At 28.5% G+C, this 56,490-nt stretch carries 44 protein-coding genes, 1 tRNA gene, 1 other RNA gene, 1 riboswitch and 1 other annotated feature; of the genes, 37 read left to right on the top strand and 9 right to left on the bottom strand.

Translation table 11 applies throughout. The annotated features are described in order from the left end of the window. The first annotated feature begins 133 nt into the window (after positions 1 to 133). Positions 134 to 208, top strand: a tRNA-Thr gene (locus tag KGF38_RS16405). A 153-nt stretch (positions 209 to 361) separates the two neighbouring features. On the opposite strand, the gene srtB is transcribed toward KGF38_RS16405, so the two are convergent. Then, positions 362 to 1,045 (bottom strand): class B sortase, encoded by a 684-nt coding sequence (gene srtB, locus KGF38_RS16400; protein WP_054271282.1) that lies wholly within the window; start codon positions 1,043 to 1,045, stop codon positions 362 to 364. Between the two features lie 130 nt (positions 1,046 to 1,175). On the opposite strand from srtB, the gene rnpB reads away from it, so the two are divergent. From rnpB to KGF38_RS16360, 8 genes are all read left to right on the top strand, one after another. Continuing rightward, positions 1,176 to 1,512, top strand: an RNA gene (rnpB, locus tag KGF38_RS16395) — RNase P RNA component class A. 276 nt (positions 1,513 to 1,788) lie between these two features. After that, entirely contained in the window at positions 1,789 to 4,341 is a 2,553-nt protein-coding gene (locus KGF38_RS16390; protein ID WP_074178546.1) for an SPOR domain-containing protein, read from the top strand. A 123-nt stretch (positions 4,342 to 4,464) separates the two neighbouring features. Beyond that, on the top strand, positions 4,465 to 6,456 hold the full coding sequence (locus KGF38_RS16385) for a hypothetical protein (protein ID WP_074178545.1): 1,992 nt from the start codon (positions 4,465 to 4,467) through the stop codon (positions 6,454 to 6,456). Next, complete coding sequence (locus tag KGF38_RS16380; RefSeq protein WP_054271279.1) at positions 6,446 to 6,766, top strand: hypothetical protein; 321 nt, start codon at positions 6,446 to 6,448, stop codon at positions 6,764 to 6,766. The genes KGF38_RS16385 and KGF38_RS16380 overlap by 11 nt, the downstream gene beginning before the upstream one ends. Before the next feature lie 192 nt (positions 6,767 to 6,958). Further along, a complete protein-coding gene (gene galU / locus KGF38_RS16375) occupies positions 6,959 to 7,834 on the top strand; it encodes a UTP--glucose-1-phosphate uridylyltransferase GalU (RefSeq protein WP_054271278.1) in 876 nt (291 codons plus the stop codon). Positions 7,835 to 7,857: 23 nt separating this feature from the next. Beyond that, entirely contained in the window at positions 7,858 to 8,871 is a 1,014-nt protein-coding gene (gene galE / locus KGF38_RS16370) for a UDP-glucose 4-epimerase GalE (RefSeq protein WP_054271277.1), read from the top strand. 109 nt (positions 8,872 to 8,980) lie between these two features. Further along, positions 8,981 to 10,915 carry a cell wall-binding repeat-containing protein gene (locus tag KGF38_RS16365; RefSeq protein ID WP_074178544.1) on the top strand — a complete coding sequence of 645 codons (1,935 nt, stop codon included), beginning with the start codon at positions 8,981 to 8,983 and terminating at the stop codon, positions 10,913 to 10,915. A gap of 210 nt (positions 10,916 to 11,125) precedes the next feature. Next, the gene (locus KGF38_RS16360) at positions 11,126 to 11,935 is read left to right on the top strand and encodes a DUF3800 domain-containing protein (RefSeq protein ID WP_255646260.1); all 810 of its coding nucleotides are present in this window, start codon (positions 11,126 to 11,128) and stop codon (positions 11,933 to 11,935) included. Between the two features lie 208 nt (positions 11,936 to 12,143). Here KGF38_RS16360 and KGF38_RS16355 read toward each other — a convergent pair whose 3' ends face one another. Continuing rightward, a complete protein-coding gene (locus KGF38_RS16355) occupies positions 12,144 to 13,025 on the bottom strand; it encodes a LysR family transcriptional regulator (RefSeq protein ID WP_021385590.1) in 882 nt (293 codons plus the stop codon). Positions 13,026 to 13,437: 412 nt separating this feature from the next. Here KGF38_RS16355 and KGF38_RS16350 point away from each other — a divergent pair, with 412 nt between their 5' ends. From KGF38_RS16350 to KGF38_RS16320, 7 genes are all read left to right on the top strand, one after another. Then, complete coding sequence (locus tag KGF38_RS16350; protein WP_074178542.1) at positions 13,438 to 14,286, top strand: sugar phosphate isomerase/epimerase family protein; 849 nt, start codon at positions 13,438 to 13,440, stop codon at positions 14,284 to 14,286. A gap of 76 nt (positions 14,287 to 14,362) precedes the next feature. Beyond that, positions 14,363 to 16,285 carry an FAD-dependent oxidoreductase gene (locus KGF38_RS16345; protein WP_074178541.1) on the top strand — a complete coding sequence of 641 codons (1,923 nt, stop codon included), beginning with the start codon at positions 14,363 to 14,365 and terminating at the stop codon, positions 16,283 to 16,285. Between the two features lie 81 nt (positions 16,286 to 16,366). Further along, a complete protein-coding gene (aroE, locus tag KGF38_RS16340; RefSeq protein ID WP_074178540.1) occupies positions 16,367 to 17,230 on the top strand; it encodes a shikimate dehydrogenase in 864 nt (287 codons plus the stop codon). 139 nt (positions 17,231 to 17,369) lie between these two features. Then, a complete protein-coding gene (locus KGF38_RS16335; protein WP_074178539.1) occupies positions 17,370 to 18,587 on the top strand; it encodes an MFS transporter in 1,218 nt (405 codons plus the stop codon). Between the two features lie 63 nt (positions 18,588 to 18,650). Beyond that, positions 18,651 to 19,433 (top strand): shikimate kinase, encoded by a 783-nt coding sequence (locus KGF38_RS16330; protein WP_054277315.1) that lies wholly within the window; start codon positions 18,651 to 18,653, stop codon positions 19,431 to 19,433. A 214-nt stretch (positions 19,434 to 19,647) separates the two neighbouring features. Further along, on the top strand, positions 19,648 to 21,513 hold the full coding sequence (locus tag KGF38_RS16325; RefSeq protein WP_074178538.1) for an HIRAN domain-containing protein: 1,866 nt from the start codon (positions 19,648 to 19,650) through the stop codon (positions 21,511 to 21,513). A 236-nt stretch (positions 21,514 to 21,749) separates the two neighbouring features. Further along, the gene (locus KGF38_RS16320) at positions 21,750 to 25,094 is read left to right on the top strand and encodes a diguanylate cyclase domain-containing protein (protein ID WP_074178537.1); all 3,345 of its coding nucleotides are present in this window, start codon (positions 21,750 to 21,752) and stop codon (positions 25,092 to 25,094) included. 139 nt (positions 25,095 to 25,233) lie between these two features. Here the strand turns inward: KGF38_RS16320 and KGF38_RS16315 are convergent, their stop codons facing one another. Together KGF38_RS16315 and KGF38_RS16310 are read right to left on the bottom strand one after the other, a co-directional pair. Further along, a complete protein-coding gene (locus tag KGF38_RS16315; protein ID WP_054271268.1) occupies positions 25,234 to 26,598 on the bottom strand; it encodes an amidohydrolase in 1,365 nt (454 codons plus the stop codon). 156 nt (positions 26,599 to 26,754) lie between these two features. Further along, positions 26,755 to 28,098, bottom strand: a complete 1,344-nt coding sequence (locus KGF38_RS16310) for an NCS2 family permease (protein WP_054277311.1) — start codon at positions 28,096 to 28,098, stop codon at positions 26,755 to 26,757. A 72-nt stretch (positions 28,099 to 28,170) separates the two neighbouring features. Beyond that, positions 28,171 to 28,272, bottom strand: a riboswitch (purine riboswitch). A 328-nt stretch (positions 28,273 to 28,600) separates the two neighbouring features. On the opposite strand from KGF38_RS16310, the gene KGF38_RS16305 reads away from it, so the two are divergent. The 3 genes from KGF38_RS16305 to KGF38_RS16295 all read left to right on the top strand — a co-directional run bounded on the left by KGF38_RS16305 (position 28,601) and on the right by KGF38_RS16295 (position 32,056). After that, positions 28,601 to 29,254: a pentapeptide repeat-containing protein gene (locus KGF38_RS16305; RefSeq protein WP_054271266.1), complete on the top strand. Its 654-nt coding sequence runs from the start codon at positions 28,601 to 28,603 to the stop codon at positions 29,252 to 29,254. A gap of 140 nt (positions 29,255 to 29,394) precedes the next feature. Then, entirely contained in the window at positions 29,395 to 30,666 is a 1,272-nt protein-coding gene (gene brnQ, locus KGF38_RS16300; RefSeq protein WP_054271293.1) for a branched-chain amino acid transport system II carrier protein, read from the top strand. Between the two features lie 202 nt (positions 30,667 to 30,868). Then, a complete protein-coding gene (locus tag KGF38_RS16295) occupies positions 30,869 to 32,056 on the top strand; it encodes a DUF3798 domain-containing protein (RefSeq protein WP_074178535.1) in 1,188 nt (395 codons plus the stop codon). A gap of 151 nt (positions 32,057 to 32,207) precedes the next feature. Here KGF38_RS16295 and KGF38_RS16290 read toward each other — a convergent pair whose 3' ends face one another. Continuing rightward, positions 32,208 to 34,232: a sigma-54 interaction domain-containing protein gene (locus KGF38_RS16290; RefSeq protein ID WP_074178534.1), complete on the bottom strand. Its 2,025-nt coding sequence runs from the start codon at positions 34,230 to 34,232 to the stop codon at positions 32,208 to 32,210. Positions 34,233 to 34,615: 383 nt separating this feature from the next. Between KGF38_RS16290 and KGF38_RS16285 the strand changes: the two genes are divergently transcribed. From KGF38_RS16285 to KGF38_RS16255, 7 genes are all read left to right on the top strand, one after another. Next, positions 34,616 to 35,284: a nucleoside recognition domain-containing protein gene (locus KGF38_RS16285; protein WP_054271263.1), complete on the top strand. Its 669-nt coding sequence runs from the start codon at positions 34,616 to 34,618 to the stop codon at positions 35,282 to 35,284. Between the two features lies 1 nt (position 35,285). Beyond that, positions 35,286 to 35,771 (top strand): YjiG family protein, encoded by a 486-nt coding sequence (locus KGF38_RS16280; RefSeq protein WP_054271262.1) that lies wholly within the window; start codon positions 35,286 to 35,288, stop codon positions 35,769 to 35,771. 60 nt (positions 35,772 to 35,831) lie between these two features. Next, a complete protein-coding gene (locus tag KGF38_RS16275; protein WP_227832537.1) occupies positions 35,832 to 36,959 on the top strand; it encodes a M20 peptidase aminoacylase family protein in 1,128 nt (375 codons plus the stop codon). A gap of 269 nt (positions 36,960 to 37,228) precedes the next feature. Continuing rightward, complete coding sequence (locus KGF38_RS16270; protein WP_227832536.1) at positions 37,229 to 38,419, top strand: MalY/PatB family protein; 1,191 nt, start codon at positions 37,229 to 37,231, stop codon at positions 38,417 to 38,419. A gap of 131 nt (positions 38,420 to 38,550) precedes the next feature. Beyond that, positions 38,551 to 38,806, top strand: a binding site (T-box leader). Between the two features lie 58 nt (positions 38,807 to 38,864). Next, positions 38,865 to 39,866 carry an aspartate--ammonia ligase gene (gene asnA, locus KGF38_RS16265; RefSeq protein ID WP_227832535.1) on the top strand — a complete coding sequence of 334 codons (1,002 nt, stop codon included), beginning with the start codon at positions 38,865 to 38,867 and terminating at the stop codon, positions 39,864 to 39,866. Positions 39,867 to 39,969: 103 nt separating this feature from the next. Continuing rightward, positions 39,970 to 40,359, top strand: coding sequence for a DUF1232 domain-containing protein (locus KGF38_RS16260; protein ID WP_227832534.1), 390 nt, complete (start codon positions 39,970 to 39,972; stop codon positions 40,357 to 40,359). Between the two features lie 160 nt (positions 40,360 to 40,519). Next, positions 40,520 to 41,728: a dicarboxylate/amino acid:cation symporter gene (locus tag KGF38_RS16255; RefSeq protein WP_074178530.1), complete on the top strand. Its 1,209-nt coding sequence runs from the start codon at positions 40,520 to 40,522 to the stop codon at positions 41,726 to 41,728. 84 nt (positions 41,729 to 41,812) lie between these two features. Here KGF38_RS16255 and KGF38_RS16250 read toward each other — a convergent pair whose 3' ends face one another. Further along, positions 41,813 to 42,889 (bottom strand): pyridoxal phosphate-dependent aminotransferase, encoded by a 1,077-nt coding sequence (locus tag KGF38_RS16250; protein ID WP_074178529.1) that lies wholly within the window; start codon positions 42,887 to 42,889, stop codon positions 41,813 to 41,815. 228 nt (positions 42,890 to 43,117) lie between these two features. Here KGF38_RS16250 and hpt point away from each other — a divergent pair, with 228 nt between their 5' ends. The 5 genes from hpt to KGF38_RS16225 all read left to right on the top strand — a co-directional run bounded on the left by hpt (position 43,118) and on the right by KGF38_RS16225 (position 46,618). Next, positions 43,118 to 43,645 carry a hypoxanthine phosphoribosyltransferase gene (gene hpt, locus KGF38_RS16245; protein WP_044213776.1) on the top strand — a complete coding sequence of 176 codons (528 nt, stop codon included), beginning with the start codon at positions 43,118 to 43,120 and terminating at the stop codon, positions 43,643 to 43,645. Positions 43,646 to 43,734: 89 nt separating this feature from the next. After that, positions 43,735 to 44,667: a phosphatase PAP2 family protein gene (locus KGF38_RS16240; protein WP_054271255.1), complete on the top strand. Its 933-nt coding sequence runs from the start codon at positions 43,735 to 43,737 to the stop codon at positions 44,665 to 44,667. Between the two features lie 59 nt (positions 44,668 to 44,726). Further along, positions 44,727 to 45,953 carry an NAD(P)/FAD-dependent oxidoreductase gene (locus KGF38_RS16235; protein WP_074178528.1) on the top strand — a complete coding sequence of 409 codons (1,227 nt, stop codon included), beginning with the start codon at positions 44,727 to 44,729 and terminating at the stop codon, positions 45,951 to 45,953. Between the two features lie 83 nt (positions 45,954 to 46,036). Next, a complete protein-coding gene (locus KGF38_RS16230) occupies positions 46,037 to 46,258 on the top strand; it encodes an alpha/beta-type small acid-soluble spore protein (protein ID WP_003416009.1) in 222 nt (73 codons plus the stop codon). A 189-nt stretch (positions 46,259 to 46,447) separates the two neighbouring features. Further along, positions 46,448 to 46,618, top strand: coding sequence for a hypothetical protein (locus tag KGF38_RS16225; protein ID WP_003416012.1), 171 nt, complete (start codon positions 46,448 to 46,450; stop codon positions 46,616 to 46,618). Between the two features lie 92 nt (positions 46,619 to 46,710). Here KGF38_RS16225 and KGF38_RS16220 read toward each other — a convergent pair whose 3' ends face one another. After that, complete coding sequence (locus KGF38_RS16220; protein WP_054271253.1) at positions 46,711 to 47,172, bottom strand: hypothetical protein; 462 nt, start codon at positions 47,170 to 47,172, stop codon at positions 46,711 to 46,713. A 191-nt stretch (positions 47,173 to 47,363) separates the two neighbouring features. Between KGF38_RS16220 and KGF38_RS16215 the strand changes: the two genes are divergently transcribed. From KGF38_RS16215 to nifJ, 5 genes are all read left to right on the top strand, one after another. Further along, positions 47,364 to 47,825 carry a hypothetical protein gene (locus KGF38_RS16215; RefSeq protein ID WP_054271252.1) on the top strand — a complete coding sequence of 154 codons (462 nt, stop codon included), beginning with the start codon at positions 47,364 to 47,366 and terminating at the stop codon, positions 47,823 to 47,825. A gap of 42 nt (positions 47,826 to 47,867) precedes the next feature. Further along, positions 47,868 to 49,631 (top strand): GAF domain-containing SpoIIE family protein phosphatase, encoded by a 1,764-nt coding sequence (locus KGF38_RS16210; RefSeq protein WP_054271251.1) that lies wholly within the window; start codon positions 47,868 to 47,870, stop codon positions 49,629 to 49,631. 7 nt (positions 49,632 to 49,638) lie between these two features. Continuing rightward, a complete protein-coding gene (locus tag KGF38_RS16205; RefSeq protein ID WP_176702460.1) occupies positions 49,639 to 50,247 on the top strand; it encodes a flavodoxin family protein in 609 nt (202 codons plus the stop codon). Between the two features lie 72 nt (positions 50,248 to 50,319). Continuing rightward, positions 50,320 to 50,889: a phosphate propanoyltransferase gene (gene pduL, locus KGF38_RS16200; RefSeq protein ID WP_021385571.1), complete on the top strand. Its 570-nt coding sequence runs from the start codon at positions 50,320 to 50,322 to the stop codon at positions 50,887 to 50,889. Between the two features lie 517 nt (positions 50,890 to 51,406). Next, a complete protein-coding gene (gene nifJ / locus KGF38_RS16195; RefSeq protein ID WP_074178524.1) occupies positions 51,407 to 54,946 on the top strand; it encodes a pyruvate:ferredoxin (flavodoxin) oxidoreductase in 3,540 nt (1,179 codons plus the stop codon). 177 nt (positions 54,947 to 55,123) lie between these two features. Here nifJ and KGF38_RS16190 read toward each other — a convergent pair whose 3' ends face one another. Further along, positions 55,124 to 55,399 carry a methyltransferase family protein gene (locus KGF38_RS16190; RefSeq protein WP_074178523.1) on the bottom strand — a complete coding sequence of 92 codons (276 nt, stop codon included), beginning with the start codon at positions 55,397 to 55,399 and terminating at the stop codon, positions 55,124 to 55,126. 144 nt (positions 55,400 to 55,543) lie between these two features. On the opposite strand from KGF38_RS16190, the gene KGF38_RS20620 reads away from it, so the two are divergent. Further along, positions 55,544 to 55,642 carry a hypothetical protein gene (locus tag KGF38_RS20620; protein WP_407811968.1) on the top strand — a complete coding sequence of 33 codons (99 nt, stop codon included), beginning with the start codon at positions 55,544 to 55,546 and terminating at the stop codon, positions 55,640 to 55,642. A gap of 243 nt (positions 55,643 to 55,885) precedes the next feature. On the opposite strand, the gene KGF38_RS16185 is transcribed toward KGF38_RS20620, so the two are convergent. Next, positions 55,886 to 56,490: CAP domain-containing protein (locus tag KGF38_RS16185; protein ID WP_227832532.1), on the bottom strand; the 605-nt coding region annotated here is incomplete at its 5' end.

Genomic DNA, 56,490 nt, shown 5'->3' with positions numbered 1-56,490 from the left:
GTCGAAGGTGTAAGTGCAGCAATGTATTTAGCTTATCGATACTAATAGGTCGAGGACTTGACCAAATTATTTGATGTCCATTCAGTAAAATATATGTGTAGTTTTTAGAGTGTTAATTTAAAAAAATAAGTTTGCTGGTGTGGCTCAACGGTAGAGCAGCTGACTTGTAATCAGCAGGTTGTAGGTTCGATTCCTATCACCAGCTCCAGTAAAGACTATGTTTTTGACATAGTCTTTTTTTATTGTCTAATATATATTATTTTATAGTACATATTTTTAGTAATTTATGAGTTATTTACATAGAAAATAACACAGTCTAAAATAAGTATTTTAGACTGTGTCTAGAAGTTTTGAAATATCTCTAATTTGAAACTAATTTACCATGAATCACCATTCTAGCATCGTCAAATTCGTAAGTACAAGTAGAAAGTGTGACTATTTTATCATTAACATTAACTTTAATAGGTGATTTATGCAATGATTTAGAAGTAATATCTTTTATGTAATTTTGGTAATCTGATTCACTGTTAAAACTTGTTTTTAAATAGTCATAATCTGATTCTACAATGTAAGCAGAAAAGACATCATATAAAAATTCTTTTCCATTAATGATAATTTTTATTTGATTATTTTCTTTAAAAAATGTTTCATCTTTAAAATTATTTAGATTATTAAACATAGTTTTATTTTTCATATTATGTCCATATATTATGACATTTTGGTCCTCAAGAGATTTATTTCTATAATCCATAAATAATGTACCTGAAATAGAATCTTTTTTATAAAAATCTTTATCTAGATAATAAGAATTATCTTTAGATTGTACAACTGGATAATTTATATTTGTATTCTTAACAGAAAGCCAAAACTTAAAATCACTGTTTATTTTTGATAAATCCTCTTTTTTATCTTCTTTTTTTTGAAGTTCAGAGGATATTTTAGTGTCATGATTATATTTGGTAAGTTTTGAGTATATATTAAATCCGCTGTAAATTATTACTAATATTAGTATGATGTTAATTATTATTTTATATGATTTTTTCAATATTTCACCTCAAGTCAAAATAGTTTATATACTTATATTACACTATTTTTGAAGAAATTTAAATTTTTAGTATAATATGTCTTTGACATATTGAAAAATTTATGTTAACATAACTAAGTAAAATGAATATTAAGTAAGCCAGATAATCGCATGTAGTCTTACATGAGGAAAGTCGGAGCTCCATAGAGCAGGGTGCTAGGTAACGCCTAGTGGGAGCGATCCTAAGGATAGTGCAACAGAAATAAACCGCCACTTTTATGTGGTAAGGATGGAAAGGCGAGGTAAGAGCTCACCAGCAGCTAGGAGACTAGTTGGCTATGTAAACCCCACCTGGAGCAAGACCAAGATAGGAATGAAGAGTGCTGCTCGTACTCTCCGGTAGGTAGGTCGCTTGAGCTTATTGGTGACAATAAGCCTAGAAAGATGATTATCTAATACAGAACTCCGCTTATAGACTTGCTTAATTCTTTTGATAGTCAAAACATCAGTTTAAACTGATGTTTTTTTATTTGTAAATTTGTCTAATCTACTTTTAAAATTTTGAGGAATATTGTAATATAAGTTAGTACAGATATTAAAAATGGTATAATATAAGATAGATGTAAAAAGAAAAAGTAAAATGATGTAAATAATATGATATGATATAAGATGTAGCAAATTTAATAGATAATTATTTAAATATCATAATCAAATTAGCGACTTTGTACAATGTGAATATTACAATAAAATAATTGATTTAAGGAGTGAAGGTTTTGAGTGAAAATAATATAATAAGAAACACTGTTTTAAATGTCACAGCAAGTTTTTTAAAACAAGAGTCTAAGATAAATGAAAAATTAGATGGTGTTTTGGAAAAGAAATTTGAAAAAGTAGAATTTAATGAAGCAAAATATGCTGAGCTTTTAAAATTTAATATATTGTTTTATAAGACATTAGCAAGAAATACAGAACCACTTATTGGAAAATGGATAGTAGATAAGTACATACCTGAGATAGATGAATTAGAAAAAGATTTAGAATTAACTACAGCTAAATGTAGAAAGTATGTAAATAAGGCGATGAAAGAAGGTTTAGACTCTCTAAAAGCCAATGATTTAAATAGTTTTTTAGCATATGATAAAATGGAACTATCAGAGAGAAGAAGACGTTTAGAAAAGGATTATAAGGTTTTAAACTTATATAAAGACCTTCTTAACATATCACTTAGGAAGATAAGTTTAGAAAAGAAAGAATGTGGAAGTTTATTTCTTAAAAATCAAGCTGATGCCAAAAGAGAATTAAAAAGAGAGATTATATTCTGTGTAAATAAGATATTAGCTAGTAATAAAGATGTAGTATCTAAGAATGAGCAAGAAAATAGTGGACAAGATAGAGTGGAAATAAAAGCAACAGAAATTGAAGATTTACAATTAGGTAAAGATAATTCAGAAAATGATACATTATTAAATGAAGTTGAAAAATCAAGTGTAGAACAGGAATCAAATACAAATGATATAAACTTAAAGTTTATGGATAAGTTAAATAGTTTAAATAATGAGAGTATATCTCAAACTATAAACAATGAATATAAGAAGTTGTGTGGCTTAGAAGAGCTTCATTCTGTTGAAGGATATGGCTTTGGTAAAGATACTATTAAAGATTTTGTTTGTGCAACAATTGCGTTAGAATTTTTAAAGAGAAGAAATAGAGACCTTATAGAAGGTGCAATGAGATTAACTATAATTGGAGAATTTGGTGCTGAGAATTTTAAGCAATTTGTAGACTATGTAATTAAAAATAAAACAGAAATTAGTGACGATGTATGGAATGAAGCCCATAATCTAATAAAAGACAGCTACAATGAATTAGAAAATCATGAGATTGCATCAAAAAGGACTAGAAAAAATAAAGATATCGACATTGAAGAATATATTTATATGATAAAAAATGCAGATAAAGATATTTGTTTTAGAAGTAGTATTTCTATAGAAGATGATGTTAAAGATGAGACTAAAGAAGAAGTAGATAATCGTGATGAAAATATAATTGATGTTGTAGAAGAAAAAGAAAATGCAGATAAAGAAGATAATATTGATAAAGAAGATATAACTGAATCAGAAAATAAAAAGAGCAAAAAGAAATCTAAATTATTTGGATTCATGAAAAAAGAAAATAAAGAAGAAAAAATTGAACAAGAAGTTGAGCAGGAAGAAAATAATTTAGATAACATTTCTTCTGATGTAATTTTAGATAAACCTATTGAAAATAATCAAGAAGAGTCAAAAGAAATGAAGCAAGAAGAATTAGAAGAAGTAAAACAAAAACTAGAAGAAGAACGTAGTGTAAAAATAGAAAAACCGATAGATAATGACTTAGATGAAAAAGTATCTTTAATTGGTGAATCTAAACTTGAAAAAGAAAGTAAAGACTCAGAAGAGAAAATAGTAAAAGAAGAAAAATTAGAAAATGAAAAGTCAGAGAGTGAAAAGTCAGTAATAATACCTATTAATAAGAAAGAAAGAGGTAATAAAAAATCAAAACATTCCTCTAATAATAAATCTAAAGATAATAAGGTAGAAATTAAAAATCATGAATCAAATAAAGATGATTTTGTAGATGAAGAAGAAGTAGGTTCTAAGAAGAGCAGAGTGAAAGAAACTATTATAGCAGTAGTTATAGTAGCGATTGTTGGTGTGGGTTACTTTATAACAGTAGGTAATAACAAGAAAAATGAGAAAGCTGTTACTCCAAAAACATCAACTCAGCAACAGGCTAACAACAAACTAACAGAGGAAGAGAAAAAAGCAAAAGCTGAGCAAGAGAAAAAGGAAGCAGAAGAAAAAGCAAAGGCTGAGAAAGAAGCAGAAGAGAAGGCAAAAGCTGAAAAGAAAGCAGCAGAAATGGAAGCATATAAAGATGGTAAAGGTGTGTATTATACTGTTTATGCTGGTTCACTTAAAGTTGAGAAAACAGCAAAAGAAACAGCAAAAGAATATGAAGCTAAAGGTATCTCTTCAACAATAATTCAAGAAAATGGATATTATAAAATAAAAATAGGTGATTATTCTCAATATGGAGAAGCACAAGAAAAATGTAATGAGTTAGCTAAGAAATCTATTGATACATATATAGCGATGTATGATAAGTATTATGATTATAAATTAGAAGATTTGAAAGAATCAGCTCCTTCATTGAGTGCTGAAGAACTTAGACAAAAATATGAAGATTTAAGAAGTGAGTTAAGAAATAAATCTGGATATCGTGAATATGTTAAACATTTAGATAAACTTTATGAAGAAATAGTTGAAGGTGCTTAGGATATTATAAAAAATAAGGAGAAATTATGTCTCAAAATAAAGAGTATTAAAGGATATTATTTATTTTGAGGCATTTTGTTCACCTTTAAAGAATACTTATAATTTTGTTTAGGTGGTGAAGGTATGTTGAAATTAGGAGAAAAAATCATATATGAGCTTTCAGATGGCTTTGAGCTTAATGGTATCAGTAGATACTCAAAAGAATATAAAAAACTTCATATAACAAATTTAGGTAATATAATAATTAGCAAAGCAGATGAAGTTAATGATGATACAGGAGTAAAATACATATATAGTTTTTCAGATAATAAAGAAAAATTAGAAGCAGTTTTAGAAGGTTCTAACATAATTGTTTATGGAAATAACTTACCTTTTTATATAAAAAGTGAAAATTCAAGTAAGAATGTTACAGCAAATCTGACTATGAAAATAACTGTGGATGAATACGATTTAATTTGTAAGAGTCAAAGAGAATTTATATTTTATCTAAAGGATAATATGACTATATTAAGTTTAGATGACAATAAGTTTTATATGGGTGGAATAAATAAGGATAATGAGAAGTTCATATTTATTAGTGGCAAAAATAGATTTGAAATAAACTTTGATGATATAGAAAGATATATTTTAGAAGATAAAAGGGTATCTTTAAAAGGCTATTTTCATATGGAAAGAGAAGGACTTATAGTAAGGTCTGTATCTATATTCAATAACAATATAGAGAATATAGTTCCATCTGATTTAAATGAAAAGGTTAGAGATAATAAAAAAATAGGAAACCTACCTAAAGATTGTGATATAGTATTTTGTAAGATATCAGGAAATATAGATGGATTTGATTACAAAAACACAAATATGCTTTTAGTAAAATATCAAGAACAATTAATTTTTATAAATAAGAAGTCTAAAAAGACTATTGTAAAGTCAGCAAGAGATAACTGTTCAAAGTTGAATCTTGGAGAAGATATTATATTATACGACAATAAGAATGTCTTCAACTTACACATAAATGATAAAAATAAAGAACTTATGGAAATAGATGATTTAAATGATATAGAAAATGAAATAGTAGGATATACATTAAAACATGCTCCATTTTTTATTCAAGAAGATTTCGATAGCCTGACTATTCTAAAGTCTTTTCAAAAAGAAATCATATCTATAAAAAATAGTGATGTAAAAGATATTGTAATTAATAAAGAGCTTGAAAGTGAAAATTCTAATTTTGTAGAAACAGAAATAAAATTTAATAATCAAAAACTAACTTTGAATCTAAGTAAAAATATGGTTCAAAAACTTATGCAAGATGTATTTATATACGCAAAACAACCTCTACTTAAAGATACATCCATTGAAGTGTTATATAAAAACTGGTCTAAAGCTATGAATGATATGATAATATTTAATTTCTTTGGAAATATTTATTATATGAAGTATGAGTTTGATAAAGTTCTCAAAAAAGAATTAAATGATGAAATAAGAATAGATGTTATAAATGAACTTTATAAGCAAGTACAAGAACAAAGAAACAATTTAGACTTATTATCAGCTTATATGCCAAGGATGTTAGAAAATCAAGAAATAGAGTTATTTGAAAAATATAATGTTAAGCTTGATATGCAGGTATTTAAGCAGATTAAAAATTTATTATTTGATTTATCATACAACATCAGTAGTTATTTAGATGAAGTTGAGAAAAGCTTAGACAACATTATATTTGTAATATCAGGAGAGGATAAGAAGAAATATAATTATAGAATGCTAAAGGAAAGTGAAAGTGCAAGTCTTGATGTATTTTTAAAACAAGCTATATCTAGATTAAATCATTTGGTGGAAAATATGTATCCTTATTATGTGGATGAAACTAGTAGGGAAATGTTTAAGTTATTTGAAGTTTTATGGAAAAGCTACAAAAATATCAATGATGACAGTATAAAAGAAATATTATTCGAAAGAATAACAAATACATATGTATTTAGACAATTGACATTAAATAATGGAACAAATGAAAGAAGAAAAGACATAATTGAAAAAATATATAATTCTGTTGATTATGGAGCAAATAAACTAGATGAAAATATGTTTTTCACAGGAGGAATAAAGTATGTCAAGTAAATACAATGTTTGGAATTTTAACTATGAGTTTTTAGGATTAAACTCAGGAGATGAAAAAAATAATGAAGTTTATTATGAGATTGATTTAGATGAAATTTTAAATGAAAATTATATAGGTGAAGATATAGATGGAGATTTAGATACTGATGGAAATAGTATTTTAGGAGAATTGATATCTGAAATGGATATAGATGAAGATGTAAGTGTTGATATGACATATCAAGAACTAGAAGTTGATTTAGAAGATTTAGATTCTTATTTGGATGATGATATAGATAGTGATATTAAAGGTATCTTAGATGAAATTTAGTGCCTATATAAGTTTTAGATAAAAATATAAACAATAATATATTAACTCATAAAATTAAAGGTAGATGAAATTTCATCTACCTTATATGGTCTTAAGATATTAATTATTGGGATAATATAGAATTTGAAGAAAAAGTATAAATATGGTATATTAATTTGGTACAAGAGAAAATTTACGAAGAAGGGTGAAAAAATGCAGATGACAGTTAAAAAAGCGATAATACCAGCAGCAGGGCTAGGGACTAGGTTTTTACCAGCAACAAAATCACAGCCCAAAGAAATGCTTCCTATAGTAGATAAGCCAACTTTACAGTATATAATAGAAGAAGCTATAGAATCAGGGATTGAAGAAATTCTTATAATAACAGGTAGAAATAAAAAATCTATAGAAGACCATTTTGATAAATCAGTTGAATTAGAGTTAGAATTAGAACAAAAAGGTAAGACTGAGATGTTAGAAATGGTAAGAGATATATCAAATATGGTAAATATTCATTATATAAGACAAAAAGAGCCAAAAGGTCTTGGACATGCAATCTACTGTGCAAAAAGCTTTATAGGTGATGAACCATTTGCTGTATTATTAGGTGATGATATAGTAGACTCAAAAGTTCCTTGCCTAAAACAATTAATAGATACTTATAATGAGTATAAAACAACTGTTCTAGGTGTACAAAAGATAGCTAAAGAAGATACTAATAAATATGGTATATTAGATGTGAAACATATAGAAGAGAGAGTATACAAAGTTAAGGATATGGTTGAAAAACCTGCAATTGAAGAAGCACCATCAGATATAGCTATACTTGGAAGATATATAATAACGCCTGCAATCTTTGATATATTAGAGAAGCAAGCACCTGGTAAAGGTGGAGAAATACAACTGACAGATGCGCTTCAGACTCTAGGGAAGCAAGAGGCTATTTACGCATATAACTTTGAAGGAAAAAGATATGATGTAGGAGATAAGATTGGTTTTTTAGAGGCGACAATAGACTTTGCATTAAAAAGAGAAAATCTAAAAGATGATTTAATGGATTATATGAGAAAAAAAGTAAGTGAAAAATAAATATTAGAAAAGAGGTAATTACTATGGCAGTTTTAGTAGCTGGGGGAGCAGGGTATATAGGAAGCCACACAGCAATAGAACTTTTAGAATCAGGTTATGAAGTTGTTATAGTTGATAACTTAAGCAATAGCAATTCAATAGTCGTTGATAGAATTAAAGAGTTATCTGGAAAACCAATAAAATTTTATAATATTGATATCAGAAATAAAAATGAAATGCATGTTGTATTTAAAGAAAATAATATTGAGTCAATTATACATTTTGCAGCTTTAAAGGCTGTTGGTGAATCAGTAGAAAAACCAATTGAATATTATAGCAATAATCTAATAAGTACTTTAAATCTATTTGAATTAATGAGAGAATATGATGTTAAAAAATTTGTATTTAGTTCTTCAGCCACTGTATATGGAGACCCACATACTTGTCCTATATTAGAGGATTTCCCACTTTCTGTAACTAATCCATATGGAAGAACTAAGCTTATGATAGAGCAGATGTTAGTAGATATATCGAAGGCAGACGATTCATTAGATATAGCACTTCTAAGATACTTTAATCCAGTAGGTGCTCATAAGAGTGGTAGAATAGGTGAAGAGCCAAATGGAGTTCCAAGTAATTTAATGCCTTATATAACAAAAATAGCAGTAGGTAAATTAAAAGAATTAAGTGTGTATGGGAATGATTATCCAACACATGATGGGACAGGGGTTAGAGATTATATACATGTATTAGACTTAGCTGCTGGTCATGTAAAAGCATTACAAAAATTAGAAGAAAATCCAGGTCTTGTTGTTTATAATTTAGGAACTGGGAAGGGCTATAGTGTTCTCGATTTAGTCAAAGCATTTTCTAAAGCAAGTGGAAAAGAAATACCATACAAGATTGTAGGAAGAAGAGCTGGAGATGTAGCTATGTGTTATGCAGATTCTTCTAAGGCAGAAAAAGAGCTTGGATGGAAAGCTAAATATGAACTTGAAGAAATGTGTCAAGATTCGTGGAGATGGCAAAGCATGAATCCAAATGGATATGAGGAATAGAATATTATTAAATGTATAAATGTAACAAATTTGTAAATATAAGGGATTGGTAATTTTATGTTATAATTAGACACATGTAGTAATGTTTCTAAAAGAGGGGGAAGTTATAGTGAAAAAAAGTCTAAAAAAGTATTTAGTACTAGCACTGACTTTAGTTTTAGTATTTGCATGTGGTGTACCAGAATCAAGTGCAGCTAGTAAGCATGTAATTATAGTAAACTCAAGAAAAAATACTCTAGGATACTTTGTAAATAGTAAACTTGTAAAAGAGTTTAAAATTGCAACAGGGAAAAAAGGTTCAGAGACACCAACAGGGAAGACAAAAGTAGTTAATAAGATAAAAAATAGACCATATTATAAAGGTAATATACCTGGAGGAAGTCCAAGAAATCCATTAGGAGATAGATGGATGGGACTAGCGTTAAAAGGAACTTATGGAGATACATATGGAATACATGGAAATAATGATGAGAGTTCTATAGGAAAGCATATTTCTGGTGGATGTATAAGAATGCATAATAAAGAAGTTAGATGGTTATTTGACCAAGTTCCAGTGGGTTCAGATGTAATTATAGATTATAGTAATGATAGTTATATAAAAATAGCAGCAAAATATAAGATAAATTTAAACCAAACAGGATGGAAAACAGAGAATGGTAAGAAGTATTATGTAAAATCTGATGGAACATACCAAAAAAATAGTTGGTTAAAAATAAATGGAAAAATGTATTATTTTGATGCTTCAGGAGTAATGCAAACAGGATGGAAAACAATTAACAACAAAAAATATTACTTGGGAACTGATGGAGTAAGAGTATCTGGATGGAAAGTAATTGATGGAAAGACTTATTACTTTAATGCAGATGGAGTAATGCAAACAGGATGGCAAGAAAAAGATGGAAAGAAATACTACCTAGATGCTGATGGATTAGCAGTTATAGGATGGCAAGAAATAGATGGTAACAAATATTACTTTGACAAAACAGGAGTAATGCAGACCGGATGGCAACAAATAGAAGGAAAATCTTACTATTTAGATAAAGATGGTAAAATGCTAACTGGCACTCAAAAAATAGATGGAAAAGATTATACTTTCAATGAAGATGGAACTATAAATCCTACATGGGACACAGTTATAGGAGCAAATAGATTTGATACAGCTAAGAAGATAAGTTCAGTTGGAAATTGGAATGCTGAGAGTTCAGATACTGTTGTATTAGTAAATGGTAATGCAATAGCTGATGGTATAACAGCTACTCCTTTGGCAAGTAGTTATAACTCAACAATACTTCTTACTAATACAGATAAATTACCATCTGAGACTATTGAACAAATGAAGTTATTAGCACCTAAAACAGTAATATTGATAGGTGGAGAAAATGCAATAAGCTCTAAATTAGAACAAGAAATAAAAACTACTTTTAATACAGAAACAAAGAGAATAGCAGGTCAAGATAGATACCAGACTGCTACAAAAATAGCTACAGAACTTGGAAGTAGGGAAGAAATAAAAACAGCTTATATGGTTTCTGGAAGTGGAGAAGCAGACGCGCTATCTATAGCTTCTAAAGCTGGAGAAGAAAAGCAACCTATAATATTAGTTAAAAAAGATGGAATAACTGAAGAATCTTATGCATGGCTAACAGAAAGAAAATTAGAAAATGCATACTTTATAGGTGGACCAAGTGCAATTAATGATTCAACAATAGCAAAAATGAACGAGATAACTACTGAAGATGTTTCAGGAAATAGAATATATGGAAATAGCAGAGTAGATACTAATGCGAAAGTAATAGAGAAATTTTATGGAGATGTTGATTTACAGGCTATATTAGTTAGTAAATCAGATACTTTAGTTGATGCTTTATCAGCTGGACCATTAGCTGTAAAACTACATTCACCGATAGTTTTAATGGATAATTCAGGATTATCATCAGAACAACAAAGAGTATTTGCAAATAAAAAAGTTGAAACTCCTTATCAAATTGGAGGAGGAGTATCTTATATAGTAATGGATAAATTAATGGATATTATTGGAAAATAATAGAACTATACATTGAGAAATAACTATAATTGAGATGTGAAATCCAATCGCCAAAAGCGTTGATTGTTTTTACATCTCAATTTTTTAGTTTAAATTTAAATTTAAGTTATATAAAAATCTTGGAATATTTTTAAAACTCATATAAAATGGATATAGATGCTATCATCATATGTTAAGAGGGTGAGTAAGATTACAAAGAAAAAATATATAATGTTTATCGATGAAAGTGGAAGGGCAGATATAAATCATGAAGACCCATTTACATTAACAGGAGTAATTTTTGAATATAAATATGCAGTGAGTCAAGGAGATTATGTCTGTTCCTTAAGGAAGGAAATGGATGTATTTAAAGAACAGTGCTTTGGGACTAGTAATATAGGAATACATTTGACGGATATATCGAGAAAATCAAGAGCTTTTGAGAAGTTTGATGATTCACAGATTAAGTTTTTTTATGATGAGTTGCCCTTATTTCTATCTAGATTAGATTGTACTATAATATCAGTAACAGTAGATAAAGCTAGATTAAAAAAATATTATGCGCCTTCAAAAGAACCTTATGTAGTGGCTTTTATACATGTACTTCAGAACTTTTATTCGTTTGTAAATAATGAAACTGTGGAATCTGCAAGAATAGTTATCGAATCAAGGGATGATGTATCAAATTTAAAAGTACAAAAGGCATTTTTCGATGTTTTTAATAATGGAACAATATATTTAGACATAGATGAAGAATTAAGAGATAAGGTTAAAGGGTTTATAATTGCTAAAAAGGAAGATGTAGATTATAGAGAAGGTTTGGAGATAGCAGATATTTTATGTAATCCTCTTAGTAGAGCAAGAAGAGGATTAATAGAAGCTAATCCAAAGTGTATGCAATATGGAGAAAAAAATAAAATATTTAAATCTGTAAGAAATAAGATATATACTCCGACTAGTGTGAATGACATAAGAAATTGGGGATTCAAAGAGGTTCCTATTATAGAGCCTGTTGGACCATGGCTTGAAAAAATGAGATAGACAGTATTGACAAGTATTACAAAGTCTGTTATAATGTAAATAACTTAGTTATTCAGGAACTGGAACTCAGTTGCTGTTGTATAACGATAATTACTGAGACTCGGATGCCGACTGTCAGTTAGGAATCTATACTTTTAAAAGTATAGATTTTTTTATTTTATAAAAATAATAAAAGAGGATATTTGAAAATAACCCCTTTATCAATAAATTATAGTTGAGCGTTTTTAATGACAAAATTTTTAAAGTTTTTAATTGCAGGAGGTAAATATCTATCTTTTATAACTGCTAAATAGAAATTTCTTTCCCAACTTGGGTGAACAATCTGAATTACTTTCACTTTTGTAAAGCTGAGCATATTCATATTTGGGACTACTGCAATTCCAAAATTTTTTGCAACTAATCCAGCAATGACTTGGTCTTCTTCCACTTCATAGACTATGTTAGGTTGTTGATTTATTTTTTTAAACATATCATCAATTATATATCTAAGCCCACTTCTCTGATTAAATACTATTTGAGGATAAGGTATGGTTTCTTTTAAGTCTATAGTATCCTTTGCAGCTAATGGGTGGCTATATGGTACAATTAATACTAAATCTTGTTTAGCAACAGGTATAAATTCAATTCCCTTTTCTTTTTCAAGTTTAGAACAAAATGCAATATCATATTTTCTTTCTTTAAGACCTTGAATAATGTCTGTAGTTACACCAGTATGGAATTTAAAATCTATTGATTTATCAGGATTAGATTTTAAAAACTTATGTACTATATCAGGGATAAAGTCAGTACCAAGTGTTCTAAGGAAGGCTAAGTCGATTTGCCCTTCACCAGTACCAGTTATTTTTAATGATTTTACACTTGAATCTAAAATTTCTAATGATTTTTCCACATCTTTTAAAAATATTTTTCCATATTTAGTAAGGACTATATTTCTACCTTCCTTTTCAAATAGAGCCACTCCAAGTTCACTTTCTAGCAAAGATATAGCATGACTTAAGCTTGGTTGTGTTATAGATAAATTTTCTGCTGCTTTTGTATAATGTTCTAAATGTGCCAGTGTAACAAAATAGCGTAGGTGGTATAAATTCAATTTTTGTTCATCCTTTCCTGAGTATTTTTATTTATATATTTGGAGAAGTTGACCTTTAAGATATTTTCACATTTTTATTATATATGATTATGTAGTAAGAATAAAAGCTTTTAAAGAAATTTATCGTTTTTTGTCTGAAATATATGATAAAGATATTTATATCATGCGCTAGAAAAGTAAAATAATTATCCTGTAAATAAAATCTATAAACAAAATCTATGAATTGATAGGAAATTATCAATTTGTTATTAATAAAGTCTCATGGTACAATAAATTTATAAAATCTAGATAAAGATAAATCAAAAAACACTTTTGTTTTTAAAGTTAAATAATACTACTAGTAGGATAATTAAAAATATAAAATCAAAAATACTATTGTTTTTAAAGAAAATAAAGGGGGCAAATTTAACTCATGAATAATCAAAAAAATCTTAATATTCCAATTACAATTAGTTCTTATACATTAGGTACAGAAGTTTCATTCCGTGATAGAGTACGTATTGCGAAAGAAGCTGGTTTTGATGGTATTGGATTACGAGCTGAAAATTATGTAGATGCAAAACACGCTGGCGTTACAGATGAAGAAATGCTTGCGATTCTTGATGAATATAATATGAAGGTTACAGAAGTAGAATATATAACTCAATGGGGAACAGAAGAAGATAGAACAGAGGCTCAAAGAGAAAAAGAACAAAATGTTTATCATATGGCTCGTTTATTTAATGTTAAACATATAAATTGTGGTTTATTAGAAATGATACCAGAAGAACAAATTATAAAAGCACTAGGAGAATTATGTGATAGAGCAGGAGAGCTTATTATAGGTCTTGAGTTTATGCCATATAGTGGTGTACCAGACTTAGCTACTGCATGGCGTGTTGTTAAGGGATGTAATCGTGAAAATGCAATGCTTATATTAGATACTTGGCACTGGGCTAGAGCAAAACAGACAGCAAAAGACCTTGCACCTGTTCCAGCAGACAAGATAGTATCAATTCAAGTATGTGATGTTTTAGAAACTCCTTATGAAAAACTTAGAGATGAATCACTACATGACCGTTTGGCTCCAGGTGAGGGATATGGAAACACAGAAGAATTTGTGAAAATAATAAAAGAACACAATATATCACCAAGAGTTATAGGGGTAGAAGTAATATCTGATTCTTTAATATCTAAAGGATTATCAACTGCTGCTGAAACTGTGTTTAATGCAACTAAGAACGTTTTAGATAAAGCATGGCCTGAAGTATCTCCAAAATAAATCTATACAATAGAAAAATATACAAGTATTATAATATGAAAATTTTAAATTGAAACTTGAAAGGAAGGAAAACCTTATGAAGATTAGTTCTATGTTTACACCTATAAAAATTGGTTCGATGACAGTTCCAAATCGTTTTGTAGTTCCTCCGATGGGAAATAATTTTGCAAATACAGATGGGACTTTAAGTGAAATCTCTAAGGCTTATTATCTTGAACGTGCTTTAGGTGGTTTTGGATTGATAACAATAGAATCCAGTGTTGTAGACAAAAAAGCAAAAGGAGGTCCTCGTAAACCTTGCTTATATGATGATAGTACAATAGATAGTTTTAAAAATGTAATAGAGGCTTGCCATAATGCAGGTTCAAAGGTATCTATACAATTACAACATGCTGGTTCTGAGGGAAATGAAAAAATAGCAGGTCATCCATTAAAAGCTGCATCTGCAATACCTGCATCGAATGGTCGTAACACACCATTAGCAATAACGACTGAAGAAATATATGAACTTATAGAATCTTATGGAAATGCTGCATTACGTGCACAAAAAGCTGGTGCAGATGCTGTTGAGGTTCACTGCGCTCATGGATATTTAGTTAGTAGCTTTATATCACCAAGAACAAATAAGCGTGTAGATGAGTTTGGGGGATGTTTTGAAAATAGAATGAGATTAGCTCGTCTTATTATTGAAAATATACGTAAAAAGGTAGGAGATTCTCTAGCAATATTATGCCGTATAAATAGTACAGATGATATCTTAGGTGGAATTGATGTACATGACAGTTCAGTAATAGCAGCATATCTAGAAGATTGTGGAGTAGATGGACTTCATGTATCTCGTAGTATACATATACATGATGAATATATGTGGGCTCCTACAGTTTTACATGCTGGATTCAGTGCAGAATTAGTCACAGAAATAAAAAAAGCTGTTAGTATACCTGTAATAACAGTTGGACGTTATACAGAACCACAATTTGCTGAATTAATGGTTAGACAAGGTAGATGTGATTTAGTAGCATTTGGTAGACAAAGTTTAGCTGACCCAGGAATGCCTAATAAGGCTAAAAATGGAAAGCTAGATGAAATGATACCATGTATAGCATGCTTGCAAGGATGTGTACCAAATATGTTCCAAGGGAAACCTATAGCCTGTCTTGCAAATCCTATATTAGGTCATGAAGCAGAACTTAAACCAGCTGAGATTAGTAAAGAAGTACTTGTTGTTGGTGGAGGCGTTGGAGGTATGCTTGCAGCATGGATATGTGCTAAAAGAGGACATAATGTAACTTTGGTTGAAAAATCTGAAATGCTTGGTGGTCAAATGCGTTTAGCTGCATATCCTCCAGGTAAGGGAGATATCACTAATTTAGTTAGAAGTTACATTTCAAAATGTAATCAATATGGTGTAAAAATATGTACTAACACAGAAGTTACAGTAGAACTTATAAAAGAAAAATCACCTGATGCAGTTATTATAGCTACTGGAGCAACTCCACTTGTACTTCCTATACCAGGAATTAATGACTCAGGATTAATACATGCTGTAGATCTTCTTGATGGTAAGAAAACTTGTGGGAAAAAAGTACTTGTTGTCGGTGGTGGAATGGTTGGTTGCGAAGTAGCAGCTTTCCTTGGAGAACAAGAGCATGAGGTTACTGTCATTGAGCTTAGAGAAGAAGTTGGTGCAGATGTAATTTCAGAGCACCGCAAGTTCCTTATGAATGATTTTGAAAATTATAATATACATACTGTTACTGGAGCAAAAGTCGCTAAATTCTATGATGATGGTGTTGATTATTTACTTGCAGATAGTACAGAACATGATTTAAAAGGATTTGACTCAGTAGTACTTGCTATGGGTTCTCGTAATTATGACCCATTAAGCGAGGTTGTAAAACAATTTGTAAAAGAAACTCATGTTGTTGGAGATGCAGTAAAAGCACGTAGAGCATTAGATGCAACAAAAGAAGCATTTGAGGTAGCATTAAATATATAAATAATAAATAAATTTTTCTTTGCAAATAGTTGAATAGATTATTTGCAAAGAAAATGATAATATTGGGAGGAAAAGATAGTTATGGAAATTTCAGGTAGAACAGGATTGTTTGCATTAATAGGTACACCAGTTGGTCATTCTAAATCACCAGTGATGTATAACTATAGTTTTGAAAAATTAGATTTAGATTATAGATATTTAGCTTTTGATATTACAGTAGATAAGGTAAAAGATGCACTTTCGGCAATAAAAACTTTTAATATAAAGGGTGCTAATGTAACTATGCCATGTAAATCTGCTGTTACAGAATATATGGACGAACTTTCTCCAGCAGCTCGTATAATTGGAGCATGTAATACAATTGTAAATGAAGATGGAAAGTTAGTTGGTCATATAACAGATGGGGTAGGTTATGTTCGTAATTTAAAAGAAAATGGAGTAGAAGTTAAAGATAAAAAGATTACAATTATGGGTGCTGGTGGTGCAGCAACTGCTATACAGGTACAATGTGCATTAGATGGTGCAAGAGAAATATCTATTTTCAATGCTAAGGATGATTTTTATAAAAGAGCAGAAAAAACAGTTGAGAATATAAAAAAAGAAGTACAAGAATGTGTTGTTAACCTATATGACTTAGATGATATAGAAAAGCTTTATGAAGAGATAGAATCAAGTGATATATTGACAAATGCAACTCTTATTGGTATGAAACCTTATGATAATGAAACTAATATAAAAGATGTTAGTGTTTTAAGAAAAGAATTGGTAGTAACAGATGTTGTTTATAATCCAAAGAAAACAAAAATGATTGAAGATGCAGAAGCTAATGGATGTAAAGCTATTGGCGGATTAGGAATGTTATTATATCAAGGAGCAGAAGCCTTTAATCTATACACTGGATTAGAAATGCCTGTAGAAGAGATTAAGGAATTGTGTTTTAAATAGTAATTTACAAATTGTCATAGTGGGTTATATATCATAGTCTAGTCAGGTTTAAAGGTTTGACTATACTTTAAACCCATTATGGTGATGAGTTTATTGTACACAAAAATGTTAATAAATTAACAAGAATAGGAGAAGAACTATGAACAATAAAAAGTATTATCCTACTGCCATAGCATTGTATTTTTCATATTTTTTACTTGGTATCGGAATTTCAATTTTAGGACAATATAAACCAGAATTTTCATCAATGTGGGGGGCTAAAACATTATCAGATGGTACATTAGATGTAAGTATTGTTTTAGCTGTTATTGCCGCATTAGGATTGGGTAGACTTATATCATATCCATTTGCAGGGCCTATTTCAGATAAGTATGGAAGAAAAGTAAGTGGACTTATAGGAAATTTTCTACATGCAATTTTCTTTGTTGGAATTGTATTTTCACCAAATTTTTATGTAGCATATGTATTTGCAATAATTGGGGGAGCAGCAAATTCATTTTTAGATACTTGTGTAACTCCTTCTTGTATGGAGATATTTGCTAGTTTGGGAACAATAGCTAATATGTTTACTAAATTTACAATAGCTTTAGCACAATTTTTACTTCCTTTTATAATTGGATTTGTCGCAGCAAATTCAATATCATTTAAAGTTATTTTTATAGTGACAGCGATTCTTATTGTTATAGATGCAATTTTGATAGCGATATTACCATTTCCACCAGCTAATAATGTTACTGATAATAAAGGAAAAACAGTTAAATCAGAAAAGATGAAATTTACACCAACAAGTATAGCTCTTGTTTGCATTGGTTTTACATGTACATCAACATTTGTACTATGGTTAAATTGCAATCAGGAATTGGGAAAATTATATGGCATGGCTGACCCTACAAAAATTCAGTCTTTCTACTCAATGGGAGTAATATGTGCAGTATTAATAACTTCTGTACTTATTAAAAAATATATTAAGCCAATAAGAATACTAGTTATATATCCTATAATAGCCTTATTTATGTTATTAATAGTATATTTTGTTCAAACTCCAACTATTTGTATGCTAGGAGGATTTGTAATTGGTTATTCAGCAGCAGGTGGTGTTCTTCAATTAACCACATCAACAGCAAATGAAATGTTTCCAACTAATAAAGGAAAAATAACGTCTATAGTTATGATTGCATCGAGTATAGCAAACTATGTTATATTAAACATAGCAGGTATTATTACAAAATCAGGTGGAGTAAATGGACCAAAATATGTTGTATTATTTAATGTGGCTATAACTTTTGTTGGAATTTTACTTGCCTTATTTGTAAATATGAGATATGGAAAAGAAAAAGTGTATGATTATGATGTTTAATATTAGTATAATATAATTGTAAGGATTTTTAATTTTATCCAGTTTGAAAGCTGAGGTGTCACTATGGAAAATATAGAAAAGATAAGAGAAAAAATAGATTTATATGATGATGAGTTTATAAATTTGCTTGAGAAAAGAATGGAATGTATAAAGGATATTATAGATATTAAAAAAGAAAACGGTCTGCCTATTTTACAATCAGAGTATGAAAATAAAAAAGAAGTGGCATTAATTAATAAATTAAAGGGTAATAAATTTGAAAATGAAATTATAGATGTTTTTAGATATATGGTTAAAACAAGTAAGAGGATACAGGCTAAAAATTTATTTTCTTATAATATAATGCTTGTTGGATTTATGGGTGTAGGTAAGAGCACTATATCATCATACTTGAGTCATTTATTAGAGATGGAAAGAGTAGAAACCGATTTATATATAGTAGAGCAACAAGGTATGAGTATTTCTGAAATATTTGAGAAGCTAGGGGAGGAGTATTTTAGAAATCTTGAAAGCCAAACTCTAATAAATTTGCAACAAAAGAAAGGTCTTGTTGTTTCCTGTGGGGGAGGGATTGTACTTCGAGATAAAAATGTAGAATATATGAAAAAAAATGGAAGGGTTGTCTTATTGACAGCAAGCCCAGAAACTATTCTTCAACGTGTTAAACATAGTGATGAAAGACCGATACTTAATAATAATATGAATGTAGAATTTATATCTGACCTAATGAAAAAACGAGAATCAAAATATATGGCATCTGCAGATATTATTATCAATACAGATAATAAGACAATAAAAGAGATTTGTGAAGAGATGATTGTAAAGTTAACTGAATTTGATAGATAAATTTAACATTATAATAGTCTTATATTAAAAAAATTAGCATTTAAACAAATAAGGGTATTATTTACTGCTAGAATATAAGGTATTTACATAATAAATCTTACTAATATTACTAGAATTTCAAATTCTAGTAATATTTTTTTGTGTAGAAATGTAAACTTGTTGAAATAAGTAGTATAATCAATATAAATTACATCATGTAAAGGAGGATAATTTAATGGGCAGTATTTTTAAACAATTGCAAGAAGTTGAGGGTTATGATGGATACAAAGAATCCTTTGAAATGAATTACTTATGTATATATGAAAATATACCTTTAAGAGAACAAGTAGAGCTTGCAAATAATCTAGTAGATGGAATTTTAAGTATGTATAAAAGTGAATCTAATGAAATCTATTTATTGGAGAATAATAATTTTAAACCTCTAATTTGCTATTTTGAAATTTTTATAAAAAAGATAAACACTTTGGTAAAAGAAATGCTGATTGATAAGAAATGGTTATGTAAGCTAACTAAAGAATTAATATATAAAAGTGAAAAGGCTGAGTATGTAAAACTTGGATTAGTTTTAAGTGAGAAATATTTAGAAGTGGAAAATATAAGAGAAGTTGTAGATACATTCTCTAAATCTGGAGAATATGTATTTTATTTGAGTAATACTATTAAGAAACTAGAATTCTACAATACATATTTATTTAATTTATCTAAAAAAGCTACAGGCTCAATAAAAGTATTTGCTATTGTTAACATGGAGATTTTGGATTCTAAAATAAATTCCTATTTGATTGAGGAAGGTTACAAAGATACAAAATATGAACGATTATTGATTAATTATATTGTTTCTATTATTGATTTATATGAATATCTTGAAAGAAGAGATTTAGATAGAGAAAAAATAAATAACTTAGCACATCTGATATGTAACTATCTATTAAGCGTAGAGTTTAAATACATAGGAAATAAAGTCATATTAGTAAATCAATTTTTACCAATTGTAGTGACGTATGGAACTACCTTTAAAAGTTTATATTCAATTTTTTTAATAGCTATAAATGTCTTGAAAGATGAAAATATAGAATGTGATAAAGTCGAATTCGAGAAAGAAATGAATGCTGTCTTACTTAGTAAAAAGTGGAAGGACATATATTTTGAAGCATTAAAAAATGCAAATGGAAAAACAGAAGATATGATAAAAATGTCAGAAATTTATGCTGTAAATCTATCCTTTGATGATTTGTTGCCGTATTTGGATAGAGATATTAGAGATTTTGAAGTATATTGGTATATATCTAAAAAAGGAGAGACGAGTTCTAAATTAAAATTATTAAACTTTTTTGAAAAGAAATTTAACCTAGATGATTTAACTGGGAAAATGGAAGATATAGAAAAAGATAGATTAACACAAGAATATTATGATGATATGTTATTTTTTATTGTAATTAAAGGTAGTAATTCACTATATCCACAAGGGAAAAATATATCTTTAAAAGGTATATTTGGAAATATAAATGAAGTAAGAAAAGAATCTATAAATATTTTAAAAAGATACAGAGAAAAATTATCTCTTGAAGAGTTGAAAATAGTTAAGGAAGCTTACGAAAAAGAAAGAAATATAAGGCTGAAGGATGAACTTAGAAGATTATTATATGAAAGCAATAATTTGAAGAAAGAATTTGTAAATATTGAAAAAATAAAAGTGGATGAACATGGCAAGGATATATACTTAACTTCAGTAGCCGTTGCTGGTTCAAGGTTTAGAAATAGAGAATGTCTTGAAAAAGAATTAGAAAAGAGTAAGATATATTATCTAAATAGAGAGAAAGATAATTTGTATGATGAAAATGCTATTAAAATAGTTGGGGAAACTGGGTATGTAATAGGCTATGTTCCAAGAAAAGATAATTATATTTTAAGTAACTTAATAGATGGAGGCAAGTTATTGTATTGTAGAGTAACTGAATACAATTTATATGAAGATTATATCTATGCAAATGTGTATTTAAGTTATAAGGATGTAATTGAAACAGTTGAAAATTCTCTGAAAATGGTATTAGATAAGAGAAAAGTAAAAGTTATAAACTAATAATCTTATATATTGCTTAAGAATTATATTATAAACAGTAACATTTGATATTATCTAGTTGAAATATAGAAAAATTTAAAATACAATGAATATATAAATAATTTTAATTTGCAATCTGTAAATATGGTTTTAATCTGGGGGAATAAATACATAAGTTTTATAAGTAAAATAAATGAATAGTAAATATTTAAAGAATTTTATATTTATATTGTTTATTAAAAATAGGGGGAGAACTTATGAAGATACAAAAAAAAATATTTATTATTCTTATATTGGTTTCAATAATTCCATCAATAATTATTGCTGGAATTTGTATACACAAGTTTACTAAAAATTCTAATGAATTGATGAAAAATAACATTAAAACAGCTACAATAATACAATCAAAACGTTTAAAGAGTTTTTTTAGTCAAAAAGGGATTACATTAAAAACGACTTCTCAAATTGCTGAAATTCAAGAGTATTTATCCAATGAAAATAAGAAAATTATAGTTGATGGAGTAAAACAAGAAAATATAAATAGTATACTAAAAGATATTAATAATAAAGAAAAATTTTTGCTTAGAATGTCACTTATTAATAAAAATGATGTAGTAGTAGCATCCAGTGATGAAAATATTATTAATAAAAAAGCACTAATGTCAGGTTCAGAATTTAAAGGTTTGCCACAAGATAGTTTAAAGATTTCTAACATAAATAATAAGAAGAGTTTTTATATAAGTAAAAGAAACTTTGTAATAGGGTATCCCATTTGGATTAATAATGAATATCAAGGTTTTGTATCCTTTATTGTAGATACAGACTATATTAAAAATATAATAAATGATATACCTTCTTTTAATACTGGTAAAATGATTGTAATCGACTCTATAGGAAATGTAGTGGCTAATGATGGTAAATATAAATATGAAAATATAATAGATGATGAAAATTTTTTTAAAGAATGGGATTCTAAAAATTTTAAAAATAATCCAGATGGATTTATAAGTTACTCTGAAGACCATATCAAAAATATTGGATATTATTCTGAGGTATCAGATGGATGGTTTATATTAAGTACTGTAGAGGCATCAGAGATAATGAAGCCAATTGACAAGGCAATAATTGCTGTATTACTTTTTATGATTTTAATTATATTTTTTATATGTATAATTTCTGTATATGTAAAAAAACACTTTTTAAATCCTATGGGTAAATTACTTGAGGGGATAGAAAAAATAAAAGATGGGGATATGAGTATAAGATTTAATCTTGATACAAATAACGAGTATGCTAAAATTACTACTGCTTTCAATAGTCTGATTGATACTATGGTCAATAATTCTGAAGAACTAAAAAGAATAAATGATGATTTAAAGGTGCTTACTGCAAATATTCCTGGAGGAGTATATAAATACAGTTGTGATGGAAACTACAGATTTAATTTTGTTAATGAAGGATATCAAAACCTATTAGGATATACAAAAGAAGAGCTTGAATTATTTTTTGAAAACAAGTTGTTAAATGTAATATATGAAGATGACCGTGAAATAGTGAAAGATAAATTAGAAAGGCAACTAAAAAGTGGTAATATACTTGAAGTTGAGTATAGAGTAGTTCATTCAGATGGAGAGATACGCTGGTTATTAGATAAAGGACAAATAGTAAAAGATAAGCATGAACATTCGTGGGTATATTGTGTTGTGATTGATATTACATCAAGTAAGTCGGCACAAGAACGATTAGATGTAAGTGAAGAGTGCTATAGAATTGTTATGGACCAAGAGAATAACATTGTATTTGAGTGGAACTTAAATACAGATACAGTAAATATTTCTGACAAATGGGAAAAGAAATTTGGATACAAACCAGTAAGAAATAATCTAATTGAGAATATGCTAGAAAAGGAAATGATATACAAAGATGATATAGAAAAGTGTATAGAACTTTTTACTAGAGCTATGGATGGTGACAATTCATATAATGAAACAGAACTTAGGTTTAGAAAAGGAAAAAATGAATATATTTGGTGTAAAGTTAGATTATCTAGTATTATTGATAAGTATAATCAATGTACACGTGTTATAGGTGTTGTTGCAGATATAGATAAAGAAAAAAGGAAAAACGATGAATTTAAAAATAAAGCACAGAGAGATTTACTTACAGGATTATATAATAAAATTACAACAGAAGATTTAGTTAGAACTTATTTAGAAAATGAAGGTAAGGAATGTCGTAGTGCATTGTTTATAATAGACATTGATGACTTCAAGGGGATTAATGATAATCTAGGGCATTTATTTGGAGATGCAGTTTTAAATGATATAGCATCTAAATTTGTAAATATTTTTAGAGACAGTGATATTATCGGACGTATAGGAGGAGATGAATTTTTAATTCTTCTAAAAAACTTGAATTCAGAAGAAATACTAAAGCAAAAAGCAGATGAATTAATGAGTTTATTTAGACGTTCATTTACGGGTAAAAATAAAGATTATAAAATTTCTGGAAGTATAGGGATTGCTATTTATCCTCAGCATGGTAAAAATTTTAATGAACTTTTTAGAAGTGCAGACAATTCATTATATGTAGCAAAAGACAAAGGTAAGGATTGCTATTGGATATGTGAAAGTAATAGTCAAACTATGGATAGTGAAATAATAAGAACTAAAAACTTTACTTCTGTATTAGGTGGAGAAGAAGATATTGATGAGGCATATAAAACAAAATCTACATCTAAACAAAATCTTTCTGAGTATATATTTAGAATTTTATATGAATCCAAAGATGTTGATACTGCAGTAAATTTTATCTTGGAGCTGGTTGGTAGGTCATATAATGTAAGTCGTGCATATGTGTTTGAAAATTCGGATGACAATACTTATTGTAGCAATACATTTGAATGGTGTAATGATGGTATTGAACCAGAAATAGAGAATCTCAAAGAAGTGTCATATAGTCTAATTGGAGATTATAAGCAATATTTTAATGAGAGAGGAATTTTTTATTGTAAAGATATATCTACACTTAATGGTGGATTATATGAAATATTGGAAGCACAAGGGATTGTTTCTATGTTGCAGTGTGCAATCTTAGATGAAGGAGAATTCAGTGGATATGTAGGGTTTGATGACTGTAATGGAAATAGATTTTGGACAAAGGATGAAATAGAATCCTTGACCTTTATATCAGAAATATTAAGTGTATTTTTGATTAACAAACATAAACAAGATAAATTAATAAAATCTTATGAGACTACAAAGGTAATTATGGACAATTTGAATTCATGGACTTATGTAATAAATAAAAATACTTATGAACTATTATTCATAAATCAAAAGACATTGAGTATTGCCCCAAATGCAAAGATAAATCAATTGTGTTACAAGGCATTTTGGGGGAGAGATGAGCCATGTGATATTTGTCCAATGAATGGACTTAATGAAGAAAAAAGGTCCTGTACAATTGATATGTATAATGATAATCTTAATGTCTGGAGTAGTGCAAATGCTTCATATATAGAATGGAATGAAGAAAAAGGTGCTTGTCTAATGTGTTGTAATGATATAACTAAGTATAAAGTCAATGAATATAAGGTTTAATATATAATCTTTTCTTGTTGCTATGTAAGAAAAATATATAGCTAAATTATTTTTGAAGCAGATAAAAAACAATTGTTTTGTATATATGATGTATAATCAAAGTTATATATTCATATTTACAAAACAATTGAAATTTGTATTATTTTATAATTTTAAATTTAGAAGGAATTTTAACTTCTGCTTTTTCTTTTATTTTAGAAGCTTGTTCTTTAACCTTATTTAACAATTCAGACTCATTTACAACCAATACATTTCTTTCTTTCATTAGCCATTTACCATCACAAATTGTAGAATCTACATTTTCGCTAGTCATAGAATAAACTATATTTCCAATTGGATTATGCATTGGTAAAGAATGAATTGTATCTGGATTTAGAATAATCATATCTGCTTTTTTTCCTACTTCAAGGCTACCAATTTCTTTTTCCAATAGAGCACATTTTGCTCCATTTATAGTAGCCATTTCTAATACTTCTTCAGCAGGAATGACTGTTGGATTTAAAGTTCTACCTTTATGTATTAATGAAGTTAAGTACATATCCCTCATAAGGTCCATTCTATTATTTGAAGGTGCTCCATCAGTACCAATTGAAACTGGTATTCCTTTTTCTAACATTTCAGGAATTGATGCAAATCCTAGAACTACTTTCATAGCTGCAGCTGGATTATGAGAAACTTTTACATCGTGTAATCTAAATAAATCAATTTCTTTATGAGTAAGCCAAACTGTGTGAGCAGCTAAAAGATTTGGACCTAATATACCTAATTTATCAAGATACTCAACTGTTCCAACTCCATTCTTCTGTTTTACAAATGAAATCTCATCAGCTATTTCAGCAATATGCATATGTATACCTGTATCATACTTGTCAGCTAGTTGTTTAGTCTTAATAAGTAATTCGTCTGTTGTATTAAAAATAGTTCTTAATGCAAACCATATTTTGATTCTCTCATTAGATGTATTATTAAATTTATGGAATAGGTCTAATTGAGTATTGATTTCTTCATCAGTAGTTTTTTGCCATGCTTCAGGAAGTCCATCTCCTGTATCCATAACTGATTTAGCTAAACATGCTCTAAGTCCAGTTTTGTCAACAGCTTCAACCATAGCATCTACATATTGACCACCAGATTCCAAAAATGTAGTAACACCAGATTTTATCAACTCAATACAACATGCAGTGGATGAGATTAATGAATCTTCATAATTAAAGCTACTTTCAAATGGCCAGATTCTTTCTCTAAGCCAAGTTAAAAGTACAACATCGTCTGCAAGACCACGTTCTAATTGTTGAGATAAATGAACGTGTGTATTTACTAATCCTGGCATTAATATTTTTCCTTTAGCATCGTATATCTCAGCATCTTTATCAGCAATATTGCTATCAAATTTGCCAACATTTTTTATAATGTTGTTTTCAATAAGTATACTTCCATTCTCGTATACTTCTCTATCCGCATTCATAGTAATTAGATATGCATTTTTTATAAGTAATTGTGACATAAGTATCCTTCCTTTTTTATATATTTTTGTATCCACATATTATGATAATAAATTTTCTATACAAAGTTAATAGCAAAATCACTTTTATATGTAAAATTGATTTTGCTATTCATAAATTAAAAATAAATAAGATTTTATTTTATATATTTTAAAATATTAACTTAGAACTAAATTTACAACTGCAAGTAAACCTATAACCCAAAGTGTAATACTGATTTTATTAGTTTCTTTAGCTACAACATGCATTATTATGTATGAAATAAATCCAAAGCATAAACCAATACTTATACTATAAGTTAGAGGCATCAATAAAACTGTAACAAAAGCAGGTACTGCTATTTTGCTATCAGCAAAATCAATTTGCTTTATACTTTCGAACATGAACACACCAACCATAACAAGTGCAGGTGCTGCGGCGTAAGTAGGAACTATACCAAGTAATGGTGTAAATATAAGTGTGGCTAAGAATAAAGCTGCTGTTACTACAGAAGCAAGTCCAGTTCTTGCACCTGCTGCTATACCAGAAGCAGATTCTCCAAATGTTGTAACTGTACTAGTTCCTAAGAATGAACCTATTAAAGTAGAAGAAACATCTGCATATAACATTTTTCCTAAATCTTTTATTTCACCATTCTCATCTTCAAGACCCATTTGTTTACAACAAGTAATAAGAAATGCTAATGAATCAAACATATCTATAAACATGAAAGAGAATATAGGTCCAATTAATGAGAATTTCAATGCTCCTATAATATCTAATTTAAAAGCAATTGGTGCTATACTAGGTGGTTTTGAAATTATTGCTGTTGGTAATTCTACAAATCCAAATATAATAGATATTATTGTTGCAACAACTATACTTATTAATATCCCACCTTTAACCTTCTTATATTCTAATATTGCCATTAATATAAGAGCAAAAAGAGCTATTAAAACTGTTGGTGTAAAATCGGCAAGTGAAACTATAGTATCTGGGTTTGCTATTATAACACCCATGTTTTTTAAACCAACAAAAGCAAGGAAAAGACCTATACCTGCTGAAGAAGCTACTGCTAATTCTCTAGGAATAGCGTCTGCAATGGTCTTTCGAAGACCCGTTACTGCGAGTGTAAAGAATACACAGCCAGATAAAAAGACTACTCCAAGACCTGTTTGCCACGGGATTCCTGCTCCTATAACCAAAGAGTATGTGAAAAATGCATTTAATCCCATACCAGGTGCTAGAGCGAATGGCGCATTTCCTAAAAGTGCAAATATTAGTGTACCAATGGCTGTAGCTAATATAGTAACAGTTATAAGTGCGGCTTTATCCATACCAGCTTCAGATAATATTGCTGGATTTACAAAAACTATATATGCCATTGTTAAGAATGTAGTAACTCCACCTATCACTTCTGTTTTAAGGTTAGAGCCACGTTCGCTAAATTTAAACATTTTGTCTAAAAAGCTCAATGATGAATTATTTCCATCTGGTTGTACATTGTTAGTATTTGGTACCATTTTTACCTCCAAAAAACTTTAAGATATAAACAAAAAAATATATATTCATATAGATAGAATAGAATATATATTCAAAGTTGACATTCTATTCATAGAAAACTCATTTAAGGTGAGTTTGTAGAAACTATTAGACCATATTACTAATATTATATGAACATTTTCTATTTGTTTTTCTGTTGTATTATATCGTAATATTGTATTATTTACAATAAATTTAATAAAATTATTCGTTTTTTTGTCGATTTTATAAAAAATTAAGGTTATTTATTATTAGAAATTATTCTTTTTAATAATAAAATATGTATGGATATAATAGGAGCCATGTTCATATGCCTTATACTATTAATGGAAGTTTATTATAGATAAGTTTGTGATATAATTATAAATGTACTGAATACAAGAATATTTCGTAAAAACTTTTTAATATATCAAATATATATATTAAGTTAATATATTAAATAAAATGGTGATAAAAAGAATATAATTTATAGTGGAGGGGAAAATGACTAAAGTTATTAAAGTACAAAAGCCTAAATTTACAGAGGAATTAGAATCTATTGAAAATCTTGAAAATATGCTTGATGATATACTTAACGATGAAAAAATATTTAATAAAATTATAGAAAATGAAATTATAAGTGATTTAGATGCTATAAGAGTTAGTTTTGAGTCTTGTATATTTAGAAATGTATCTTTTGAGAATTGTAATCTAAAAAAGATTGATTTGCTGGATGTAGTATTTGAAAACTGTAATTTATCAAATACATTTTTTGATGAGGGAAGTATATATAGAGTTGAATTTAAAGATAGCAAATTGATAGGAGTTAGATTTGATGATTGTATACTTAAAAACGTTCTGTTCAAAGATGTTTTAGGTAAGTATTCTAACTTTTCATTCTCTAAATTTAAGGTGGTTTCTATTTTGGATTCAAATTTTGAGAATTCTGTATTTCAAGAAGTAAAAAGTGATAATCTGGTATTCGAGTATACAAATCTTAAAAAAGCCAATTTTAATGGAAGTAAACTTTCTGGTGTAGATTTTACTACTAATAATATTGAAGGAATTGAGGTTGGAATAAACGATATTAGAGGAGCTATTTTTGATGTATCACAAGCAATTGATTTAACAAAATTGATGGGAATTATAATAAAATGAAAAAAATATTCATAAAATAAATTGGGAAAACGTTAACAATGTGTGAATTTTTACCAGATTGACATTTTTCTGAAAATAAAGTAAGATTATCTTAATATTCAAAATATTTTCAAAGGGGGTAGTTTGGTGTGAGTAAGCAGATGAGAGATATTTTTGTGGTTGGTTTTGCTTTATTTTCTATGTTCTTTGGCGCAGGAAATCTTATGTTCCCTCCATTTTTAGGAATGGAATCCGGCAAAGACTGGTTAATTCCTCTTATTGGCTTTGTTGTTGCAGATGCTGGTATAGCAATGCTTGTTATTATAGCAACAGCAAGATGTAAGGGAAGCATGGATGATGTACTTAGGAGAGCTGGTAAAGGATTAGCAAGAGTAATGAGTGTAGCAGCTCTAGCATGTTTAGCACTTCTTGTTATACCAAGAACTTGTGCAACAACATATGAGATGGGTATTATACCTATATTTGGAGACCATGGACCAGCAGCTAAAGCGATATTTTCAGTGATTTTCTTTGGATTAACTTTAGCATTTACAATTAGGTCTTCTAAGGTTATAGACATAATAGGTAAGTATTTAACTCCAGCGTTATTATTAGTATTATTTGTTTTAATAGTAAAAGGTATAATTTCACCAGCAGGACCTATGAGTCCAGAACATATGATAGATAGAAATCTATTTGGTGAAGGTATATCACAAGGTTACCAGACAATGGATGCTCTAGGTGCAGCTTCTATGGCAACTATAATGTTAATGTCTATAGTGGGTAAAGGATATACATCAGATAAGGACCAAATTGGAATGACTATTAAAGCTGGTTTTGTAGCTTGTGTATTTTTAGCATTAGTATATGGTGGTCTTACTTATTTAGGTGCAACAGTTTCAACAATATATGATACTAGTGTACCTCAGGCATCTTTATTAGTTGAAATAACTAGTATACTATTGTATGGTCAGGTAGGAAAGATAATTTTAGGTATAATTGTAGCACTTGCCTGTCTTACTACTTCTACAGGTTTAACAGCATCAATATCAACTTATTTTGAAGGAATAAGTAAGGCAACTTACAAACAACTAGTTATAGGCATATGTGTGGCTAGTATGCTTATATCAAATTTAGGTGTTGACTCTATAATAGCTATATCAGTTCCAATCCTACAAACTATATATCCTGTTTTATTAGTAATAGTTATCATGGAGTTGGCTGGTAAAAATATAAAAAATGATAATGCATTTAAAGGTGCAGCATACGTTACATTAGTGGTTAGTGTATTATCTGCTGTAAATGGAATGACAGGAGCTGTTCCATTTATACAAAGCTTACCACTTGCAGGTTTGGGCTTTAACTGGGTAATACCAGCTATATTGGGTGGAATAGTTGGTAACTTCATAAAAAGCAACAAACAAGTAGCATAATAATTTGTAATTAATTTAATTTTATAATATATAATTTTTTTAGTACTATGGGTAGGTTTAATCAAAACCTAATCTACCCATAGTACTTTTTAGATTGAAGTACAATAATGTGTATATAATTTTTTATAATATAATTTTTCTTTGAAGTATGATAAAATTAGTAATAGTGATAAGAAAGTACAAATTTAGGAGGTTTTAACTAATGCTTAGAAAAATAACAGCATTTATGCTATCCATATGTTTAATTATTGGACTTACAGGCTGTAGTTTGATTGCAGGCAAGCAAGATAAAAAGGAAATTATAGATGACTTTAAAGTTGCAGTAGTAACTCAACCATTATCTGAGAACAAAGTACAGTATAATATAGTAGAAAGCTTGGCAAAAGAGTATGAAGAAGAGAATAAAATTGATAAAGACAAAGATGGTAAAGCTAAAGTTAAGCAAACTATAAAGCATGTTGTATTACCAGAAAACTTTACTTCTAATATAGATAACGCTATAAATCAAATAGTAAAATTGGCTGATGATAAAGAAATTCAGGCAATTGTAGTATCTACAAATCAAGCGGGTCTTTTACCAGCTTTACAAAAGGTAAAGGAAAAGCGTTCAGAAATAATAACTATTTCTGCACCTATGGGAGATGACAAGAATCAATTAAGCCAGTATGTTGATGTGAATTTAGGGGCTAATATAGAGGAAAGAGGAAAGTTATTAGCAGAACATTCAAAAGAAATGGGAGCAAAGGCTTTTATTCATTATGCTTCTAAAGATGATTTAAAAGATGCTAATATAGCCAAAAGGCTAGAGAAGATTAAAGAGACTTGTAAAAATATAGGACTACAATTTGTACAAGTGGATACACCAAATATGAATAATGAAGAAGATAAAAATAAGGTTAAGCAGTTTTTAAATGAAGACATTGAAAAACAACTTAAAAAATATGGAAAAGATATAAATGTGTTTGGTGTAAATGAGATTATGGACGAAGTTATATTAACTAAGGCTTTAGAGTTAAAGTATATAGTTGCAGAACAAAGTAATCCATCACCAACACAAACATATCCTGAGGTTATGGGACTAAAGATATCTAAAAAAGATGCTCAAAATTATAATAAAATAAATGATATGATAAGTGAAAAAGCTAAGGCTGCTGGTATGTCAAATAGGCTTGGAGGATATCCTATGCCAATGGATGCTTTTATACCAGCATTAGCAATCCATCTTGCTACTGAAATGGTAAAGGGAGACTTAACACAAGAAGATGTAAGTGCTCAAGATTATTTAGAGGGATTTGTAGAATTAAAATTTGGTATTGGTTCAGAATTTACACCTTTAACAGAGGTACTTTATAATTATCAATTAGTAGTCTTAAATCAATTAATCTATTAATATTAAAAGCTATGTTATTAGTAATAAAATACTAATTTCATAGCTTTTTCTGATAATAAATAAGTTTTATTATTTTATATAAAACTTTATATAAAAATAAAATCTTAGGATTATATAAAACATGATAAAGTAAATATGAATTACTATAGATTTAAATTATATTATTTTCTATTATTTTTGTGCCTTTCTCAGTTAAAGTGGAACCTTTTCTTCCTTTGCCAGAAAATAAGTATCCATTGAGTGTTAAATATTCTAGCATACTTCTTACTTCATATTCTGTGACATTATATTCCATAAATTTCATTAGTTTTGTTCTACCCATAGGTTTTATATATAATGACTTTAAAATAGAAATACATATGTTTTTGTCATATTGACTTAAATCATGAAATATAGAGACATTATTTGATACAGGATGATTATTTAATTTTGAAGATATATTTTGAGGTAAATCATTTATTGTAAGATAATTAGAACCCATGTAAGCCATATATTCAATACAGTTTCTCAATTCTCTAATATTACCCATCCAAGTGTAGGAATTTAGAGTCTCTAAAAGATATTTATCCAGTTTAACATTTTTATAGGGAAGCTCTTTTAAAAATGACTCTAAAAGAAGTGGAATATCTTCTAATCTATTTCTAAGAGGAGGTAAGTCTAAAGTAAACATACTTATTCTATAAAATAAGTCCATCCTAAATTTATTTTCTATAATTAATTTTTCTAAGTCTTTATTTGTGGCAGCTAATATTCTTACATCAATTGGAATGATGCTTGTACCACCAATTTTTCTAATTTCTTTTTCTTGTAAAACTCTCAGAAGTTTAACTTGTAAGTTGTGTGGCATATCTCCTATTTCATCTAAAAATATAGTTCCAGTATGAGCTAATTCAAATAATCCTTTTTTTCCACCTTTTTTAGCACCAGTAAAAGAACCATCTTCATATCCAAATAGTTCACTTTCAAGTAGTTCACTTGGTAATGAAGCACAATTTATAGCTACAAAAGGTTTATTTTTTCTATTTGAATGATTGTGTATTGATTGAATGAAGGCCTCTTTACCTGTACCTGTCTCACCTGTTATTAATATAGGATTATCTGTAAGAGCCATTTTTTTTGCTTTTTCAATACAATCTTTTATAACAGAGCTATTTCCAATAATATTATTAAATTTATATTTAGCTACATAACCTCTTTTAACAGAATCACTTCTTATTTTTTGTTCTAATATCTCGATGTTATTTACATCTTTTAATGTAATTAAACAACCTTCTATATTTTTATAAAGATAAAATGGTTTTTTAGAAAGTATGAATTTTTTATCTATTTCATCGATGTATATAATCATATTGTCTATATTTAAATTTTTCGTAATTTTATGTAAAAAACTCTTTGGTAGATAATCCATTAAAGATGGAGATTTTATGAGTTTTTCATCTAGTTCAAGCATACTAAGTAAAGATTTATTTACAAAAGTAACTTTATTGAAGGTATTAAAAAATATTAAACCATCTCCTATTTCATCAATAGTCATGTAAAGTATTGTTTTTAGCTTAGATATATTATCCAATGATGTATTTAAAAAGTCATGACTGAGTGTTTCCTTAGATAATTTATATAATTTTTCTATAAATTTTTCATTTTTTAATTTTAATACCACTAGTAATGACATATATGTATCTAATGAAATTTTTCTCCATCCTAAGTCAACTATGTTTTTTATGTATTTTGGTATAAATCTAATTTGCCCTGGTGTTATAGCTGTATCCAAATCATATATTTCATCACAATCTGGATAGGTTGGTACAAAATCTATATGATTTATCCCGATTTTATATAGGTAGGTAGCCATTTCAAACGCTGATGTTTTATTAGTGGTCATAAGTAATGATTTTGTACCAGGAGGTAGTTGCATCATTTTTTCATAACCAAGCTTTGAAAGTGCTTTTGTTCCATGAATAATTTCAATATCTTCTTTAAAATGTTTTATTAAAAAATTACTAGTTAAAGGTGATAAAGAAAGTACAACATCTCCTTCTAAATTTTCTTTTATGCCATCGAGTATATTTTGTGTTTCTATGATTATCTCATCTCCAAAAAAGTTTATTAACTCTTCTTTGTAATGATTACTATTCAATTTATCGTATGTTATAAGGATTAATTTCTTTTTATCCATGCTATTTCTCCTAACAAAGTAATATTTATTTTATTTTTTTAAGTACAAGGTAAGTTATATTATACATCAAATAATATGATAAATTTAGAAATTCGATTTAAAAAAGGTTTTTATAGGTTTTTATCCTATAAAAACCTATTTATAAATATTTTTTGATAAATAACTAAGGCATATTTTTATATTAAGAAGTGTATTTTAATAAGTAATAAAAAAATAATGTATTTAAATACTTTAGAAGTTAGTAATTATAAGCAATTTATTATATGGGATAAATTTACAATAAAAAATGGATATAAAACCCTTATCATTAAATTATTGGCACAAATTTTGCTTATTAAAGAGATATACTAATAAATCTTAATTAAACAGGAGGGAGAATTTAAATGAGCAAATTGGAATCAGCAACAGAAAAAGTAGAAGTAAAATGGTATGGGTATGTAGCATTAATTTTGGGTGCATTATTCTTTTCAGGAATATTTAAGGATGCGTCAGGGCCATTAAAAGTATTGGATTTTAATAATGTACTGGGTTCTTTTGGAACATTAGGAACTGTTAATGATGGTGTGGGTACATTAGCTGCAAATTTTAGAGGTGATGGAGGTACTGGTCCTAGAGATGGATGGCTATATGCATTGACACTAATACCATCTGTTATGTTTGCACTTGGAATAGTTAGAGTTATAGACCATTTAGATGGGATGAAGGCAGCTCAGAAGCTTCTTAGTCCACTATTAAAACCGTTATTAGGATTACCTGGATTTGCAGGATTGACTTTGATAGCTAGTTTACAATCTACTGATGCAGCTGCATCTATGACTAAAGAACTTAAAGATGATGGATATATAGACGAGAAACAAAAGGCTGTATTTTGTGCATTTCAATTTTCAGGTGCATCTGCAATCACAAACTTCTTTGCTTCTGGAGCAGCATTATTTCCATTTATCGGAGATGTTCCAATCTTTATACCACTTGCTTTAATATTAATTATGAAATTTGTTGGAGCAAACTTACTTAGACTATATTTAAATAAATTTGACAAGGGGGAAGCTTAATATGAGTGAAGTAGCAAAAAAAGAAGTAAGGGCTAAAAAAGGGAATGTGATAGACGCATTTATTGGAGGAGCTAGAAATGGATTTCAAATAAGCACAAATTCAATGGCTCCAAATGTTATCTTTGGTTTTGCTATAATTTCTATATTTAATTTAACAGGTCTTTTGGATGTGATAGGAACAATATTTACACCTGTAATGAGCATATTTGGACTTCCAGGTGTTGCAGCAACTGCAATAATGACAATATTTATATCAATGGGAGGAGCATCTGGAGTAATAGCAGGTCTATTTACAGCAGGTCAGATAAGCCAAGCACATGTTGCAATTCTTTTACCAATGTTATTGCTTTCAGGTGCTCAGATACAATTTATGGGTAGACTTTTAGGAACTGCTGAATTAAAGACAAAATATTATCCACATATGTTTGTGATAGCAACTTTAAATGGTTGTATTGCAATGCTTATAATGAATTATTTCGTAGTATAGGTAAGTATAATAAAAGTTTAATATAAATATAAGGTTTACATTTTAAGGAGGAGTTATATTATGGAAACTAATAAAGATTATATTGAGTACGTACATAGGGTGTATGATTATTTACATACTATACCAGAAAAAGGGTTTGAAGAATATAAGACATCTGAGTTTGTTTTAAAAGAACTTGAAAAAATGGGTTTTGAAGATATTAATAAAGGCATTGCAGGAACTGGTATTATAGTAACTATAGATTCTAAAAAAGAAGGACCAGTATTTGCTATAAGGGCAGACATGGATGCGTTGGAATTTATAATAGATGGAGAAAAGAAAATGATACATGCTTGTGGGCATGATGGTCACACTTCCATGCTTTTAACAGCTGCAAAACTAATAAGAGAAAGAAATCTAGTAAAGAGAGGTACTTTAAAAATACTTTTTCAACCAGGAGAAGAAAAGCTATATGGTGCATTAAGAGTAATCGATTCTGGCTTATTGGATGATGTAGAAGAAATGGTAGGTATGCATTTAAGACCTGGTCAAGATTGTAGACTTGGAAAGGCAATACCTGCAATGTATCATTGTGCTAGTTGCATAATGGAGTTTACGATTAAAGGTGTTACTTGCCATGGGTCTAAACCACACTTAGGAGTAAATGCAGTAGATGCTGTTTGTTTGGCAGTGAGTGCAATAAATGCAATAAGAGTAAATCCAGCTGTACCAAACTCCATAAAAGTGACAAATATATCAGTTAAAGGAGAAACATATAATAATATACCAGATGAAGCATTTATGGCTTTAGATATAAGAGCAGAAAGTAATGAGATAATAGAAGAATTAAAAGAAAAAGCAATACATGCTGTAAAAACTGCTGCAAATTCTATAAATGCAGAAGCTGTGTTACTTTCAAAGGATGGAGTGCCAGCAGCAGAGTTTGATGAAAGGCTTGTGAAATTGGCTGAAGAAACTATAAAAGATGTATTGGGAGAAGATGCGTCTATAGGTATATTTAAGAATTCTGGTGGAGAGGATTTTCACTACTACACACAAAAACTAAAATGTAAAACTACATATATTGGATTGGGAGCTGATGCTACACCAGGATTTCACAATCCAAATGTGACATTTGATACAAAAGCTTTGGAATATGGAGTTGATATATGGTGTAGATTAGTTGAAAAGAGATTGGGTAATATCTAAACTAATGATTCTACATTTACAAATTTAGAAGTTATAGAAAAGATTGCTTATGTCAGTTGAAATATAATTAATATAAGCAATCTTGTTTTGATATATTGAAACTATTTTTACAACATTGAAAAAAACTATAACGATAAAAATAAGTATATTTTAAATCTATTGGACAAAAAAGTGTTACTATTATAATATGTAGAATTGTAAAATAACACCAAATTACATCCAGTTATATACTCAATAATTATAAAATTTGTATTTTTAGGAGGGGTAAGATGAGTAAATATAATTTTGACCGAGTAATAGATAGAGTAGGGACAGATTGTGTAAAATGGGATTTTAGAACGAATTGTTCACCAAAAGCACAAAAAGATGGTTTACCTTTTTGGATTGCAGATATGGATTTTGAATGTGCAGAGCCAATAATAGAAGCATTACATAAAAAAGTTGACCACAAAATATTTGGATATAGTTCTAATGATAGTGAAGAATACTTTAATGCAGTTTGTAGCTGGTACAAAAGAAGATTTAATTGGGAAATAAATAGAGAAAATATTGTATTTAGTCCAGGAGTTGTACCAGCTATTGCTATTTTAGTAAGAATATTAACTGATTCTAATGAAGGTGTAATAGTTCAAAAACCAGTGTATTACCCATTTGAAGCAAAGATAAAAAGTAATAATAGAGAAGTTGTAAACAATCCTCTGATATATGAGAATGGCACATATAGAATGGATTATGCTGATTTAGAAGAAAAGGCTAAGTGTAGCAATAATAAAGTACTTATACTTTGTAGCCCTCACAATCCAGTTGGTAGAGTATGGAGAGAAGATGAATTAAAAAAAGTTGTAGAAATATGTAAAAAATATGACTTATGGATAATAGCTGATGAAATACATTCTGATTTAATTAGAAAAGGATTTAAACATACTCCTTTACAATCATTATGCCCAGAGTACAAAGATAAAATAGTTACATGTATAGCACCAAGTAAAACGTTTAATCTAGCTGGAATGCAATTATCTAATATAATAGTGAATAACAATGATTTAAAAAAGAAATATCAAGAAGAGGTCACAGCTGTTGGAGTTGGAACTTCACCAAATCCTTTTGCTATTGTAGCTACTATAGCAGCATATAATGAAAGTGAAGATTGGGTTAATGAATTGAATGAATATTTAGATAATAATATAAGATTTATTGATGAATACTTAAAAGAAAATTTACCAAAAGTAAAACTTGTTTATCCAGAAGGAACGTATTTAGCATGGTTAGATTTTACTGCCTATGGATTAAATGAAATAGAACTTGAAGATTTAATGTTTAAGAAAGCTAATGTATTATTTGATGAAGGTCATATATTTGGAAAACAAGGAATAGGATTTGAAAGAATAAATGTAGCATGCCCACAGTCTTTATTAAAAGAATGTATGGATAGATTAAAGGCTACATTTGAAAATTTATAAGTATAGGTAAAAATTTATAGGATGCATAGAAATAAAAAATATTAAACTTGACAAATTTTAACTAATCACTTATCATACTATTATGAATAAATAGAAAACATAAGAGAGTTAAATTTTATTAGATTAAATTCTTAAAGACTTTGAAAGGAAGAGTAGTTATAGAATGTAGTTAAAGCGAGTTGGTGATGGTGTGAGACCAATATGAAGTCTATAATGAAGAACATCCTGGAGTTGCTAACCGAAATTTTAAAATAGTAGGCTTAGTCGGAACCAAACCGTTATCATATTGGGATGTATCGAGTAATATCTGTACATTATGAGCTGGGTTTAAATTTATTTTAAACTAATCAGGGTGGTACCGCGGAAAGACAACCTTTCGTCCCTTTTATATAGGGATGAAAGGTTTTTTTAATGGAAAAATATATAAATATAGGGAGTGAATAATATGAGTACAATAATACCAAAGGATTATAAAAGTAGTTTGAATGTAATTGATACACAAGTAGCTATAAAAAAATTAAAAGATTTTTTTGAAATGAGATTGAGTAATGAACTAAATCTAATAAGAGTTTCTTCTCCATTATTTGTATTGCCTGAAACTGGTGCAAATGATAATTTAAATGGAGAAAAGGCTGTAAGTTTTGATATACCATTTATGAATAAAAATGCAGAAATTGTTCAATCACTTGCAAAATGGAAGAGATTAGCCCTTAAAAAATATGGTTTTGAAGTTGGCAGTGGTTTATATACAGATATGAATGCGATAAGAAAAAATGAAGAATTAGATAACATACATTCTCTTTATGTAGACCAATGGGATTGGGAATTGGTAATAGATAAAAGTAGTAGAAATGAAAATACTTTAAAAGATGTTGTAGAAAGACTATATGGAGTATTTAAGGATACAGAGATATTTGTATGTAGCATGTATGAAGGCATAAAAGAAATCTTACCAGAAGAAATAACTTTTATAACATCACAAGAGTTAGAAGATATGTATCCAGAATTATCTCCAAAGGAAAGAGAAGATAAAATTGTAAAAGATAAGAAAGCTGTATTTATAACTCAAATAGGAAAGACACTAACATCAGGAGAAAAACATGATGGAAGAAGCCCTGATTATGATGATTGGGAATTAAATGGAGATATACTATTTTATAACCCTGTTTTAGATTCTGCATTAGAGCTATCTTCAATGGGAATTAGAGTTGATGAAGAATCTCTTGATAGACAACTTAAACTTGCTGGATGTGAAGATAGAAAAGAGTTTGATTATCATAAGATGCTTTTAAATGGTGAACTTCCATATACAATTGGTGGAGGTATTGGTCAGTCAAGAATATGTATGTATTTCTTACAAAAGGCTCATATAGGAGAAGTACAGGTTGGAGTATGGCCACAAGATATGATTAAAAATTGTAGTAGTGCAGGAATTGAATTGTTATAATTTGAATATATACTAGTTGATAAAATTTATATATAATATACTCATCAAATTAATTATATCGGTTATAATGTAGAATAACCTATAATTATAAGAGGTGATAAATATGGAATTTCTAAAAAGAATGGTTAATATAATTTTAGATTTTTTTAAAAAAATTTTAGTGAGATTTAAAAATGCTAAATTTGGTTTGCTTTTTATATTTGATTTACTTAAATTACCTGATTTTATGACGGATAAAAGAATCAATATAGTCTATAAAGTAAAAGTAGTTTCCGTTTTAATTTTTACTATATCTTACTTTGTATCTGGAGTTGATATAATTCCTGAGATGCTTACTGGAGCATTTGGATTTATAGATGATATTATAGTATTAATTTGGAGCATAGGTATTGTGAATGAAGAAATTAATAGATATAGAAATATAACAAAAAAAGATAAACATTCAAATATAATTGAAAATGTAGAATTTTCTATAAAAGATGAAGAAGAATAACAATTTATATATGTTATTCTTTTTTTTATTAACAAAAAATGGCTAAATTGTTGACGGAGAGGTAAAACTCTATTATCATAATAAGTGGATATCCAATATTTAACTAAGTATTCAATGTACAAGAATGCTTAATTTAAAAAATTATGGAGGGTAAAATATTATGAAGAAGAAAATAGGTTTAGTGCCCAAGCTAATCATCGGTATCATAGTCGGTATTTTAATCGGAAGTTATGCACCAGAAATAATAGTACAAATACTAGTAACAGTTAGTACATTATTCTCAGCATTCTTAAAGTTTGTAATACCATTTATAATTATAGGGTTTGTAACAGCAGGTATAGCAGATTTAGCAACAGGTGCAGGAAAATTATTAGGAATAACTACAGCAATAGCGTATGGCTCTACTCTAATAGCGGGATTATTATCATTTGCAGTATCTACGTTAATTTTCCCAAATTTTATTGATGCAAGCGTAGCAAGTCAAATTGGAGACCCAGAGGCAGGAATGTTAGCTCCAATCTTCACAATTCCATTGGAGCCTATGGTAGATGTAACAGCAGCAATTGTGTTTGCATTTGTAATGGGGCTTGGAATATCAGCTTTAAGAAATCATGGAAAAGGAGAAGTTTTATTTAAATTCTTCCAAGAGTTCCAAGAAATTGTAACGAAAACGTTGTCAACAGTAATTATACCTTTATTACCTTTATACATAGCAGGAACTTTTGCGAATATAACTATAGCAGGGGAAGTATGGACAATATTAGGGGTATTCTGGAAAGTTTATTTAGTGGTAATACCTTTACATTTTGTATATATGGCATGCCAATTTACAGCATCAGGAATGTTTTCAGGGAAAAATCCAGTAAGAATGTTAAAAAATCAAGTACCTGGATATTTAACAGCTATAGGTACTCAATCTTCAGCAGCAACTATACCAGTTAATGTTGGTTGTGCAGAAAAAAATGGAGTAAGTAAGCAAATCAGAGAATTTGTTGTGCCTCTTTGTGCAACAATACATTTATCAGGTAGTATGATATCAATAACAGGGTTTACAACAGCAGTTTTAATGATGAATGGTATGCCACATGGAATAGGTGTATTATTCCCTTATATTGCAATGTTAGGTATAGCAATGGTTGCAGCACCAGGGGCACCAGGTGGGGCTATAATGAGTGCACTTCCTTTCTTACCAATGGTTGGAATACCATCAGATGGAGGTCTTGCAAGTTTAATGATAGCTTTATACTTAACTCAAGACAGTTTTGGTACAGCATGTAATGTATCAGGAGATAATGCAATAGCAGCAGTTGTAGATAAAATAAATGATGGAATGAGTAAAAAAGGAAACAAAGAAGAACAAAGTGCTTAGTTTGTTAATAAACAAAAATGAGTTATCTCAAATAGAGATAACTCATTTTTTATACTTATAAAGTTACACAATAAAGTGATTTTTCTATTCAAAAATTGCTTTAAGAGATGATATTAATAATTTATTTTCATTAGGTTTTAGTATACATACCCTGAAGAAATATTCATCTAGCCCATCAAATGAATAACAATCTCTTATTATTATTTTTTGTGGAATTAGTTTATCACGAAGAGCTTTAGCAGTAAATTCCTTTGTTTTAATTTTACATAATATAAAATTACCTTTAGTATCATATACGTTTAAGTTCTTTATGTTTTTAAGTTCCTTAAGTAAATAATCTCTTTCAGTATTCATTAAAGAAATAGTACTTGATATAAAATTCAAATCACTAAACATGATTTCTCCCATTTTTGAAGCGATTATATTTATATTCCATAAATCTAGGTTTTTATTTATTTCATTTTTAACCTTAATGTCAGATATAAGACCGTATCCAAGTCTTATACCAGGTGTTGAAAAAAACTTTGATGTGCCCCTTATAACAAATAAATTAAAATAATCATCAACTAACTGAGTACAAGAATATATGTCTGTATCAGTAAATTCTATATAAGTCTCATCAATCATTAAAAAAGAGTCTGTGTTTTTTAAAATTTCTCTTACTTGTATTTTAGTAAATGCAAATCCAGTAGGATTGCTAGGGTTGCAGATGATAACCAAATCATAATTTTTAGCGTTAATAGTTTCTATAAGATTTTCTAAATTTATGTTAAAATTATCTTCTTCTTTGGCGAAGTATTTATCTATAGAACAATTAACTTTAGATAGCTCTTTTTCATACTCTGAATATGCAGGGGAAAGTAAAAGAGCTTGTTTAGGGTTGATTGTATGTATGAATGATGAGATTAATTCTGTAGCTCCACTGCCAAGGACTATATTATCTATAGAACATTTGCAGTAACTTGATATAGAAGTTTTTAAGTCTATGTAATCAGGGTCAGGATACATAGATACCATATCTATATTGTTTACAATGTATTGTTTGGCTAAACTTGATGTACCAAAAGGATTTATATTTGAACTAAAATCCATAAATTCTTCTTTTGAAAAGCCATACTTACTAGATAAACTATATAAATTAGCTCCATGATTTGTGCTCATAAAAGTACCTCCAAAAATAAAATTATATAATTGATAAAAATAACTGATTAATACATGTACATATAGATTATAATACAAAGGAATGTTTATTCCAAATTTTTAAGATAAAAAGCAAAAAAGTATGGATAAGCTGTTACTTTACGTTTAAAAATGATGAAAAATATTTTAATTGATATTTTGGTATGCTATAATATATAGGTTAATAGATGGAAAGCGGGAGGGTACAAGATGTACAAAATTACAGGAAAAATGTTGACAGAAGAACAAATAAAAGAAAAAGTTTATGAATTAGGAAAAAAAATAGAAGAAGATTTTAAAGGTGAAGATTTACTAGTAGTAGGTATCCTTAAAGGAGCTAGTGTATTTGTTTCAGATTTAATAAGATGTATAGACTTAGATGTAAATATAGATTTTATGAGCGTTACAAGCTATGGTAGTTCAACAGAATCTTCTGGAACAGTTAAAATATTAAAAGATTTAGATGTAGACATTGAAGGAAAAAATGTATTAATTGTGGAGGATATAATAGACTCTGGATTGACATTAAGTAACCTAGTCGCAGCTTTGAAGACTAGAAGCCCAAAATGCCTAAAGCTATGTACTTTACTTGATAAACCTCAAAGAAGAAAAGCTAATATACCTGTAGACTATGTGGGATTTGTTATTGAAGATAAATTTATTGTTGGATATGGAATAGATTATGCTGAGAAGTATAGAAATTTACCTTATATAGGTATAGTTGAGGATGTAGAATAAGACTTAAATGTGAATTAAAAGCACTAATCTCTAAGGGATTTAGTGCTTTTTAATTAAGTATATAAAATATTAGTAAAGGAGACCTCTATATGGATATTCAATTAAGTATATTATTATTTTTCCAAAATTTAAGAAATCCAATTTTGAACTTTATATTTCTTGTATTCACAATAAGTACAGAAGCACCACTATTAATATTAATTACAACAATCATTTACTGGTGTATAAATAAAAAATGTGGGCAGAAAATATTGTTTGCTATAATTGGAAATTTTGTTGTGAATTTAGGAATCAAAGAATTTGTAAAAGCTCCTAGACCAATAGGAATAAAAGGTCTTGAGTCACTGAGAGTTTCTACTGCTGGTGGTTACTCTTTTCCAAGTGCTCATACTCAAACTGCAACTACATTTTGGGTTAGTATTATGACTATATTTAAAAAGAGATACATTCATTTAATAGGTGCATTAATGGTATTAGGTGTTGGTTTATCTAGACTATATTTGGCAGTTCATTGGCCTATAGATGTAATAGCTGGGTGGACCTTAGGTATATTTTTTACAGTTATATTTGTAAAAATATTTGACTATATTGACGATAGTAAAAATTATATTTTTCTTGTGGTTTTACTTATACCATTTGTTATAATAGCTATATTTTTAAATAGCCCTGACTATTTTGAAAAATTTGGTATCATAGTAGGGTTTATATTTGGATATATAGTTGAAGATAAATTTGTTAGATTTAATACAGACAATAATAACAAAAAAATTAATTTTAGTAGTAAAAATAAAAATAGTAAAAATATAATATTTTCAAGAATATGTAGGTTTTTGGTTGGGATAGTAACAATAGGCATGTTATATATGGGGATTAAAGTATTTATTTCAATGTTAATTGTTACTTTAAATCTAAGTGATTCTAATATGAGTATAATTTTTATGAACTTTATTAAGAATACTGTAGTTGTTTTTTATGGTGTGGCAGGAGCTCCTGCATTATTTAAACTTTTGAAGCTAAATTAAGCTAAACTACTTTATTAATAGTTTAACTTAAAAAATTAAGGGAAGAAAAGAGTGATTATTTGAAGAAGGTAGTAGTAATAGGTGGCGGACCAGCAGGGATGATAGCAGCATCAACTGCATGTGAAAGAGGATTTGATGTAACATTGATTGAGAAAAATCATAAATTAGGTAAAAAACTTGCAATAACAGGAAAAGGTAGATGTAATATAACTAATGCTTGTGATATAGAAGAATTAATAGAAAATGTTCCTACAAATGGAAAATTTTTATATAGTGCTTTTTATACTTTTACAAATGATGATGTAATAAGCATGTTTAATAACCTTGGTGTAAAAACTAAAACAGAAAGAGGAAAAAGAGTATTCCCAGAAAGTGATAAAGCATTTGATGTTGTAAAGGCTCTTGAAAAACAACTCAAAAACAAAAAAGTAGATATATTATTAAATTCGAAAGTAGAAAAAATAATATCTAAAAATAATAAAATTGAAAAAGTAGTTTTATCCAATAAAAAAGAAATTAAGTGTGACTCGGTTATAGTAGCAACTGGAGGATTAAGTTATCCACTTACTGGTTCTACTGGTGATGGATATAAATTTGCTGCTTCACAAGGTCACACCATTGTAGATACAAAACCATCTTTAATTGGTATTGAAGTGCAAGAAGGCTTTATAAAAGATTTGGAAAAGTTATCATTAAGAAATGTTGAGATAAAAGTATTTAATAGCAAACAAAAGAAAGTTTACAGTGATTTTGGAGAACTTGAATTTACTAAGTTTGGCTTAGATGGACCTATAATTAAGTCTGCAAGTTGTAGAATGAAAGATACAACTAAAGAAAATTACACTATATTCTTAGATTTAAAACCAGCACTAGATGAAGAAAAGTTGGATAAAAGAGTTCAAAAAGATTTTGCAAAGTATACAAATAAAAAATTTGAAAAAGCATTGGATGATTTACTTCCAAAAAAACTTATACCTATAATAATAGATTTGAGTGAGATTAATCCAGATACAGTTGTTCACCAAATTTCTAGAGAACAGAGAAAACACTTAGTGCATTTACTAAAGAATTTAAAGTTTACTGTAAAAAGATACAGACCTATTGATGAAGCTATAATAACTTCTGGTGGTGTAAAAGTAAATGAGATAAATGCAAGTACAATGGAGTCAAAACTAATAGAAGGTCTATTTTTTGCTGGAGAGATAATAGATATAGATGCATATACAGGAGGATTCAATTTGCAAATAGCTTTTTCTACTGGATATTTGGCAGGTTTTAATTGCTAAAAATTACCTGAATTAAAAATGTTTAAAATCACATAATATTATCAGCAACACAAAATAAATTAAACAGAAGGAAGGTAATCAACATGGCAAGTAACAATAACAACAACAGAACAGTAGTACCAGGAGCAAAAGAGGCTTTAAACCAAATGAAATTAGAAATAGCTAACGAACTTGGTATGAGTAATTATCAACAAGTTGATAAAGGAAACCTTACTGCAAGAGAAAATGGTTATGTAGGTGGATACATGACTAAAAAATTAGTTGAAATGGCTGAACAACAAATGGCTGGAAAAAGCAACAGATAGTTAATAAATAATTATTTATAACTATTAGGCTATTAGTTTAGCTAAAGCTATCTCAAATATAGAAAGTAATTTCTAAATTGAGATAGCTTTTTTTTATTAAATTTTACACAGGTGCATTTTTATGTAATAAATTTTAGGAATTTGGATAAAATAATACAAACGAATATGTTACATAAGGAGTGATGTAAAATGAGTAGTGTAAATTTTGAGGATTTAAAAAACAAATTTATTAATAGTGATTTAGATGAAAAAATAAGAATATACACAACAACAGAAGGTTTATCAGTAGAACAATTTAAAGAGCTATTAAAATATTATCCAATACAACATTTATCTAAATTAGAAAAAGCTCTTGGATAATAATCTTTAATTAAAAAATTAAAAAGGCAATTTATTTAATATTAAAATAATTCTTATTAAATAAATTGCCTTTTTATAATAGCTTTATATTATCATACTTTTGATATATAATTATAGATTCTCTCATTTCCAAGCTCAATAGACCCAGTATTAATTAGAGTAACGATTCCTTCTATATCTTTAGGAGTTAAGTATTTATATGGAATCAATAAATTATAACCTGTATCATTTAGTAAGTTTTTTAATTGGATTATTTGAGAGATATTGAAACACTTTACAGTCTTAGTAGATTTTTTTCTAGAGTTAGATAAATTTTCATTTTGTATTTTTATCAAAGTTTCTATATAGTCTATATAAGATAACTTAAAGTCGTATTCCTTAATTATTTTTTCATCAAGTATACTACTAATGAAACCTTGAGATAATATATTATCTGCAAATTTATCTGCCGTTAATTTACCAGATGTTATACCTTTTTGGTATTTTCTAAGTATTTTTTTAGTGTAGCAGTATATTTTATTTCTTGTTTCTAAATCAAGTTGTTCTATTTGCACACAACCACTTCCTTTTAATTGTAAAAATATTTATTTTTAGAAATCTATACTTAGTCTATAAAGTTTAACTAACTTATTTACAATAAATACTAAATTATAAAATATTTGTTATTTTTTATTATTACCAAGTATAAAAAATATTATAATTGTAAAACTTACAAATATATGTAAAATATTTAGGAGTGATGAAAATGTTAAATGGGATAATAAAGCTTTTTTATTCTGAAATTGTAAAAACAAAGATTAATAATTTAGATTCAAGTGGATATTCTTTAAGAGATGAATGTAAAGAAATCAGAAATATAACTTTAAAAATAGACAGTGTATTTTTTAAACTTTTAAAGTTAGTTTTTGGTTCAATATTACTTATGGTAGCTTTTAATTTAAACTTGATTTTGGGCATGGGTGTATTTTTAGTAGGTGTAGTTTATATTTTATATAAAAGAAATATGGAAGAACAAGTAAAAGAGCATATAAATAATGTAAAGAACAATATAGACATATCTAAAATTACTTTTATGGATGAAAAAGGAAGAACAGGTCTAAATGCATTAATTACATTGCTTCTTATAGGGTTATTGACAGGATTTAACTGGATATTAGTTGCTAGTTTTGTCGTTGTTTTTGTTTTTACTATGAAGAATGTATGTTAAAATACTAATAAATAGTTTAATATATAGGGGGAGAAATTGAGTATGACTAATGGCAGTTATAAAATGAAGAATTTAGTGGAGATATCCGCTATGGTGACGGAATCTACGGATTTTTTTAATATAAAAGATGACATAATAGAAAAGATGTTAGAGGTTGTTCACCCTACAAAGGCATGTGTAAATCTATTCTATAAAAATGATTCTAAACATGCCTACTTAGTATGTTCACAAACCTTAGAATATGTACCTCAAATTTTTCCAATTAATAGTCTTAAAGGTGCAAAAATTGATTTTGACACATATCCAGAATATATACATGAAGCTGTAAATGAAAAGAAGATAATATATGTAAAAAATGTATTTGAAGATTCTAGAGCTGAAGGTGAACGAGATTTAGCAAAATCTGAAGGTTATATTGGGAGAATAGTTTTTCCTTTTATAATAAACAATTTAGTTGTTGGATTTATGACTTGTTTTTTAAAAGAGGAGGATTATTTAACAGAACAAGATATAGACTTTATATCTTCTGTTGCATCACTTCTGAGTTTATCAATAGAAATAACTAATAAAAATAATAATGTACAAATTTTAATTGACAAGTTAAGAGGTTCGATAAGTGCTATAAATGAAGCCACTAAAAAATTATACCTTAATAAGAGTATAGATGGATTTTTAGAAAATTTAAGTAAACAAGCTTGCAACATTACTAATAGTAAAGAAGCTTTAATAATTATAACTGGCCATGATAATAAGGATAAAATATTTAGCTGTTATAATACTGAGCAAAAAAAGAAAACTAATTTATACCCTATGCTTGACACATTTTTGAAGAAAGAGTCATTAGGAGGATATCTAAATAACTTAAAACCATGTTCAAAAAAAGGAATAAACTTGGAAAGTTATATATATTATAAACTTCAGGATAAGAATGAGACTATAGGATGTATAGTTTGTGCAAATAGCAAAAACTATACTAGTGATGATTTAAATATTCTTAGTATATTATCCAAACAAGTTTCTGTTGGGATGCAATTATATGAGCATAATGAAAAAGAAGTAAAACATAAGGTTCTTGAAAATGAGTTGAATATATTAAATAAACAGCAACAACTTATTATGGACAAAGGAAAAATGGATTGTAATGAAGATAAAGAACTGTATTTTTATCATAAACCAGCGAGAGTAGTAGGAGGAGATTTTTATTATGCCACAAAAGTAGATGATGAACATATAGTCTATATTGTTGCTGATGTAATGGGACATGGAATGGTATCAAATTATGTTGTTGCGATGATAAAAGGTGCTTTTAAAGTCTTATGTAATCAATATAATACACCAAGAGAAATAATGACACATTTAAATAGCATGTTATATGATGAGTTTGATAAAATGGGTGTATTTACAACGTGTTTGATAGGTATTATAGATACTAAAGAAAATATTATTACAATATCTAATGCTGGTCACTATAGCCCTGTATTCGTGAAGAAGAATGGGACAATAGAAAATAATTTGAATTGTAAAAAGGGGATACCTATTGGAATAATGGAAGATGCTACCTATGAAAATAATACTCTTTCAATGGAAAATTATGCAATGGTATGTATGTATACTGACGGAATTTTAGAGATAAAAAATACGTCAAAAGAAGAATATGGTATAAATAGATTAGAAAACTTTCTAAAAGAAAACTTTAGATTAAATCAGCAGTTAATAGTAGAAAATTTAAAATTAGATTTAAAGAATTTCTCATCAAAAGATAATTATGATGATGATATTTTAATAGTTATGTTAAAGGATAGGTAGATTGATTATGGATTTAAATGATAAAAAAGAACTTAAAAGTCCAGAGATTATTATAATAAATGGAAGCCCAAGAAATAATAAAAATTGCAGTTTTATAGCAAATGAAGTGAAGGTTAAGTTAGAAGAGAGTGGATTGAGTAGCAAAATATTTAATATATATGATATGGATATTGAATATTGTACAGCATGTGGATTTTGTGAGAAAACAGGTTTTTGTAAGTTTAATGATGACATGAAACCATTATATAAAATGTTTGATGAGTCAAAAGGAACTATAGTCATAAGCCCTGTGCATTTTGATTCAATCTCAGCTAAATTAAAAACTGTTGTTGATAGAACTCAAGCTATATATGCAAGTAAATATGTGTTAAAGAAGCCTTCAATTGATAGGAATAAGAAGCGTGTTGGTATGTATATTGCAATAGGAGGTAGTAAATCCTATGATTCACAATTTAAAGGTGGACAGATTGTCATGGATTTTTTCTTTAAGAGTATAAATACTAAACTTTTACACAATATATATTTAAATAATACAGACAATATACCCTATATGGATAATCAAGAATTTAAAGATATAATATATAAAAATTTAAAGATATATATTGATTTAATATAATTTGATTTTGTAGGTAATATTATGTATAATTGTATTGCAATAATTTAAAATAATTAAAAGGAGGGAATTTCAATGAAATTACCAATAGCATTATCTAATAAACATGTTCATTTAAGTCAAGCTGATATAGACGTATTATTTGGGGCAGGTCATGAATTAACTAAATTTAAACCATTATCTCAACCAGGACAATATGCCTGTGAAGAAAAAGTAGATTTAGTAGGCCCAAAAGGAACTTTAAAAGGAGTTAGAGTATTAGGACCAGCTAGAGCTCATACTCAAGTTGAAATATCTTTAGCAGATGGTTTCCCATTAGGAGTAAAAGCACCAATAAAAGAATCTGGTGATATAGCTGGAACTCCAGGTGTTAAATTAGTAGGACCTGCTGGAGAAGTAGAAATGAAAGAAGGAGTTATAGTTGCTTCTAGACATATACATATGAGCAATGAAGACGCTGCTAAATTTGGTGTAGCTGATAAGCAAATAGTAAAAGTTAAAACTTCTGGACCAAGAGCATTAGTATTTGAAAATGTATTAGTAAGAGCTAGTGATAGCTTCAATCTAGAAATGCATGTTGATATGGAAGAAGGAAATGCAGCTGGTGTTAAAAATGGAGAGTTAGTAGAATTAATAGTTGACTAATATTATAAATGAAGTTTATGCTAGTGGATGTTCTATTTGCTAGCATATTTTTTTAAATGTAATAAATTTCTATCTGATAAGTTTAATCTATTAGATTAATTTATAAAATAAAGGGGTATTATGAAAAATATAATAAAAACTTACAAAAATATGATGTAATATGGTAAAATTATATATATAAAAATTTACATATAATAAAGATAAATATTTTGACTTTGTACTAATATATACAAATAGATGAAAAAGTTTGAAAAATCTAACTTAATTTATTATATATTGTATACAAAATTATGAAAAAAACTTAACATATTTAATTTAAAAAAAAATCTACTTAAATATGTAATTAATTTACAATTTTCAAAGGAATTTTATCTAATCTGTAGTATTATATTAGAAGATAGAGTATTTGCGCGACTATATGTGTGTTTATATTTTTGTTGTGTAAATTATATGTAAATATAAAAAATAGACTTGTTATAAACAAGTACAATTGTAGCTATCAAGGAGGATACATATTATGGCTAAGTTTATGAAAACACTTGATGGAAATACAGCTGCAGCTCACGTTGCCTATGCGTTTACAGATGTAGCAGCTATATATCCAATCACACCATCTTCAACTATGGCTGAAGTAGTTGATGAGTGGGCATCACAAGGAAGAAAAAATGTATTTGGACAAGAAGTTAATGTTGTTGAAATGCAGTCAGAAGCAGGAGCAGCAGGAGCATTCCATGGTTCTTTACAAGGAGGAGCTTTAACTTCTACTTTTACAGCATCTCAAGGTTTATTATTAATGATACCAAACATGTATAAAGTTGCAGGTGAGTTATTACCAGGAGTATTCCATGTAAGTGCTCGTGCTTTAGCATCTCAAGCTTTATCAATATTTGGGGATCATCAAGACGTTATGGCTGCTAGACAAACTGGATGTGTATTATTAGCTTCTGGTTCAGTTCAAGAAGTAGCTGATATAGCACCAGTTGCACATTTAGCTGCAATAGAAGGTAGATTACCATTTATACATTTCTTTGATGGATTCAGAACTTCACATGAAATCCAAAAAGTTGAATTATTAGAAAACGAAGATTACGCAAGTTTATTAAATTTTGAAGCAGTTCAAGCATTTAGAGATAATGCATTATCTCCAAATCATCCAGTTACTCGTGGTACTGCTCAAAATCCAGATATATATTTCCAAACTAGAGAAGCTTCTAACAAATACTATCAAAATATAGTAGGTATAGTTGAAAAATACATGGAAAAAATGAGTAATTTAACAGGTAGAAAACATAGTTTATTTGATTATTATGGAGCAGAAGATGCTAAGTATGTATTAATAGCTATGGGTTCTGTAACAGAGACAATAGAAGAAACTATAGATTACTTAAATGCTAAAGGAGAAAAATATGGTTTAGTTAAAGTTCATTTATATAGACCATTCTCAATGAAACATTTCTTAGATGCTATGCCATCTACTGTTGAAAGAATATGTGTACTTGATAGAACTAAAGAGCCAGGTGCAACTGGTGAACCATTATACTTAGATGTACGTGATGTATTCTATGGAAAAGAAAATGCTCCTATGATAATAGGTGGAAGATATGGATTAGGTTCAAAAGACACTACTCCTTCAGATATAAAAACTGTTTTTGATAACTTAGTTTCAGAACAACCTAAGAATGGATTTACAGTAGGTATAGTTGATGATGTAACTAATACTTCTTTAGCTCCTGCTGAGCCAATTAAAATAGCTTCTAAAGGAACTATAAGATGTAAGTTCTGGGGATTAGGTTCTGATGGTACTGTTGGAGCTAATAAACAAGCTATAAAAATAATCGGTGACCACACTGAAAAATATGCTCAAGCTTACTTTGATTATGACTCTAAAAAATCTGGTGGTATAACTATGTCTCACTTAAGATTTGGTGATACTCCAATAAGAGCAACTTATTTAATAGATGAAGCTGACTATATTGCCTGTCATAAACAATCATATGTTTATCAATATGATTTATTAAAAGGTCTTAAAAAAGGTGGTACATTTGTACTTAACACTATATGGGACCAAGCTGGAATTGAAGAAAACTTACCAGCTCATATGAAACAATATATAGCTAAAAATGATATAAAATTCTATACAGTTAATGCTGTTAAACTAGGACAAGAAATAGGTCTTGGAAATAGAATAAACATGATAATGCAATCTGCATTCTTTAAATTAGCTGAAATAATACCAGAAGAAGATGCTGTTAAATACTTAAAAGATTCTATAGTTAAAGCTTATGGTAAAAAAGGTGAAAAAATAGTTAACATGAACTATGCTGCTGTTGATGCAGGAATAAATGCTTTAGTTAAAGTTGAAGTTCCAGCTGCTTGGACAAATGCTGTTGATGCAGATAAAGAAGAAGTAAAAGAGCCAGAATTTATAAGAAATATATTAAGACCAATGACTGCACAAGAAGGAAATAACTTACCAGTAAGTACATTCAATGGTATAGAAGATGGAACATTCCCTTGTGGTACTTCAGCTTACGAAAAACGTGGTATAGCTGTTGATGTTCCTGAATGGATAACAGATAACTGTATCCAATGTAACCAATGTTCTTTTATATGTCCTCATGCATGTATAAGACCAGTATTAGTTACTGAAGAAGAATTAGCTAATGCTCCAAAAGGATTTGAAACTAAAAAAGCATTAGGTAAAGGATTAGAAGGATTAAAATATAGAATTCAAGTTAGTCCACTTGACTGTACAGGATGTGGAAACTGTGCTGACATATGTCCAGCTAAAGAAAAAGCTTTAGTTATGAAGCCAATAGATACTCAACTTGATACAGAGTTAGATAATTGGGCATTTGCAGTAAATCCTGATGAAGTAGCTCCAAAAGTAGATGTTATGCCTGCAAATACTGTTAAAGGAAGTCAATTTAGACAACCATTAATGGAATTCTCAGGAGCATGTGCTGGATGTGGAGAAACTGCTTACATCAAATTAGTTACACAATTATATGGAGATAGAATGATGATAGCTAATGCTACTGGATGTTCTTCTATATGGGGAGCTTCTGCACCATCAACTCCTTATACTTGTAACCATGAAGGTAAAGGTCCATCTTGGGCAAACTCTTTATTTGAAGACAATGCTGAATACGGATTTGGTATGTACACAGCTGTTAAACAAATAAGAGGAAAAATAGTAGATGCTATGACAGAATTAGTTTCTATGGATATCTGTGAAGATGCTAAAGCAGTATTTACAGAATGGTTAGATTCTAGAAATGATGGAGAAGCTTCTAAAGTGGCAAGTGCTAAAGTTGTTGAATTATTAGCAAAACCATCTTGTGATTGTACAGATGCAAAAGCTAAAGAATTAGTAAAAGCTATAGAAGATAGAAAAGATTATCTAGTTAAGAGATCTCAATGGATACTAGGTGGAGATGGTTGGGCATATGACATCGGTTATGGTGGATTAGACCATGTTCTTGCATCTGGTGAAAATGTAAATGTACTTGTATTTGATACAGAAGTATATTCAAATACAGGAGGTCAAGCTTCTAAAGCTACTCCAGCTGCTGCTATGGCTAAGTTTGCTGCAGCAGGTAAGCAATCTAGAAAGAAAGATTTAGGAATGATGGCTATGACTTATGGAAACGTATATGTAGCTCAAGTTGCTATGGGTGCTGATAAAAACCAATTTATCAAAGCTGTTCTAGAAGCTGAAAAACATGATGGACCATCTTTAATAATAGCTTATGCTCCATGTATAAACCACGGATTAAAAGAAGGTATGGGAAGAACTGTAGCTAATGAAGCACAAGCTGTTGCTTGCGGATACTGGCATTTATACAGATTCAATCCAGAAGTAAAAGCTGAAGGTAAAAACCCATTCACTTTAGACTCTAAAGAACCAACTGCAAGCTTCAGAGATTTCATACTTGCACAAGTAAGATACTCTGCTATAGCTAAGCAATTCCCAGAGCAAGCTGAAGGATTATTTACTAAAGCTGAAGCTGATGCTAAAGAAAGATATGAAGGATATAAAAAATTAGCTGAATAATATTAAAATGTTATAAGCTTATGTAAAATATAGATTTGATAAAAAGAGGCTGTCTCAAAATAGAGATAAGCCTCTTTTTTATTGTTGAAATGATAAAAATATATTTGATTTCATACAAAAAAGAGTGCCTCATGAACTAAAAAGTTCATTTGAGACACCTCCTTTTTCTATAAAATATTAAAATTTTGTTTCTGTATTTTGAATGTCTTTTTTAAGTGATATTTTAGGAAGAAACATTCCAGTTTTTTTACGGTAAGTAATATAATTATCTCCAAATTCATTTATCATTTCATTTTCTTCTTTCTTTGCTAATCTATAATATACAACTACTAATATAGGCCACATGATTAAAAGGGGAATAGTCGCCCATTCAAATATCATACCAAGTGTTATTAGTAAAAATCCTGTATATTGTGGATGTCTTATATGTCCATAAATTCCTGTTGTGACCAATATTCCTTTTCAATTCTCATATCCCCAATATTTTTCAACCAATGGTCAGATTTTCTTTGTTGTATCATGTTTTCGACCAGTGGTCACTTTTTGAGCCTATGTTATAATACAATATGAAGGGAATGAGTATGTGGATAAGAAGGAATTGAAGAAGGTATATTCAAGTGTGAATATACTTTAGAAGTTTCAGAAATAGTTTTATCTGTTTTCACGTTTTTACTTGACCCAGGTATTTTTACTTGAGATAAAGAAGAAAGAAATCGTAAATTAAAAGCATTAAGTTTAATTTTAGAAAGAATTTTAATGGCACCTAAAGGGAGTTTTGATTTTTTTACGAATGATTTTTGAAGTACATATTAGTAAATGATGTTTATACTGTATTTATTTGTATTTAATAGTTTTGAATATAGATACAAAAGAGTATCTCATTTGTGATTTTATTTAATCATTTAGAGATACTCTTTTGATATATGGGAAAAGAGTATTTTATCCTACAAAGATTTGTGTCCAATAAAGTGAACCACCACTTTTTTGAGCTACTCCAACACCTATTTTACTAAAATTTGGATTTAGTATATTTTTTCTGTGACCTTCAGAATTCATCCACGCATTTACAACTTCTTTTGGAGTTTTTTGACCCATAGCTATATTTTCACCAGCTGTTTTATAGCTTATCCCAAACTTTTTCAACATATCGAATGGAGAACCATAAGTTGGAGAATTGTGTGAAAAATAATTGTTATCAATCATATCTTGAGACTTCTTAGTAGCAACATTTGATACAGAAGAATCAAGAGTAAGAGGATTTAATCCAGCTTTAGATCTTTCTATATTTACTAAATCAACGACTTCTTTTTGGTAAGCTGAAAAATTTCCATTTGTAGAACCTGAATTATTATTATCTTCAGGCTTATTAGATTCTGAGTTGTTGTTATCCTCAGGTTTATTAGTAGAGCCTGAATTATTATCTTCAGGTTTGTTAGATTCTGAGTTATTATTGTCTTCAGGTTTATCAGTAGAGCCTGAGTTATTATCATCTTCAGGTTTATTAGTAGAGCCTGAGTTATTATCATCTTCAGGTTTATTAGTAG

This window comes from Clostridioides sp. ZZV14-6387, assembly GCF_020657835.1.
In the GTDB taxonomy this organism is placed as follows: Bacteria; Bacillota; Clostridia; order Peptostreptococcales; family Peptostreptococcaceae; genus Clostridioides; species Clostridioides difficile_A.
The sequence above is the reverse complement of the archived record's forward strand: the minus strand, read 5'-3'. Positions and strand labels throughout refer to the sequence as shown.

Coding starts and splice junctions, on each gene's coding strand:
- KGF38_RS16310 (WP_054277311.1), bottom strand. CDS start 28,098: ATGGTACCAAATACTAACAATGTACAACCAGATGGAAATAATTCATCA.
- KGF38_RS16250 (WP_074178529.1), bottom strand. CDS start 42,889: ATGAGCACAAATCATGGAGCTAATTTATATAGTTTATCTAGTAAGTAT.
- KGF38_RS16385 (WP_074178545.1), top strand. CDS start 4,465: ATGTTGAAATTAGGAGAAAAAATCATATATGAGCTTTCAGATGGCTTT.
- KGF38_RS16215 (WP_054271252.1), top strand. CDS start 47,364: ATGTTAAATGGGATAATAAAGCTTTTTTATTCTGAAATTGTAAAAACA.
- KGF38_RS16255 (WP_074178530.1), top strand. CDS start 40,520: ATGAAGAAGAAAATAGGTTTAGTGCCCAAGCTAATCATCGGTATCATA.
- brnQ (WP_054271293.1), top strand. CDS start 29,395: ATGAGAGATATTTTTGTGGTTGGTTTTGCTTTATTTTCTATGTTCTTT.
- pduL (WP_021385571.1), top strand. CDS start 50,320: ATGAAATTACCAATAGCATTATCTAATAAACATGTTCATTTAAGTCAA.
- KGF38_RS16335 (WP_074178539.1), top strand. CDS start 17,370: ATGAACAATAAAAAGTATTATCCTACTGCCATAGCATTGTATTTTTCA.
- KGF38_RS16295 (WP_074178535.1), top strand. CDS start 30,869: ATGCTTAGAAAAATAACAGCATTTATGCTATCCATATGTTTAATTATT.
- KGF38_RS16380 (WP_054271279.1), top strand. CDS start 6,446: ATGTCAAGTAAATACAATGTTTGGAATTTTAACTATGAGTTTTTAGGA.
- KGF38_RS16260 (WP_227832534.1), top strand. CDS start 39,970: ATGGAATTTCTAAAAAGAATGGTTAATATAATTTTAGATTTTTTTAAA.
- KGF38_RS16360 (WP_255646260.1), top strand. CDS start 11,126: ATGTTTATCGATGAAAGTGGAAGGGCAGATATAAATCATGAAGACCCA.
- KGF38_RS16205 (WP_176702460.1), top strand. CDS start 49,639: ATGGATTTAAATGATAAAAAAGAACTTAAAAGTCCAGAGATTATTATA.
- asnA (WP_227832535.1), top strand. CDS start 38,865: ATGAGTACAATAATACCAAAGGATTATAAAAGTAGTTTGAATGTAATT.
- KGF38_RS16240 (WP_054271255.1), top strand. CDS start 43,735: ATGGATATTCAATTAAGTATATTATTATTTTTCCAAAATTTAAGAAAT.
- KGF38_RS16325 (WP_074178538.1), top strand. CDS start 19,648: ATGGGCAGTATTTTTAAACAATTGCAAGAAGTTGAGGGTTATGATGGA.
- KGF38_RS16330 (WP_054277315.1), top strand. CDS start 18,651: ATGGAAAATATAGAAAAGATAAGAGAAAAAATAGATTTATATGATGAT.
- aroE (WP_074178540.1), top strand. CDS start 16,367: ATGGAAATTTCAGGTAGAACAGGATTGTTTGCATTAATAGGTACACCA.
- galU (WP_054271278.1), top strand. CDS start 6,959: ATGCAGATGACAGTTAAAAAAGCGATAATACCAGCAGCAGGGCTAGGG.
- KGF38_RS16230 (WP_003416009.1), top strand. CDS start 46,037: ATGGCAAGTAACAATAACAACAACAGAACAGTAGTACCAGGAGCAAAA.
- KGF38_RS16290 (WP_074178534.1), bottom strand. CDS start 34,232: ATGGATAAAAAGAAATTAATCCTTATAACATACGATAAATTGAATAGT.
- KGF38_RS16320 (WP_074178537.1), top strand. CDS start 21,750: ATGAAGATACAAAAAAAAATATTTATTATTCTTATATTGGTTTCAATA.
- KGF38_RS16280 (WP_054271262.1), top strand. CDS start 35,286: ATGAGTGAAGTAGCAAAAAAAGAAGTAAGGGCTAAAAAAGGGAATGTG.
- KGF38_RS16345 (WP_074178541.1), top strand. CDS start 14,363: ATGAAGATTAGTTCTATGTTTACACCTATAAAAATTGGTTCGATGACA.
- KGF38_RS16275 (WP_227832537.1), top strand. CDS start 35,832: ATGGAAACTAATAAAGATTATATTGAGTACGTACATAGGGTGTATGAT.
- KGF38_RS16315 (WP_054271268.1), bottom strand. CDS start 26,598: ATGTCACAATTACTTATAAAAAATGCATATCTAATTACTATGAATGCG.
- KGF38_RS16210 (WP_054271251.1), top strand. CDS start 47,868: ATGACTAATGGCAGTTATAAAATGAAGAATTTAGTGGAGATATCCGCT.
- KGF38_RS16350 (WP_074178542.1), top strand. CDS start 13,438: ATGAATAATCAAAAAAATCTTAATATTCCAATTACAATTAGTTCTTAT.
- nifJ (WP_074178524.1), top strand. CDS start 51,407: ATGGCTAAGTTTATGAAAACACTTGATGGAAATACAGCTGCAGCTCAC.
- galE (WP_054271277.1), top strand. CDS start 7,858: ATGGCAGTTTTAGTAGCTGGGGGAGCAGGGTATATAGGAAGCCACACA.
- KGF38_RS16305 (WP_054271266.1), top strand. CDS start 28,601: ATGACTAAAGTTATTAAAGTACAAAAGCCTAAATTTACAGAGGAATTA.
- KGF38_RS16285 (WP_054271263.1), top strand. CDS start 34,616: ATGAGCAAATTGGAATCAGCAACAGAAAAAGTAGAAGTAAAATGGTAT.
- KGF38_RS16270 (WP_227832536.1), top strand. CDS start 37,229: ATGAGTAAATATAATTTTGACCGAGTAATAGATAGAGTAGGGACAGAT.
- KGF38_RS16225 (WP_003416012.1), top strand. CDS start 46,448: ATGAGTAGTGTAAATTTTGAGGATTTAAAAAACAAATTTATTAATAGT.
- hpt (WP_044213776.1), top strand. CDS start 43,118: ATGTACAAAATTACAGGAAAAATGTTGACAGAAGAACAAATAAAAGAA.